The 56,877-nt window shown below is 68.5% G+C and carries 51 protein-coding genes and 2 tRNA genes (2 of these 53 only partly in view); 35 read left to right on the top strand and 18 right to left on the bottom strand.

Annotated elements, in window-relative coordinates; translation table 11 throughout:
* Together BIU99_RS10010 and BIU99_RS10005 are read left to right on the top strand one after the other, a co-directional pair.
* Positions 1–1,819, top strand: the 3' portion of a protein-coding gene (locus BIU99_RS10010) for a UrvD/REP family ATP-dependent DNA helicase (RefSeq protein WP_083397287.1). 1,367 nt of this gene lie to the left of the window's left edge; 1,819 of the gene's 3,186 nt are visible here — the last part of the coding sequence; its start codon lies beyond the left edge, outside the window; its stop codon occupies positions 1,817–1,819.
* Positions 1,816–5,091: an ATP-dependent DNA helicase gene (locus BIU99_RS10005; protein WP_071261242.1), complete on the top strand. Its 3,276-nt coding sequence runs from the start codon at positions 1,816–1,818 to the stop codon at positions 5,089–5,091. The genes BIU99_RS10010 and BIU99_RS10005 overlap by 4 nt, the downstream gene beginning before the upstream one ends.
* Here the strand turns inward: BIU99_RS10005 and BIU99_RS10000 are convergent.
* Positions 5,001–6,260 carry a phosphotransferase gene (locus BIU99_RS10000; protein WP_083397286.1) on the bottom strand — a complete coding sequence of 420 codons (1,260 nt, stop codon included), beginning with the start codon at positions 6,258–6,260 and terminating at the stop codon, positions 5,001–5,003. The genes BIU99_RS10005 and BIU99_RS10000 overlap by 91 nt on opposite strands.
* Positions 6,261–6,323: 63 nt before the next feature.
* Between BIU99_RS10000 and nudC the strand changes: the two genes are divergently transcribed.
* Both nudC and BIU99_RS09990 read left to right on the top strand, forming a co-directional pair.
* A complete protein-coding gene (gene nudC / locus BIU99_RS09995; protein WP_071261012.1) occupies positions 6,324–7,262 on the top strand; it encodes an NAD(+) diphosphatase in 939 nt (312 codons plus the stop codon).
* 25 nt (positions 7,263–7,287) lie between these two features.
* A complete protein-coding gene (locus tag BIU99_RS09990) occupies positions 7,288–9,021 on the top strand; it encodes an ATP-dependent helicase (protein ID WP_071261010.1) in 1,734 nt (577 codons plus the stop codon).
* On the opposite strand, the gene BIU99_RS09985 is transcribed toward BIU99_RS09990, so the two are convergent.
* Positions 8,909–9,778, bottom strand: a complete 870-nt coding sequence (locus BIU99_RS09985; RefSeq protein ID WP_071261008.1) for a TOMM precursor leader peptide-binding protein — start codon at positions 9,776–9,778, stop codon at positions 8,909–8,911. The two genes, BIU99_RS09990 and BIU99_RS09985, sit on opposite strands and share 113 nt — an antisense overlap.
* Positions 9,779–9,865: 87 nt before the next feature.
* Complete coding sequence (locus BIU99_RS09980; RefSeq protein WP_082916189.1) at positions 9,866–11,218, bottom strand: zinc-dependent metalloprotease; 1,353 nt, start codon at positions 11,216–11,218, stop codon at positions 9,866–9,868.
* Between the two features lie 165 nt (positions 11,219–11,383).
* Here BIU99_RS09980 and BIU99_RS09975 point away from each other — a divergent pair, with 165 nt between their 5' ends.
* From BIU99_RS09975 to BIU99_RS09965, 3 genes are all read left to right on the top strand, one after another.
* A complete protein-coding gene (locus tag BIU99_RS09975) occupies positions 11,384–12,514 on the top strand; it encodes a PDZ domain-containing protein (RefSeq protein ID WP_071261006.1) in 1,131 nt (376 codons plus the stop codon).
* Positions 12,515–12,585: 71 nt separating this feature from the next.
* The gene (locus BIU99_RS09970; protein WP_254773608.1) at positions 12,586–15,510 is read left to right on the top strand and encodes a UPF0182 family protein; all 2,925 of its coding nucleotides are present in this window, start codon (positions 12,586–12,588) and stop codon (positions 15,508–15,510) included.
* Positions 15,511–15,654: 144 nt separating this feature from the next.
* Positions 15,655–15,728: transfer RNA gene (locus BIU99_RS09965), tRNA-Met, on the top strand.
* 82 nt (positions 15,729–15,810) lie between these two features.
* Here the strand turns inward: BIU99_RS09965 and ald are convergent.
* Positions 15,811–16,914 (bottom strand): alanine dehydrogenase, encoded by a 1,104-nt coding sequence (gene ald / locus BIU99_RS09960; protein WP_071261004.1) that lies wholly within the window; start codon positions 16,912–16,914, stop codon positions 15,811–15,813.
* A gap of 169 nt (positions 16,915–17,083) precedes the next feature.
* On the opposite strand from ald, the gene BIU99_RS09955 reads away from it, so the two are divergent.
* From BIU99_RS09955 to BIU99_RS09940, 4 genes are all read left to right on the top strand, one after another.
* Positions 17,084–17,566: an Lrp/AsnC family transcriptional regulator gene (locus BIU99_RS09955; protein ID WP_071261002.1), complete on the top strand. Its 483-nt coding sequence runs from the start codon at positions 17,084–17,086 to the stop codon at positions 17,564–17,566.
* A 397-nt stretch (positions 17,567–17,963) separates the two neighbouring features.
* A complete protein-coding gene (locus BIU99_RS09950; RefSeq protein ID WP_083397285.1) occupies positions 17,964–19,325 on the top strand; it encodes a glycine betaine/L-proline ABC transporter ATP-binding protein in 1,362 nt (453 codons plus the stop codon).
* Positions 19,322–20,329, top strand: coding sequence for a proline/glycine betaine ABC transporter permease (locus tag BIU99_RS09945; protein ID WP_254773607.1), 1,008 nt, complete (start codon positions 19,322–19,324; stop codon positions 20,327–20,329). The genes BIU99_RS09950 and BIU99_RS09945 overlap by 4 nt, the downstream gene beginning before the upstream one ends.
* A 72-nt stretch (positions 20,330–20,401) precedes the next feature.
* Positions 20,402–21,298, top strand: coding sequence for a glycine betaine ABC transporter substrate-binding protein (locus BIU99_RS09940; RefSeq protein WP_071261000.1), 897 nt, complete (start codon positions 20,402–20,404; stop codon positions 21,296–21,298).
* 62 nt (positions 21,299–21,360) lie between these two features.
* On the opposite strand, the gene BIU99_RS09935 is transcribed toward BIU99_RS09940, so the two are convergent.
* Complete coding sequence (locus BIU99_RS09935) at positions 21,361–22,557, bottom strand: aminotransferase class I/II-fold pyridoxal phosphate-dependent enzyme (RefSeq protein WP_071260998.1); 1,197 nt, start codon at positions 22,555–22,557, stop codon at positions 21,361–21,363.
* A gap of 158 nt (positions 22,558–22,715) precedes the next feature.
* On the opposite strand from BIU99_RS09935, the gene BIU99_RS09930 reads away from it, so the two are divergent.
* From BIU99_RS09930 to BIU99_RS09905, 6 genes are all read left to right on the top strand, one after another.
* Positions 22,716–24,377 (top strand): trypsin-like peptidase domain-containing protein, encoded by a 1,662-nt coding sequence (locus BIU99_RS09930; protein WP_071260997.1) that lies wholly within the window; start codon positions 22,716–22,718, stop codon positions 24,375–24,377.
* A gap of 121 nt (positions 24,378–24,498) precedes the next feature.
* Positions 24,499–25,566 carry a glycosyltransferase family 2 protein gene (locus BIU99_RS09925; RefSeq protein ID WP_071260995.1) on the top strand — a complete coding sequence of 356 codons (1,068 nt, stop codon included), beginning with the start codon at positions 24,499–24,501 and terminating at the stop codon, positions 25,564–25,566.
* Positions 25,567–26,394, top strand: a complete 828-nt coding sequence (locus BIU99_RS09920; RefSeq protein WP_071260993.1) for a CDP-alcohol phosphatidyltransferase family protein — start codon at positions 25,567–25,569, stop codon at positions 26,392–26,394.
* On the top strand, positions 26,394–27,278 hold the full coding sequence (locus BIU99_RS09915) for a glycosyltransferase family 2 protein (RefSeq protein ID WP_071260991.1): 885 nt from the start codon (positions 26,394–26,396) through the stop codon (positions 27,276–27,278). The genes BIU99_RS09920 and BIU99_RS09915 overlap by 1 nt, the downstream gene beginning before the upstream one ends.
* Before the next feature lie 68 nt (positions 27,279–27,346).
* Positions 27,347–28,648 carry a CDP-glycerol glycerophosphotransferase family protein gene (locus tag BIU99_RS09910; RefSeq protein WP_071260989.1) on the top strand — a complete coding sequence of 434 codons (1,302 nt, stop codon included), beginning with the start codon at positions 27,347–27,349 and terminating at the stop codon, positions 28,646–28,648.
* A 53-nt stretch (positions 28,649–28,701) separates the two neighbouring features.
* Positions 28,702–29,910, top strand: a complete 1,209-nt coding sequence (locus BIU99_RS09905; protein WP_071260987.1) for an acyltransferase — start codon at positions 28,702–28,704, stop codon at positions 29,908–29,910.
* On the opposite strand, the gene BIU99_RS09900 is transcribed toward BIU99_RS09905, so the two are convergent.
* The 5 genes from BIU99_RS09900 to BIU99_RS09880 all read right to left on the bottom strand — a co-directional run bounded on the left by BIU99_RS09900 (position 29,831) and on the right by BIU99_RS09880 (position 34,682).
* Positions 29,831–31,306 (bottom strand): glycosyltransferase, encoded by a 1,476-nt coding sequence (locus BIU99_RS09900; RefSeq protein ID WP_139205394.1) that lies wholly within the window; start codon positions 31,304–31,306, stop codon positions 29,831–29,833. The two genes, BIU99_RS09905 and BIU99_RS09900, sit on opposite strands and share 80 nt — an antisense overlap.
* Before the next feature lie 84 nt (positions 31,307–31,390).
* Positions 31,391–32,272, bottom strand: coding sequence for a hypothetical protein (locus BIU99_RS09895; RefSeq protein ID WP_071260983.1), 882 nt, complete (start codon positions 32,270–32,272; stop codon positions 31,391–31,393).
* 74 nt (positions 32,273–32,346) lie between these two features.
* Positions 32,347–33,105 (bottom strand): ABC transporter ATP-binding protein, encoded by a 759-nt coding sequence (locus BIU99_RS09890; RefSeq protein ID WP_064296198.1) that lies wholly within the window; start codon positions 33,103–33,105, stop codon positions 32,347–32,349.
* Positions 33,105–33,872 (bottom strand): ABC transporter permease, encoded by a 768-nt coding sequence (locus tag BIU99_RS09885; RefSeq protein ID WP_064296199.1) that lies wholly within the window; start codon positions 33,870–33,872, stop codon positions 33,105–33,107. The genes BIU99_RS09890 and BIU99_RS09885 overlap by 1 nt, the downstream gene beginning before the upstream one ends.
* 117 nt (positions 33,873–33,989) lie before the next feature.
* The gene (locus BIU99_RS09880) at positions 33,990–34,682 is read right to left on the bottom strand and encodes an NTP transferase domain-containing protein (protein WP_064296200.1); all 693 of its coding nucleotides are present in this window, start codon (positions 34,680–34,682) and stop codon (positions 33,990–33,992) included.
* A gap of 271 nt (positions 34,683–34,953) precedes the next feature.
* On the opposite strand from BIU99_RS09880, the gene BIU99_RS20410 reads away from it, so the two are divergent.
* The 3 genes from BIU99_RS20410 to BIU99_RS09860 all read left to right on the top strand — a co-directional run bounded on the left by BIU99_RS20410 (position 34,954) and on the right by BIU99_RS09860 (position 38,644).
* Entirely contained in the window at positions 34,954–36,726 is a 1,773-nt protein-coding gene (locus tag BIU99_RS20410; RefSeq protein WP_371263783.1) for an ATP-binding cassette domain-containing protein, read from the top strand.
* Positions 36,702–38,273 carry a hypothetical protein gene (locus BIU99_RS09865; RefSeq protein ID WP_071260979.1) on the top strand — a complete coding sequence of 524 codons (1,572 nt, stop codon included), beginning with the start codon at positions 36,702–36,704 and terminating at the stop codon, positions 38,271–38,273. The genes BIU99_RS20410 and BIU99_RS09865 overlap by 25 nt, the downstream gene beginning before the upstream one ends.
* A gap of 95 nt (positions 38,274–38,368) precedes the next feature.
* Positions 38,369–38,644 carry a DUF3039 domain-containing protein gene (locus BIU99_RS09860; protein ID WP_064296346.1) on the top strand — a complete coding sequence of 92 codons (276 nt, stop codon included), beginning with the start codon at positions 38,369–38,371 and terminating at the stop codon, positions 38,642–38,644.
* A gap of 43 nt (positions 38,645–38,687) precedes the next feature.
* On the opposite strand, the gene BIU99_RS09855 is transcribed toward BIU99_RS09860, so the two are convergent.
* On the bottom strand, positions 38,688–40,016 hold the full coding sequence (locus BIU99_RS09855) for a nicotinate phosphoribosyltransferase (RefSeq protein WP_083397284.1): 1,329 nt from the start codon (positions 40,014–40,016) through the stop codon (positions 38,688–38,690).
* An 87-nt stretch (positions 40,017–40,103) separates the two neighbouring features.
* Here BIU99_RS09855 and murI point away from each other — a divergent pair, with 87 nt between their 5' ends.
* The 4 genes from murI to BIU99_RS09835 all read left to right on the top strand — a co-directional run bounded on the left by murI (position 40,104) and on the right by BIU99_RS09835 (position 43,300).
* Positions 40,104–40,949 (top strand): glutamate racemase, encoded by an 846-nt coding sequence (gene murI, locus BIU99_RS09850; protein ID WP_071260977.1) that lies wholly within the window; start codon positions 40,104–40,106, stop codon positions 40,947–40,949.
* Positions 40,942–41,676, top strand: coding sequence for a ribonuclease PH (rph, locus tag BIU99_RS09845; protein WP_064296204.1), 735 nt, complete (start codon positions 40,942–40,944; stop codon positions 41,674–41,676). The genes murI and rph overlap by 8 nt, the downstream gene beginning before the upstream one ends.
* Complete coding sequence (rdgB, locus tag BIU99_RS09840) at positions 41,676–42,311, top strand: RdgB/HAM1 family non-canonical purine NTP pyrophosphatase (RefSeq protein ID WP_071260975.1); 636 nt, start codon at positions 41,676–41,678, stop codon at positions 42,309–42,311. The genes rph and rdgB overlap by 1 nt, the downstream gene beginning before the upstream one ends.
* Positions 42,312–42,388: 77 nt before the next feature.
* Positions 42,389–43,300, top strand: a complete 912-nt coding sequence (locus BIU99_RS09835; protein WP_071260973.1) for a cation diffusion facilitator family transporter — start codon at positions 42,389–42,391, stop codon at positions 43,298–43,300.
* Positions 43,301–43,354: 54 nt separating this feature from the next.
* Here BIU99_RS09835 and BIU99_RS09830 read toward each other — a convergent pair whose 3' ends face one another.
* Together BIU99_RS09830 and BIU99_RS09825 are read right to left on the bottom strand one after the other, a co-directional pair.
* Positions 43,355–44,101 (bottom strand): DedA family protein, encoded by a 747-nt coding sequence (locus tag BIU99_RS09830; protein WP_071260971.1) that lies wholly within the window; start codon positions 44,099–44,101, stop codon positions 43,355–43,357.
* Positions 44,102–44,153: 52 nt separating this feature from the next.
* A tRNA-Leu gene (locus tag BIU99_RS09825) sits at positions 44,154–44,235 on the bottom strand.
* Positions 44,236–44,477: 242 nt separating this feature from the next.
* Here BIU99_RS09825 and BIU99_RS09820 point away from each other — a divergent pair.
* Entirely contained in the window at positions 44,478–46,391 is a 1,914-nt protein-coding gene (locus tag BIU99_RS09820) for an anthranilate synthase family protein (protein WP_071260969.1), read from the top strand.
* Between the two features lie 68 nt (positions 46,392–46,459).
* Here BIU99_RS09820 and BIU99_RS09815 read toward each other — a convergent pair whose 3' ends face one another.
* Together BIU99_RS09815 and BIU99_RS09810 are read right to left on the bottom strand one after the other, a co-directional pair.
* Positions 46,460–47,203, bottom strand: a complete 744-nt coding sequence (locus BIU99_RS09815) for an NAD(P)H-hydrate epimerase (RefSeq protein WP_254773606.1) — start codon at positions 47,201–47,203, stop codon at positions 46,460–46,462.
* 85 nt (positions 47,204–47,288) lie between these two features.
* The gene (locus BIU99_RS09810; RefSeq protein ID WP_175484376.1) at positions 47,289–47,681 is read right to left on the bottom strand and encodes a barstar family protein; all 393 of its coding nucleotides are present in this window, start codon (positions 47,679–47,681) and stop codon (positions 47,289–47,291) included.
* A 241-nt stretch (positions 47,682–47,922) separates the two neighbouring features.
* On the opposite strand from BIU99_RS09810, the gene BIU99_RS19360 reads away from it, so the two are divergent.
* From BIU99_RS19360 to BIU99_RS09800, 3 genes are all read left to right on the top strand, one after another.
* Positions 47,923–49,254, top strand: a complete 1,332-nt coding sequence (locus tag BIU99_RS19360; RefSeq protein ID WP_083397283.1) for an AAA family ATPase — start codon at positions 47,923–47,925, stop codon at positions 49,252–49,254.
* Between the two features lie 139 nt (positions 49,255–49,393).
* A complete protein-coding gene (locus BIU99_RS19730) occupies positions 49,394–50,098 on the top strand; it encodes a hypothetical protein (RefSeq protein WP_139205393.1) in 705 nt (234 codons plus the stop codon).
* A 44-nt stretch (positions 50,099–50,142) separates the two neighbouring features.
* Positions 50,143–50,346 (top strand): hypothetical protein, encoded by a 204-nt coding sequence (locus tag BIU99_RS09800; RefSeq protein WP_071260963.1) that lies wholly within the window; start codon positions 50,143–50,145, stop codon positions 50,344–50,346.
* A gap of 558 nt (positions 50,347–50,904) precedes the next feature.
* Here the strand turns inward: BIU99_RS09800 and BIU99_RS09795 are convergent.
* Positions 50,905–51,717: a hypothetical protein gene (locus tag BIU99_RS09795; protein WP_071260962.1), complete on the bottom strand. Its 813-nt coding sequence runs from the start codon at positions 51,715–51,717 to the stop codon at positions 50,905–50,907.
* 147 nt (positions 51,718–51,864) lie between these two features.
* A complete protein-coding gene (locus BIU99_RS09790; RefSeq protein ID WP_071260960.1) occupies positions 51,865–52,074 on the bottom strand; it encodes a hypothetical protein in 210 nt (69 codons plus the stop codon).
* A gap of 96 nt (positions 52,075–52,170) precedes the next feature.
* Here BIU99_RS09790 and BIU99_RS09785 point away from each other — a divergent pair, with 96 nt between their 5' ends.
* From BIU99_RS09785 to BIU99_RS09755, 7 genes are read left to right on the top strand one after another with little or no spacing between them, the layout of a single operon-like run.
* Positions 52,171–53,400, top strand: coding sequence for a CpaF family protein (locus tag BIU99_RS09785; protein ID WP_071260958.1), 1,230 nt, complete (start codon positions 52,171–52,173; stop codon positions 53,398–53,400).
* Positions 53,397–54,266: a type II secretion system F family protein gene (locus BIU99_RS09780; RefSeq protein WP_064296212.1), complete on the top strand. Its 870-nt coding sequence runs from the start codon at positions 53,397–53,399 to the stop codon at positions 54,264–54,266. The genes BIU99_RS09785 and BIU99_RS09780 overlap by 4 nt, the downstream gene beginning before the upstream one ends.
* Positions 54,263–55,201: a type II secretion system F family protein gene (locus BIU99_RS09775; protein ID WP_071260957.1), complete on the top strand. Its 939-nt coding sequence runs from the start codon at positions 54,263–54,265 to the stop codon at positions 55,199–55,201. The genes BIU99_RS09780 and BIU99_RS09775 overlap by 4 nt, the downstream gene beginning before the upstream one ends.
* Before the next feature lie 13 nt (positions 55,202–55,214).
* Positions 55,215–55,409: a hypothetical protein gene (locus tag BIU99_RS09770; protein WP_071260955.1), complete on the top strand. Its 195-nt coding sequence runs from the start codon at positions 55,215–55,217 to the stop codon at positions 55,407–55,409.
* Positions 55,393–55,818 (top strand): TadE family protein, encoded by a 426-nt coding sequence (locus BIU99_RS09765; RefSeq protein ID WP_254773605.1) that lies wholly within the window; start codon positions 55,393–55,395, stop codon positions 55,816–55,818. The genes BIU99_RS09770 and BIU99_RS09765 overlap by 17 nt, the downstream gene beginning before the upstream one ends.
* Complete coding sequence (locus BIU99_RS09760) at positions 55,793–56,281, top strand: hypothetical protein (protein WP_071260951.1); 489 nt, start codon at positions 55,793–55,795, stop codon at positions 56,279–56,281. The genes BIU99_RS09765 and BIU99_RS09760 overlap by 26 nt, the downstream gene beginning before the upstream one ends.
* Before the next feature lie 53 nt (positions 56,282–56,334).
* Positions 56,335–56,739, top strand: a complete 405-nt coding sequence (locus tag BIU99_RS09755) for a hypothetical protein (protein ID WP_071260948.1) — start codon at positions 56,335–56,337, stop codon at positions 56,737–56,739.
* Positions 56,740–56,761: 22 nt separating this feature from the next.
* Here BIU99_RS09755 and BIU99_RS09750 read toward each other — a convergent pair whose 3' ends face one another.
* Positions 56,762–56,877 carry the end of an MFS transporter gene (locus BIU99_RS09750; RefSeq protein WP_064296228.1) on the bottom strand. 1,153 nt of this gene lie beyond the right edge of the window, so only the last 116 of its 1,269 coding nucleotides appear in the window; the start codon falls outside the window, past its right edge; the stop codon is at positions 56,762–56,764.

Below are 56,877 nucleotides of genomic sequence, written 5' to 3'. Positions count from 1 at the left end.
CGAGGTCGTGACCGAACTCCTCCACAGCGCGCTCGGCGGACTGGACTCGATCGGGGTCAGGCGACTCCGGGCCGCGCTCCGCCACGCCGATCTCGCTGAGGGCCTCGACCGCAGCGCGGACCGCCTGCTGGAGGAGGCGTTCGCCGTCCCCGGTGCACTCATCGGACTCGAGACGCCCTCCGCCGCCCGCGCCCGCTCACTCGCCGACAGCCTCGCCGAGGCGAGCGCGCAGGCAGCGGCGGGCGCGTCCGCCGAGGAACTCGTCTACGGCCTCTGGTCGCGGAGCAGACTCGAGCGCTCCTGGGTCTCGCTGTCGAAGGGCAGCGGTCAGGCCGCCGAGGAGGCGAACCGCGACCTCGACGCGATCACCCAGCTGGCCGATGCGGCACGCACCTTCGTCGAGGCGGAGCCCGACACCCCGGCCTCCGTCTTCCTCGACCGCCTGCTCGAACAGACGGTCGGCGACGACTCCCTCGCGCCGACCGGCCTCCGGGAGGCGGTCACGATCGCGACGCCCGCCGCCCTGGTCGGTACCGCGTTCGACACGGTCGTCGTCGCCGGCATGCAGGACGGCGTGTGGCCCAACCTGCGGGTCCGCGACTCACTGCTCGGCGCCTCGGAGCTCGTGGAGCTGCTGGAGGGTACGGCCACGGCGACGGCGGACGCACGACGCGCGGTCCTCCACGACGAGCTCCGACTCTTCGCCCAGGCGACCTCCCGTGCGCACCGGTCGCTCATGGTGGTCGCGGTGGTCGACGACGACCACCAGGCGAGCCCGTTCCTCACGCTGCTCCCGGAACCCGATCCGCACCGGGCGTCCCTGTCGCCCCTGTCGCTCCGCGGCCTCGTCGGCACCCTGCGTCGCTCGCTCACTCGCCGGATCCGCCCCGCGGACCCTGCCGAGCGTGCCGCGTCCGCCTCGGCCCTGGCCATCCTCGCGACAGCGGGAGTACCCGGCGCCCCGACCGAGGAGTGGTACGGCGTGGCCGCACCGAGCTCGACGGCACCGCTGCACGACCCCGCCGTCGAGGAGCTGCCGGTCTCCCCGTCCCGCATGGAGGCCTTCGAGGAGTGCCCGCTGCACTGGGCGATCGCCCGACTGGGCGGCGGTGCCTCCGGGTTCGCCTCCGGGCTCGGCACGATCGTGCACGCCGCGCTCGAGCACGCGGAGTCCTCCGACGAGGCCGCGCTCTGGGCAGCGGTGGAGGACCGCTGGGACGAACTCCACTTCGAAGCGGACTGGGAGGGCGCGGCGACGAAACGGCGTGCGGCGGAACTCGTCCACCGGCTGTCGGCGTACCTCCACGACGCGGAGCGGGCGGGCGTGACCTCGATCGGCAACGAGAGCCGGTTCAGCCTCCGCATCCCCATCGGTGAGCTGGGCGGCGCGGCCGTGCTCGGCGGCTCGATCGACCGCGTCGAGCTCGTGCCCGACACCGACGGGACACGGCGCGTCGTGATCGCCGACCTCAAGACCGGCGGCTCGGCGCCGAGACAGGACCGGGAGGTCGCCGATATGGCGCAGCTCGGCGCCTACCAGCTCGCGCTGGCGTCCGGCGCGATCGCCGGTACGGAGGGGCTGCTGAGCGGTGGCGCGAAGCTCATCGTCGTGTCGGCCGGCACGAAGCGCAAGGAGTACTACGACCCGGCCCAGCCGGCCTTCGACGACGAGGCCCTCGAGCGCTTCCGCGAGCGTGTCCTGTCGGACGCGATCGGCATGGCGGGAGCGGTGTTCGAGGCCCGTGTCGGGACCCACTGCCATGACCCGTTCGCGTTCGGCGAGTGCGCCATCCACGTCGTCCCGGCGGTGAGCTCATGAGCACGGAGGAGACTTACTCGGCCGAGATGCTTGCCGGCCTGCTCGGCCTTCCGCAACCGACGACGCAGCAGGTCCATGTCATCGAGGCACCCATGGCCCCGGTCCTCGTCGTCGCCGGTGCCGGCAGCGGGAAGACCGAGACCATGGCCTCACGCGTCGTGTGGCTGCTCGCCAACCGGCACGTGAGCGTCGACGGGATCCTGGGGCTCACCTTCACCAGGAAGGCCGCGGGTGAGCTGGCGGCACGGATCGGCAAGCGGATCGCCGCCCTGCAGGACATCGGGATCCTGGATCCCGCGGCAGACGCGCTCTTCGACCGTCCCGAGGTGTCCACCTACAACGCCTATGCGAACGCCCTGTTCCGCGACAACGCCCTCCTGGTGGGCCGTGAGCCCGAGTCGGTCCTGTTGTCCGAGGCGTCCGCCTGGCGACTCGCGCGACGCGTCGTGGTCCGGCACGGAGACGAACGGCTCGCCGCCCTCGGCAAGTCCGTCGACCAGGTCGCCGAGCTCGTCCTCTCGCTGAGCCATGAGCTCGCCGAGATCGACGGCACCACCGAGGAGCTGCTCGGCTTCGTGGAACGGTTCGTCGGCATCGGCGAGCTCCCCGACGGCGGTCGCGGGGCGTACGCGCAGATCGACCAGGCCGTCGAGGTCGTGGGTGCCCTGCCGGTCCTGCTCGACCTCGCGCACCGGTACGCCGACGAGAAGCGCCGGCAGGGACTCGTCGAGTTCTCCGACCAGGTCGCCCTCGCGCTCGCCGCCTGCGAACGTTCGCCGAAGGTCGCCGCCGTCGCGCGCGATCGCGCGGGCGTCGTCCTGCTCGACGAGTACCAGGACACCTCGGTCGTGCAGACCAGACTGCTGTCGACCCTGTTCGCCGACCACCCCGTCATGGCGGTCGGCGACCCGCACCAGTCCATCTACGGCTGGCGCGGCGCGAGCGCGGCGAACCTCGCGCGGTTCTCCCGCGACTTCAGTCGCGAGGTCGCCGCCACCCAGTTCAACCTGTCCACGAGTTGGCGGAACGACCATACGGTTCTCGAAGCCGCGAACGTCCTCGTCCGCCCGTTGCAGCAGCAGGCGCAGACGGCGGGGAAGCTGCGTGTCCTCGACCTCGAGCCGAAGCCCGGCGCCGGGGCGGGCTCCCTCGCCGTCGAGTTCCCCGAGACCGGTGCCGAGGAGATCCGGATGGTCGCCGAGTGGTGCGCCGACCGGTTGCTCGCCGAACGCGGGGGAGATCCGGCCGGTTCGGCAGCGATCCTGTTCCGGGCGCGTCGACCGATGCAGGAGTTCGCCGACGGCCTCGCCGCCCTCGGCGTCCCGCACCACATCCTCGGCCTCGGCGGTCTGCTCTCCTCGCCGGAGATCGTCGACGTGACGGCGGCACTGCGCGTCATCCACGATCCCGGTGCCGGGTCCTCGCTCATCAGGCTGTTGAGCGGACCACGCTGGCGGATCGGCGTCCACGACCTCGGTCACCTCGTGGAGGTGGCCCGGTACCTGCAGGCCATCGACTGGAAGACGAAGCGGTACGACGCCGAACTGGCCGCCCGGCTCCGCGAGTCGGTCGCCGACGACGACGGGCGGTCGATCATCGACGCGCTCGACTTCATCGCCGCCGACCGCGTGCCGGCCGGCCTCGCCGCCGGGTTCACCGACGAGGCGCGTTCGCGTCTCCGGGAGGCCGGTCTGGTGTTCGCCTCCCTGCGGCGTCGTGCGGGCAGCGGCCTCCCCGATCTCGTCAGAGCGGTCGAGCGCGAGTTGCGACTCGACATCGAGGTCGTCGCGAACGAGTCGACCGGATCCGCGGCGCGCGCTCCGGCCAGACTGCAGGCGTTCCACGACGAGGTCATCTCGTTCATCCAGGCGGAGGAGCAGGTGACGCTCGGCAGCCTGCTGGCCTGGATCGACCGCTCGCTCGCCCGAGACGACCTCGGACCGGCGAGCGACGCACCCGACCAGGGTGCGGTCCAACTGCTCACCATCCACGGTTCGAAGGGCCTCGAGTGGGACCATGTCGCGATCCCGCGGCTCGTGGTCGACGAACTACCCGCCAAACCGAAGGACGGCAAGGGTTGGGTGCGTCTCGGGACGCTGCCGTACGACTTCCGAGGCGACGCGGCGGAGCTGCCGGAGTTCGCCTGGCGGACGGCCGAGACGCGGAAGGAGGTCGTCGACGCTCAGCTCGCCTTCTCGGAGGCGCTCGGCGAACGCGCGCTCGACGAGGAACGTCGCCTCGCGTATGTGGCGGTGACCCGCGCCAAGCACGACCTCCTGCTCACCGGCTCGTTCTGGTCGGGCGATCGGAAGCGGCCCCGTGCTGCGAGCACCTATCTTCAGGAGCTGGCGTCGGCGGGCGTCATCGCACCGCTCCCCGCCGCATCCGCCTTCGAGGAGAACCCGGTCGACTCCGGTGCCGCGGTCCTCGACTGGCCACTCGATCCGCTCGGAGCGCGTCGGAGCGTCGTCGAACGGGCGGCGGCCGAGGTCGAGCAGCGGCGCGGGCGACCTGAGTCCGAGCTGCTGGCGACCCTCGGCCCCCTCGAGAACGAGCTGACGCTGCTCCTCGAGGAACGACGCCGTGCCGCGACGACGACCGCGCGCGGTGAACTCCCGGTGCGCATCCCCGCGTCCAAGTTCAAGGAGTTCGTCACGGAACCGGAGGCCGCACTCGAACGACTGCGTCGCCCCGTCCCGCAACGGCCATACCGGCAGACCCGCCTCGGAACCCGGTTCCATTCGTGGGTCGAGGCGCACTACGGACGCTTCGGATTGCAGGAGCTGGTCGACGCGCTCCCCGAGGAGCTCGACGTCGAACGCCCGGGGCCGGACGCGTCGGAGGGGATCGGGTTCGAGGAACTCACCGAACGGTTCCTCGCCTCGGAATGGGCCGACGTCCGGCCGGTCGAGGTCGAGACCGAGATCCACGTGCCGCTCGGTGACACCGGACGAGTGGTGGTCTGCAAGCTCGACGCGGTGTTCGAACGCGGGGACCGGTTCGAGATCGTCGACTGGAAGACCGGCGCGGTACCCACGACGCCTGAGGACGTACGGAACGCCTCGTTCCAGCTCGCGCTCTACCGTCTGGCGTACGCGCACCACCGGGAGGTCGACCCCGAGCGCATCGACGCCGTGCTCTACTACGTGAGCCACGACGTGCAGCTCCGGCCGGAACGCCTCTACTCGGAGGAGGAGCTCCTGTCGGAGTGGGAGCGGTCCTTCGGGGAGGCGGCCGAGTCCCAGAGGTCGAACGACGAGGTGTCGATCTGATCCGTGGCGTTCGGGTCCGCATCGGTTCCGGCGTGGTCGCGATCGTCGTCGGTCTCAGCGTCGTCCGTGTCGTCGACGTCCGAGCCGCCGGGATCGCGGCCGAGGGCGCGCTCGAGCTCTGAGCGGTCGTAGGTGTCGGTCTGCATGGCGATGCCGGGGGAGGACGAGCCGATCGGTGTGCGGTCGAGCATGTCCTCGACCTCGTCGACGTCGAGGACGGGTCCGGTCGTGGTGCCGAGGGGGTCCGTCACGTCGCCGAGCACGCGGTCGACGAGCCCGTCGAGCATCGCGACGGCGTCCTCGACGATGGTCTGGTCGTGGCTGTCGCGACCGTGCAGGAGCCAGCGCGCGATCTCGAGTTCCGCGTAGAGCCGGGCGCGGAGGGTGACGAACCGGTCGGGTCCGCGAGAGCACGAGGCGGCGTAGGCGGACAGGGCCTGCTCGCCGGTCGCGCCGAGCGTCGCGATCCAGTGGAGGTCGAGGGCCGGGTCGCCGACCCGCAGTGAGCCCCACTCGATGACGCCGTTGACGAGGCCATGGCCGTCCTGACGGATGACGAGCACGCGGTCCGCGGCGAGGGATCCGTGGATGACGGTGGGCTGGAACTGCCAGAGCGAGTGGTCCTCGACGGCCGCCTGCCAGCGCTCCCGGACGGCGGTCGGGAGGAGCCGTGTCTCGGCGGCGCGGGACACGATGCGGTGCGCGTCCGCCCGGATGAGCTCGGTGGACAGCAACGGGAGGCCCGCTTCCGCGATGAACGCCGTCGGGAGGGAGTGGATCGCGGCGACCGCGGCACCGAGCGAGTCCGAGAGGACCTCGTCGCGGCCGAGCGCGGTCGGGTCGAGGTGACTGCCGGCCACGAAGTCGAGCACGACGGCGCGAGTGCCGTCGACGGGCAGTTGGCCCACGACGGTCGGGGCGTCGAAGGGCAACCTGCTGCGGATACCGGGCGTGAGTGCGCGCAGGGCGATGAGGTCCGCGGACTGCTCCGTCTCGGCCTGCTGCGAGGTCGGGATGCGCACGATGAGCTCGCGCCCATCGCCCGTCACGAGACGGGCCGCGTCGTAGTTCCCCTCGCCGCCGGCGGTGTGCGCGCCGGACCCGCGGACCTGGAGGTCGGCGACGGCCGAAGTGGCCAACGCGGCTAGAGTGAGATGGGATCTGGCCATGACATCCAGGGTACGGGGCCGTCCCGGTGAGCCGCGCTCGCCACGCCCTCAGAGAGGTTGTCCATGACGATTCAGGTTCGCGCACTCGCCGGTCTACCGCTCGCGAGGGGCGGACTCGACCGTCACGGCGAGCTTCGTTCCCGACCGGACGTGCTCGACGGGCTGCGGGTCGACCCGAACGCCCGAGCCGTCGTCCTCCGCGGTCGGCGCGCACTCGTGACCGGCGACGCGCTCGACCTCCTGGTTCCCTCGGATCTGCCCGAGCCGGAGCTCATGGTCTACCTCGGAAGCACCGTCGAGGACAGCCCGGGGACGCCACCGGGCACGGACATCCTGCTCTGGGTCCTCGCCGACGCCGACGCCGACGCGATCACCGAGGATGAGGACCGCTGGTTCGACCTCCGTCGGAGCGGACATCGCCTGTCGGACCGCGATGTCGGGATCCTGGCGACGTCGCTCGCCATCGCCGGTTGGCATCGTGCCGAGCCGTTCTGTGCGCACTGCGGCTCGCCGACCACGGTCCGCAACGCCGGCTGGGCGCGGCACTGCCCGGTCGACGGCAACGAGCTCTTCCCGCGCATGGACCCCGCGGTCATCGTCGCCGTCGTCGATCCTCAGGGACGGATCCTGCTCGGGTCGAACGCGATGTGGGAGCACAACCGGTATTCGCTGCTGGCCGGGTACGTCGATGCCGGCGAGTCCCTCGAGCAGGCCGTCGCCCGCGAGATCTTCGAGGAGTCGGGGATGCGTCTCGGCACGCCCGTCTACCTCGGTTCGCAGCCGTGGCCGTTCCCGCGTTCGCTCATGCTCGGCTTCGTCGCCCCGCTCGCGGCGGATCAGGATCCGGAGGAACTCGTCCCGGACGGCCAGGAGATCCTCGACCTGCGGTGGTTCACGCGGGAGGAACTCGAGGACCCGGCCACCGACGTCATCCTCCCCGGACCGTCGTCGATCGCACGAGCCGTGATCGACGAATGGCTCCGCGGATCCTGGTCTCGATGAGGCGCGGTACCTCCGAGGGTCGACGATGAGCAGCCCGGCCGAACTGCTGGCCGGACTCGACCCCGACCAGGCCGTCGCGGCGGAGGCGCTCCGGGGCCCCGTGTGCATGCTCGCCGGCGCAGGCACCGGCAAGACCCGGGCGATCACCCATCGCATCGCCTACGGCGTCGCGACCGGGACGTACACGGCGTCGCGCGTCATGGCGCTCACCTTCACCAGTCGCGCGGCTGCGGAACTGCGTGGCCGGCTCCGGGCCCTCGGCGCCGAGGGGGTCTCGGCCCGGACCTTCCACGCCTCCGCGCTCTCGCAGCTGAACTTCTTCTGGCCCCAGGTCGTCGGCGGACAGGTTCCCGCGCTCGTCGAGAGCAAGGGCAGGGTCCTCGGGCACGCGGCGGAGCGACTCCGGTTGCGGGTCGACACGGCGACCCTGCGCGACGTGGCGGGCGAGATCGAATGGCGCAAGGTGTCCGGCCTGACCCTCGAGCAGTACGCGGCGTCGAACCGGCCGCTGCCGGCCAAGCTGTCCCTCGAGCAGCTCGTCTCGCTCCAGGAGACCTACGAGCAGTTGAAGGACGAGCGTCGGCGCATCGACTTCGAGGACGTCCTGCTCGCCTGCGCCGGCATGATCGAGACCGAGCCCGCCGTCGCCATGCAGGTGCACGAGCAGTACCGGTTCTTCGTCGTGGACGAGTACCAGGACGTCTCGCCGCTGCAGCACCGTCTCCTCGAGCTCTGGTTGGGCGGTCGACGGGACGTGTGCGTCGTCGGCGACGCGAGCCAGACCATCTACTCCTTCGCCGGTGCGCGGTCCGACTACCTGCTCGACTTCCCGACCAGGTATCACGACGCCACGGTCGTCCGGCTCGAGCGCAACTACCGATCCGCCCCGCCCGTCGTGGCCGCGGCGAACACGCTCATGCGGGGTCGTCCTGGGGCACTGCACCTCTCAGCTGCCACCGCACGCGACGACGAGGGCACCCAGACCGCACGGCCCGAGACGCCGGCGGTCGGACTGCGGCAGTACCCGAACGAGCTGTCCGAGGCGAGAGGCGTGGCCTCGGAGATCCTCGTGCAGCTGCAGGCGGGCGTCCCGGCCTCGGAGATCGCCGTGCTCTACCGGATCAACGTCCAGGCGGCGGCGTTGGAGACGGCCCTCGGCGAAGCCGGCATCCCCTACGTCATGCACGGCTCCAAGCGCTTCTTCGAGCTGCCCGAGGTGCGGCAGGCCCTGCTCCAGCTCCGCGCGGCCTCCGTCTCGATCAGCGGCGAGCCCCTGTTCAAGTCCGTGAGCGACGTGCTCCGGTCGCTCGGCTGGAGCCAGGACCCGCCCGACGGCGGCGGTGCGGTGCGCGACCGCTGGGAGTCGCTCAACGCGATCATGGGGCTCGTCGACCAGGCGCCGGAAGGCACCTCGTTCCGCGCCTTCACGGATGAGCTGCAACTGCGGCAGGCCGCCCAGCACGAACCGACGGTCGAGGCGGTCACGCTGGCGACACTGCACTCGGCGAAGGGCCTCGAGTGGGAGGCCGTGCACCTCATCGGGCTCTCCGAGGGCTATCTGCCGATCTCCTACGCGAAGCAGTTCGAGCAGGCGGACGAGGAACGGAGGCTCCTCTACGTCGGTATCACGCGCGCCAAGCGGCTGCTCAACCTGTCCTGGTCCGAGATGCAGCAACGCGGTGGTCGACGCGAGCCGTCGCGATTCCTGGCAGAGCTCGGCATGCGCACCTCGAGTGCTCCCGGACGACGCGGCGCCTGACCCCACCGGTCGCGGCGTCGACCACCAGCTGGGTGCTCGCGAGGATGGGCTGGGACGCGTCGAGATGGCGGATCACCAGGCGGGTCACGCGGGTCGCGACCTCCGCGCCGAGGAGCTGGGTGTCGAGCGGCGAACGGCGGCCGAGGAGCTGGGATGCGACGGCCGGCCAGGTCGGATCGTCGTCGGTGCGGTGCAGCTCCACGCAGTGCAGGCACGGCCCTGAACCGGGTGTCACGAACGGCCCGATCCTGACGACACGATCACTGAAGACGACCGGCAGGTGCGGGACGTCGTCGCGCAGCCAGCGCGTGTACCGACTCGGCGGGATGACGAAGTCGGCGAAGAGGACGGCGACGTCGACGTGGTCGGGCTGCGGCCTGGGTTCCGTCGACCCGGACTCCGGCGGCAGGAGTCCGACCGCCTCCTGCTCGGAGAGGAGGCGTCGGACGAGCTCGGCCGCCGGGCTCGCGCCGTCCACGACGACCCGGTGCGTCATGGCGGTTCCGGAGGTGGGGCCGCGGTGCTCGATCACCGGGTCGAGTGTCGAGAGGACGCGATCGAACTCCTGGGCCGGGATGTCGAACGCGTCCGGCAGTCGTCGTTCGACCAGGTCAGGGAAGCCGGCACGCAGTGCCGCGACGACCTGCTCGGTCTCGGTCCGGACGCTCTCGAGCACGACCGCTTCATCGACGCCCACCTGCAGGCTGTGCGGGGTCCGCCAGAGCAGTGGTCTCCTGGGATCGAGGCGCGTCGTCATCCATCGATGATGGCGGGTCGACGACCGGTCGCGTCGGCACTGTCCACAGCCCGCCCGGTAGGACGAGCTGTGGAGCGTCGCCGTGGGTCAGACCGGGGGGCCGCCGGCACCGTTCGGGCCGGAGGGCTCCGAACCGGGCTCGTCGTCGTGCTGGTCGCCGCGTTCCTCGCCACGGAGGAGGTCTTCGAGCGCGAGATCCATCTCGTCCTGCTCCGGACGCTCACCCCTGGCCTCGGCTTCGAGGCGCGCGATGAGGGCCTCCGGGGCGTCGATGTCGGCTGCGGTGGGCACGAGGTCGGGGTGCGACCACAGGGCGTCGCGCTGTGCGGTACCGACGGCGTCGGTGACCTGCTGCCACATCTGCGCAGCCTCACGCAGCCGACGGGGGCGCAGTTCGAGTCCCACGAGTGCACCCAGGGCCTGTTCGGCCGGCCCACCGGCGGCGCGGCGTCGGCGGACGGTCTCCGCGATGGCCGCGGAGCGGGGGAGACGCTCGGTGGCTGCCGCGGTGACCACGTCGACCCAGCCCTCGATGAGGGCGAGCGTCGTCTCGAGTCGAGCGAGGCTCGCGTCCTGCGCTTCGGTTCGGGCGGGGATGAGCGCTCCGCTCGTCATGGCCTCGCGGAGTTCCTCGGGGTTCGACGGGTCGAAGCTCTCGGCGAGTTCCTCGAGTCGCTCGGTGTCGATCCGGATGCCGCGCGCGAAGTCGGTGATCGAGGAGATGAGGTGCAGGCGGAGCCAGCGGGCGTGGCGGAAGAGTCGTGCGTGCGCGAGTTCACGGACCGCGAGGTAGATCTGGACCTGATCCGCCGGGATGTCGAGACCCTCGCCGAAGTCGGCGACGTTCTGGGGCACCAGGGCTGCCTCGTTGTCGTCGAGCAGTGGGATGCCGATGTCGCCGCCGGAGACGACCTCCTTGGAGAGCTGACCGACGACCTGTCCGAGCTGCATCGCGAAGAGCGTGCCGCCGATGCCGCGGACGAGCTGTCCGGCGTTCGCGATCATGCTCGACAGCTCCTCGGGCGCGCGTTCCGTGAGCACGCCGGTCAGGGCGTTCGCGATGTTCGTGGCCACCGGCTCGGCGAGCTGCGTCCAGAACGGCATGGTCTTCGTGGCCCAGCGGGTCCTCGTGTACAGGGCCGGTTCGCTCGACAGCTCGGCCACGTCGGTGACGTCGGCGAGCCACAGGGAGGCGATGTGGAACGCCTGCTCGAACGCCGCACGCTGCTCGGGCGTCGTGTCCTGGGAGCCGTCCCCGGCGATGGTCTTCGCCTGCTGGAGCGAGGTGTCCCAGTTGATGCCGTCCCCGCCGGAGCGGAGTGCGCCCTGGAGCTGCGACATGAGCGCAGCGAGACTGGCCGGATCGCTGGGGAGGCCGGCGGCGCCGGCGAGCTGGCTCGGGTCGAACGAACCGTTGCCGGAGAGGAGCTCGCGGAGCATGTCGCGGAACTCGTCCTCCGGACTCTTGTCGGAATCCTCTGGCACGTCAGCCGCCTCTCAGATAGCTCGGTGCTGGGCCTTCTACGCTAGTCGCACCTCGCTGAAGAATCGCCGGGGTATGGTTGGTCGGGTTTCCGCCCACCGCGAACACTCCGGAAGGCTTGCATGTCGCTCTTCGCCGATGAGGCTCCCACCGCTTCGGCGCCGACCGGTCAGGGTCGCAATCGTCGCGCCCGGTTCGGGTGGATCGTGCTCAGCCTCTCGCTCGTCCTCCTCGGAGTGCTGTCGGCGGTACCCGCGCCGTACGTCATCGAACAGCCGGGTCCCGTGTTCAACGTGCTGGGTACGACCGAGGGCGACGACGGCGACGTCCCGCTCATCGAGGTCCACGACGAGCAGACCTACGACACCGGCGGCACGCTCGACATGCTGACGGTCCAGCTGGTCGGGAATCCGCAACGGAGCCCGGGCTGGCTCGACATCGTCTCGGCCTGGTTCGACCCGAGCCGCGCCGTCGTGCCGATGGACCTCTACTTCCCGCCCGGCGTCACGACCGAGCAGCGCGACGAGCAGAACGCGACCCTCATGGTCGATTCGCAGCAGGACTCGGTCGCGGCGGCGTTGCGCGAGCTCGGATACGAGGTCCCCGAGCACATCGTGGTGGCACAGATCGCGGAGGGCGCCCCCGCGCAGGGTGTGCTGCAGCTCGACGACGAGATCGTCGCGGTCGGCGGTACGCCGGTGACCGGCCTGGCCGGCCTGCGGGACGCGATCAACGCCAACGGCACGGACAAGCCGGTCACGCTCGACATCGTGCGCGGGGGAGCGGCGAGCTCCGTCGAGATCACGCCGACGACCGCGACCGCGTCCGACGGGACGACCTCGACCGTGATCGGCATCGGTACCAAGACCACCTACGACCTCCCCGTCGACATCACCATCCAGCTCGACAACGTCGGCGGCCCGAGCGCCGGGATGATGTTCGCGCTCGGCATGATCGACCTGCTCACTCCGGGTGAGCTGAACGGAGGCAAGGACGTCGCCGGGACCGGGACGATCGACGCCGACGGCAACGTCGGCGCGATCGGCGGCATCCGGCAGAAGCTGTTCGGCGCGAAGGACGCCGGGGCCGAGTGGTTCCTCGCGCCGGAGAGCAACTGCGACGAGGTCGTCGGACACCTTCCCGACGGGTTGACGGTCTTCGCCGTGAAGACCCTCGACGATTCGCTCGCAGCGCTCAAGGCCATCGCCGACGGAGCCGACACGAGCAAGCTGCCCACCTGCTCGGCCGGTTGAACGCTTCGGGCGCTCTCCCAGCCCGGCCGCTTTAGGATGGGTGGGACGACCCCTATCTGAAGAGGCCACACGTGACATCCGCAGCAGCAGAGAAGCCCCTGTCCACTCAGCGCCGACGCGCCCCGATCGCGATCACGGTGGCGATCATCGCCGCGCTCCTGATCGGGTTCTTCGTGTTCTCGGGGTTCTACGCCGACCTGCTGTGGTTCCAACAGCTCGGCTTCACCGAGGTCCTGACCACGCAGTGGATCGCGGCGATCGCCATGTTCCTCGTCGGGTTCGTGGGTATGGCCCTGCCCGTGTGGCTCGCGATCGAGATCGCCTACCGGACACGCCCGGTGTACGCGAAGCTCAGCTCCCAGGTCGACCGCTACCAGCAGGTCGTGGAGCCGCTGCGCCGACTCGCGACCTACGGTATCCCCGCGCTGTTCGGCCTCTTCGGGGGTGTCGCCGCCGCTTCGCGCTGGCAGCTGGTCCTGCTCTGGATGAACGGCACGCCCGCAGGCACCAAGGACCCGCAGTTCAACCTCGACGTCTCGTTCTATCTCTTCGACCTGCCGTTCTTCCAGGCCGTGGTCGCCTTCTCCTCGGCGGTCGTCCTGATCGCCCTGATCGCCACCGCCGTCGTCACCTACCTCTACGGAGGCATCCGGGTGGTCAGCCGCGAGGTCTGGATCTCGATGGCGGCCCGCGTACAGATCTCGGTGCTCGCCGCGCTGTACCTCATCCTGCAGGCCGTCAGCCTCTGGCTCGACCAGTACACGACCCTGAACGACACCGGCACGCTCATCACCGGAGCCTCGTACACCGATGTCGCCGCGACCATCCCCGGTCGGGTGATCCTCGCCGGGATCGCGCTCATGGTCGCCGTCCTGTTCGTCGTCACCGCGTTCACCGGCCGCTGGCGTCTGCCGCTCGTCGGCACCGCGCTGCTCATCGTCGCGTCGCTCATCGTCGGCAGCCTCTACCCGTGGATCGTCCAGCGCTTCCAGGTGGAGCCGAACGCCAAGAGCCTCGAGACGCCGTACATCAAGCGGAACATCGACATGACGCGCGACGCCTACGGGATCGCCGGTGTCGAGGAGGAGGAGTATGCGGCGACCACCGACGCGACCCCCGGTGCGCTCCGTCAGGACGCCGAGACCACGGCGAACATCCGGATCATCGACCCGTCGCTCGTGAGCGCCTCCGTGGCCCAGCTGGAGCAGTTCAAGCAGTTCTACTCCTTCGACAAGCAGCTCGACGTCGACCGCTACAACATCGACGGCAAGACGCAGGACGCCGTCGTCGCGGTCCGCGAACTCAACGTCGCCGGTCTCGACAACTCGCAGTCGTGGATCAACAACACGGTGGTGTACACCCACGGGTACGGGCTGGTCGCCGCCTACGGCAACCAGCGCTCGGCCTCCGGCGAGCCGGTCTTCCTCGAGTCCGGCATCCCCACCACCGGCTCGCTCGGCGATTTCGAGCCGCGCGTGTACTTCGGCGAGCAGTCGCCCGACTACTCCATCGTCGGTGCCCCCAAGGGCTCCGACCCGGTGGAACTCGACTATCCGTCGGGCACCCAGGGCGAGTCGCAGACCTACACCACCTTCGACGGCGACGGCGGGCCCAAGCTCGACAACGTCTTCAAGAAGCTCGTCTACGCCCTGAAGTTCCAGTCCGAGCAGATCTTCCTGTCGGACTCCGTGAACAGCAAGTCGCAGATCCTCTACGACCGCGACCCGCTCACCCGGGTCCAGAAGGTCGCTCCCTACCTGACGCTCGACTCCGACCCCTACCCGTCGGTGGTGGACGGTCAGATCGTCTGGATCGTCGACGGATACACGACGAGCGCCAGCTACCCGTACTCGAAGACCGTGAGCCTGTCGGACACCATCTCCGACTCGGTCACGCCGGCGCAGAACTACGCACTCGACGACGTCAACTACATCCGGAACTCGGTGAAGGCGACCGTCAACGCGTACGACGGCAAGGTCACGCTCTACAGCTGGGACGACCAGGACCCGATCCTCAAGACCTGGCAGAAGGTGTTCCCGTCGACGGTCAAGCCGATGTCGGACATGTCCGGCGAGCTGATGAGCCACGTGCGGTACCCGGCCGACCTCTTCAAGGTCCAGCGCTCGGTGCTCGGTCAGTACCACGTCACCAACGCCGGTTCGTTCTACTCGAGTGAGGACGCCTGGGTCACCCCCAACGATCCGCAGTCGACCGACACGAACAAGACCTATCAGCCGCCCTACTACCTGACGATGCAGTTGCCTGGCCAGGAGTCTCCCTCCTTCTCGCTGTACTCGACGTTCATCCCTCGTCAGGGCGGTGAACAGTCGCGGAACGTGCTCACCGGCTACCTCGCGGTCGACGCGAACGCCGGCGCCGAGGACGGTAAGCGGAGTTCCGACTACGGCAAGATCCGACTGCTGACCCTCCCGAAGGACGACACCGTGCCGGGCCCTGGTCAGGTGCAGAACACCTTCGACTCCGACCCGAGCGTGTCGAGCCAGATCAACATCCTGAAGCAGGGTCAGACCGAGGTGCTGAACGGCAACCTGCTGACGGTGCCCGTCGGAGGTGGGCTGCTGTACGTCCAACCGGTGTACGTGAAGTCCACGGGCGACACGAGCTTCCCGCTGTTGCAGAAGGTGCTCGTGGCCTTCGGCGACAAGATCGCGTTCGAGGACACCCTCGACGAAGCGCTCGACGTCCTGTTCGGTGGAGACTCGGGTGCCGACGCCGGTGACACGAACGTGCCGGGAGACAGCACCACACCCCCGACGGACGGCACGGACACCGGAGGCGGCACCGACGGTGGAACGACCCCGAGCACGGGCGACCCGACGGTCGACGCTCAGATCAAGACGCTCCTCGACCAGGCGAAGGCTGCGATGGTCGAGAAGGACGCCGCGATGGCGAGCGGCGACTGGGCTGCTTACGGGGTGGCGGACAAGAAGGTGTCGGACGCTCTCGCGCAGGCTCTCGCGCTGCTGAACGGCTGATTCCGAGCCCACGATCTGAACGGCGTCGCCCTGACGGGCGACGCCGTTCGGCGTTCCAGGGGGAGGGATTCTGCCGGCGACGGGGTCCTTGGCCGTACGCGATTTGCACGGCCCCAGAATGCATGCTAGGTTTATCTCTTGTGCCGCAGGGTGGAGCAGTTCGGTAGCTCGCTGGGCTCATAACCCAGAGGTCGTAGGTTCAAATCCTGCCCCTGCAACAGAAAGATGAAATCCCGGTCTCCTCGAGACCGGGATTTCGTCGTTTGCGGAGATAGTCGCCCGCAGCCGGCGAGCGGTGGGTCAGTCCATCGTCGCGACGGGGAGGCCGAACGCTGCTGCCACGCCGGCGTTGGTGACCGCACCCGCGTGGACGTTGACGCCCGCGCGGAGCGCTGCGTCGGCGGCCACCGCTTCTCCCGTGCCCTGGTCGGCGATGGCGAGTGCGTACCGGAGGGTGGCGTTGGTCAGCGCTCGTGTCGAGGTCTCCGGGACGGCGCCGGGCATGTTGGCCACGCAGTAGTACAGGCTGTCGTGGACCCGGAACGTCGGGTCGTCGTGCGTCGTCGGCCGGGAGCCCTCGAAGCAGCCGCCCTGGTCGATCGCGATGTCGACGAGCACCGAGCCGGGCTTCATGTCCGCCACCATGGCGTCGGTCACGAGCTTCGGGGCCTGAGTCCCGGGGATGAGGACCGAGCCGATGACGAGGTCGGCGTCGCGGAGCTGCTCCGCGATCTCGTACGCCGATGACGGTCTGGTCTGGATCTGCCCGCTGAAACGGTTCTCCAGCTCGCGCAGGCGAGGGATGGAGATGTCGATGATCGTGACGTCCGCCTGCATGCCGAGCGCGTTGGCCGCGGCGTGCTCGCCCGCGACCCCGCCGCCGATGACGACGACCTTCGCCTTGGGGGTTCCGGGCACGCCGCCCAGGAGGATTCCGCGTCCGCCGGTGGCTCGCATGAGGTGGTACGCGCCGACCTGCGTCGACAGTCGTCCCGCGACCTCGCTCATCGGCTGCAGGAGCGGCAGGGAGCGATTGGGGAGTTGGACGGTCTCATAGGCGATCGCGGTGGTCCCAGAGGCGAGCAGGGCGTCGGTGAGGGGTCGGTCCGCTGCGAGGTGCAGGTAGGTGAAGAGCGTCTGGTCGGCCCGCAGGAAGCCGTACTCGGCGGCGACGGGCTCCTTCACCTTGAGCAGGAGGTCGCCCGCCGCCCATACGGAGGCCGCATCGGCGGCGATGGTCGCGCCGGCGGCGCGATACGCCTCGTCGGGATTGCCGGACCCGAGGCCGGCGCCCGCCTGAACGACGACCTCATGGCCGTGTCGGACGAGTTCGTGGACGCCGCCGGGCGTCGCCGCCACCCGGTTCTCGTTGTTCTTGATCTCCGTGGGGATGCCGATTCGCATGGCTGGTTCCTCTCGCAGGCTGGGCCAAGGCTCGGCTCTCCCGCTCGTCGGTGGACGGTGTGCGACTATTCTGAGGTTGCTGCGTTTCAGGCTCATGAACACCGCAGCTTTCACGGAATCTTCCCTAAAAATCACCGATGATTCGGACAAGATCGGGAGCAGACGCAGCATGACGAACAATCTGCACAGCAGTGCGGACCTCGACGACGTCGATCACGCACTCCTGCGGCTCCTCCAGGAGAACGCGCGCATGACGAACGCCCGCATGGCGGAGCTCGTCGGCATCGCGCCCTCGACGTGCGTCGCCCGGGTGCGGTCGCTCGTCGATCGCGGCGTGATCACGGGGTTCTCGGCGCGTATCGATCCGGTCGCGGTCGGGCTCGGTCTCGAGGCGCTCATCAGCGTCAACATCAGGGCAGGAGCTCGAGCCCGTATCGCCGAGTTCAGCGCCGGCATCCGACAGCTCCCGGAGGTCGTGCAGGTGTTCTTCCTCGGCGGCTCCGAGGACTTCGTCATCCATCTCGCGGCGCGGGACAGCGCTCACATCCGCGACTTCGTCGTCGAGCACCTGTCGGCGGATCCGACGGTCGCCTCAACGCGCACGAGTCTGGTGTTCGATCATTCATTCATCGGTGTCGCGGTGGGGAAGTGAGAGCGATCCGCGCTGCTGCCGGCCGGGCGAAGATCACGAACGCATAACGAAGGAGTCAGGCGGAAAACCCTGACCATGTTCGGTTTTGCCACGGAGGCCGTGCGTGATGTCCGCCTTTTGGGGGATCGTCGATTAGCCAGCAGCTGTGAGTTTCGTTAGCGTTGTCGACGGCCCGCAAGGGCTGACCCACGTAACCGCGTCCCGCCCCCTGTCGCCCCGTGACGGCGTGCTGGACGTACGGTCGAACGCCACGCGGTAGCCGTTGTCGCCCCACGTGATCCGAGCCCGCGCGCTGTCCATCAGTGCGCCGATGGGGCGGATCGAGAGCCGTTCGACCCGGCCTGACGATCGACAGGAAGAGCGCACCGCGGTTCCGCGTGCGCTTCCAGGAGAACACATGACCGAAACGATTGCCGTCTCCGCGACGGGACTGTACAAGGTCTTCGGCAGGAAGCCGAAGGAGGCCGTGAAACGCCTGCAGGCCGGTGCCTCGCGTGACGAACTCGCCTCCGGCGGGACCACCGCAGCCGTCATCGACGCCTCGTTCGAGGTGAAGCGGGGCGAGATCTTCGTCGTGATGGGCCTCTCCGGCTCGGGCAAGTCGACGCTGATCCGGATGCTCAACGGCCTGCTCGAGCCGACGGCGGGCACCGTGACCATCGCCGGGAAGCCGATCTCGGGGGTGTCCTCGAAGCAGCTGCGTGCGGTCCGACAGGACGACATCTCGATGGTCTTCCAGCACTTCGCCCTGCTGCCGCACCGCACAGTGCTCGAGAACGCCGCCTATGGACTCGAGGTGAAGGGTGTGCCGGCCGCTGAACGACGCGAGCGGGCCCAGTCCGTCGTCGAGCGCGTCGGGCTCGCAGGCTGGGAGGACAAGCTCCCGGGCCAGCTCTCCGGCGGGATGCAGCAGCGCGTCGGCCTCGCCCGCGCACTCGCCTCGGACACCGACATCCTCCTCATGGACGAGGCGTTCTCCGCGCTCGATCCCCTCATCCGCCGCGAGATGCAGGAGCAGCTCGTCGAGCTGCAGGCCGAGCTCGGCAAGACCATCGTGTTCATCACCCACGACCTCAACGAGGCGATGTTCCTCGGCGACCGGATCGCCGTCATGCGTGACGGCCGGATCGTCCAGGTCGGCACCCCGAACGACATCCTGACCGACCCGGCGAACGACTACGTCGCCCAGTTCGTCCAGGACGTCGACCGCGCCCGCGTCCTGACCGCCGGTGGCGTGATGGAACCCGCGCGCTCCGTCGTCTCCGCGTCCGCCGGACCCCGGGCTGCCCTGCGCATCATGCGCGACCTGCAGACCTCGACCGCCTTCGTGGTCGGTCCGGGCCGGCAGCTCCTCGGCGTCGTCCGCGACAAGGACGTGCTGCGTCTCGTCCGGGCGGGCGACCACCAGCTCGGGAGCGTCATCACCGCCGACCTCGCCACGGTCTCGCCGGAGGCGGCACTCGTCGACCTCTTCGAGTCCGCCGTCGAGAGTGCCCTGCCCGTCGCCGTCGTGGACGAGCGGACGCGCCTGCTCGGCGTCGTCCCGCGGGTGACCCTGCTCGCCGCCGTCGGCAACGTCCCGACCAACACGGACGAGATCAGCCTCGTCGGGCCGCCGGCGACGGTGCCCGTCGAGCTCATCACGGCGACCCTCCGGTCGACCGCGGAGGACCCGCAGCACCCCGACGACGTGACCTCGTCGATCGAGACCAGCGCCGCCGAACCGGCAGCGAGCCTGCCGGAAGGGAGTGTCCGATGAACGGCATCCGTCTCCAGTCGTCCGGGTTCCTGGACGCCATGACCCGCCCAGAGATCGGTGCGTGGGTCGAAGCCTTCGTCGACTTCATCACCGACGTCTTCCAGCCCGTCTTCGACGTCATCCGGAGCGTCTTCCAGGGGCTGTACGACGGCGTCGACCTCGTGCTCAGCGGTCCGCCGTTCTGGGTGATCATCATCGTCGCCGCGCTGCTGGCCTTCGTCGCACGGGGCCCGGTGTTCGCCGTCGGCTCCGCGGTCGGGCTGCTGATCATCGTCGGCGTCGAGCAGTGGGACAACGCGATGGACTCGCTCTCGCTCGTGCTCGTGGCCGGTCTCATCGCCATCGTGATCGGGATCCCACTCGGCATCCTGGCGGCTCGCTCGAAGGTCGCATCGTCGATCATCCGCCCGTTGCTCGACTTCATGCAGACGACTCCTGCGTTCGTGTACCTCATCCCCGCGCTCATCCTGTTCCGCATCGGCGTCGTCCCGGGCATCGTCGCGACGATCGTCTTCGCGCTGGCCCCGGCAGTCCGTCTCACGGAACTCGGGATCCGCAACGTCGACCGCGAGGTCGTCGAGGCCGGCAACGCGTTCGGTGCTTCCTCCTGGCGGATCCTGCGCCAGATCCAGCTGCCGCTCGCGATGCCGAACATCATGGCCGGAGTCAACCAGGTCATCATGCTCTCGCTCTCGATGGTCGTCATCGCCGGAATGGTCGGCGCCGGCGGCCTGGGAGGCGACGTCGTCAAGAGCCTCTCCCGGATCGACATCCAGCTCGGTTCCGAAGCGGGCTTGTCGGTCGTCATCCTGGCGATCTTCCTGGACCGTCTCACCGCCTCCCTCGGCGGCGGTCGCAAGCAGCGCGGCAAGCGTACGAAGGCTGCCCCGGCCTCGCCCGCCGGGATCCGCCCGGCACCGGCCGCAAGCACCACGACGACCGACAGCACCGCCTCAGGCGAGGAGCAGCGCACCCCCGCCGAGTCGCCGACCGCCGTGCGGTGACCCACCGGCACACAGCTTTCCATCCGACGACACCGATCCCCGCGTCACGCGGGACGAAAGGAATCATCGAACATGCAGTACCGCACCAAGATCGCAACCACCATCGCAGCGGGGGCGGCGGCGACGCTCGCCATCTCCGGCTGCTCCGCCGGCGCCGCTGATGAGACGCTCGAGAACGGCGACAAGCAGGCGGTGACCATCGCCGTGTTCAGCGGCTGGGACGAGGGCATCGCGGCCTCCGAGCTGTGGAAAGCCGTGCTCGAGGAGCAGGGCTACGACGTCACCCTCGAGGAGGCGGAGCCCGCCCCGGTGTTCTCCGGCCTCAGCACCGGTGACTACGACCTGACGCTCGACGTCTGGCTGCCGACGACCCACGCGAGCTACATCGAGAAGTTCGGTGACGACGTCGTCGACCTCGGCGCCTGGAACACCGACGCCAAGCTCACGATCGCCGTCAACGAGGACGCCCCTGTCGACTCGCTCGAGGACCTCGCGGCCAACGCGGACCTCTTCGACAGCCGCCTCGTCGGCATCGACCCCGGTGCCGGACTCACGGAGGCGACCCAGGACAAGGTCATCCCCGAGTACGGCCTCGACGACTGGGAGTTCCTGACTTCGGGCACCCCGGCGATGCTGTCGGAGCTGAAGGCCGCGACCGACGCCGGTGAGAACATCGCCGTCACGCTGTGGCGTCCGCACTGGGCCTACGACGCGTTCCCGATCAAGGACCTCGAGGACCCGAAGGGCGCGCTCGGGGACGCCGAAGGCATCCACAGCTTCGGCAAGGCCGACCTCGCGGACGAGTACCCGACGCTCGCCGGGTGGCTGAAGGACTTCGACTTCGACTCGGAGCGACTGTTCTCGCTCGAGAACGCGATGTTCAACGAGGGTGACTCGAAGGACTACGCGCCGGTCGTCAAGCAGTGGATCAGCGACAACCAGGAGTACGTGGACTCGCTCACCAAGTAGCGGATCGATGAGACGACGGGCACCGGAGCGATCCGGTGCCCGTCGTCTCGTGCGTCGGAGCCTCAGCCGCGGAGTCGGGCGAGACCCTCGACTGCCCGCTCCAGGACCTCGACGCGTTTGCAGAACGCGAACCGGACCAGTGACGCGTAGTCCGGGTCGTGCCGGTCGAGGCAGAACGCCGACAGCGGCACCGCCACGACGCCGGCGAGCGCGGGCAGCGCCCGGCAGAACGCCGCAACATCGTCGAAGCCCAACGGTGCCGCATCGGCCACGATGAAGTAGGTGCCGTCCGGCCGGAAGGTGTCGAAACCGGCGGCTGAGAGGCCCGCGCTCAGGAGGTCCCGCTTGCCGCGCAGGCCGTCGGCGATGGCCGTGAACGAGGCGTCGGGCAGTCGGAGTCCGGTCGCCATCGCCGGCTGGAACGGTGCGCCGTTGACGTAACTGAGGTACTGCTTGACCGTCGAGACGGCCGAGACGAGTTCGCGGGGTCCGGTCAACCAGCCGATCTTCCACCCGGTCGTGCTGAAGGTCTTGCCACCGGATGAGATCGTGAGTGTGCGTCCGGCGGCACCCGGCAAGGTCGCGATCGGAACGTGCCGGACGTCGAAGGTCAGGTGCTCGTAGACCTCGTCGGTCACGATGATCGCATCGTGGCGCTCCGCCAACTCGGCGACCAGGTCGAGCGTCGCGTGGTCGAGGACGGTGCCGGTCGGGTTGTGCGGTGTGTTGACCAGAATGACCCTGGTCCGGTCGGTGACGGCGGCGCGGAGCTCGTCCGGGTCCGCCTGGAAGTCGGGTGCGCGCAGCTTGACCGTCCGATGCCGCCCACCGGCGAGGGCGATGAGTCCGCCGTACGCGTCGTAGAACGGCTCGAAGGTCACGACCTCGTCGCCGCGCTCGACGAGGGCGAGCAGGGTCGCGGCGAGCGCCTCGGTCGCTCCGGCGGTGACGAGCACCTCTCCCTGCGGGTCTGGCTGGAGACCGTAGAACCGTCGCTGGTGCTCGCTGATCGCGGTGCGGAGGTCGAGGGTGCCCGGGCCGGGTGGGTACTGGTTCTCACCGCGCTCGATGGCCGCAATCGCCTCGGCGAGGACTGCCTCGGGTCCGTCCTCGTCGGGGAACCCCTGGCCGAGGTTGACGGCTCCGGTCTGCAGCGCGAGCGCGCTCATCTCCGCGAAGATCGTCGACGAGACGTGTCCGTCCTCGTCGACGAGGCCGGCGCCTTCGGCGGTGCGCCGCCAGGGTCCGTCAACCACCATGTCGATATCCTTCCGTGGCCGCGGGCGCGGGCCGCTCCCAATCTAGGACACCGTGCGCAGGTCCTTACGGCGAAGCCCTAGCCGGCGCACAGCGGGCGCGAATGAAACACTCAGCTCAGCACGGGAAGCTGACTGCGCTTGGAAGGAGCAGAATCGCCATGACCGACACCGCAGACGGACAGCAGCCCGCCGAACACCCCCAGTCCACCCCGAACGGTGAGACCGCGCCGCAGTCCGCACCCGCTGAGCAGGCGGGCGGCACCGTGCCTCCCGCGGGCGAGGCACGGCCGTCGACCTCAGGAGCGTACTTCCCGCCCCCGACCGCGATGCCACCGGTCGCACCGCCCGCCGGTCAGCCGACGCAGCAGCCGTACGGCGCGGCCCAGCAGGGCTCGCCGTACCAGCAGGCGCCGCAGCACCCGTCCGCAGCCTTCTCCCGTCAGCAGCAGCCGAACCCGTACGCGGCCTACCAGCAGCCCACCGGTCAGCAGCCCACGGCCCAGCCGCAGCCTGGTCAGCAGCACGGTCCCTACGGTGCGTCCCCGTACGCCCAGCAGCCGACCGGGCAGCACCCTGGCGTCCCGACGCCACCGGCAGCGCGGACGAAGAAGACCAACCGCCCGCTCGCGGGCATGGTCGCGATGCTCGCCGTCGGCGCCCTCATCGGAGGAGCGTCCGGCGCCGGGGCGACGCTCTGGGTCACGAACGCGACGAAGTCGAGTGTCTCGAGCAACGAGGCTGGCTCGAAGGCGTTCACCATCAACGACGACGCCGACGTCAGCCTGACCACGGCCATCGCCGCGACGGCCGGGCCGAGCGTCGTGACCCTCTCGGTCCAGGGCGGGCAGAGCGCCGGCACCGGCTCGGGGATCATCCTCAGCAAGGACGGTTACGTCCTGACGAACACGCACGTGGTCACACTGGACGGCCAGGTCGCCGACCCGACCATCCGGGTCACCGATGCGAACGGCAAGCTGTACAACGCCAAGATCGTCGGCACGGACCCGATCTACGACCTGGCGGTCATCAAGCTCGAAGACGCCTCGGGTCTCAGTCCGATGGAGTTCGCGAACTCCGACAAGCTCAACGTCGGCGAGACGGCCGTCGCGATCGGTGCGCCGCTCGGACTGGCGGGAACCGTCACCGACGGCATCGTCAGCGCCCTCAACCGGAGCATCACCGTCGCCTCCTCCGCCGTTCCGGACTCCGGATCGAGCGACGACGGCGGGTCCGGCGACTCGAACGGCGACAACCAGAGCCCCTGGAACTTCGACGTGCCGGGGCAGACCACCCCGACCGCGCCGACCTCCTCGATCTCCATCGCGGTCATCCAGACCGACGCGGCGATCAACCCCGGCAACTCGGGTGGCGCGCTCGTCGACGGCACCGGCAAGCTCATCGGGGTCAACGTCGCGATCGCGAGCGCCGGAAGCACCGACTCGTCGTCGCAGAGCGGCAGCATCGGTGTCGGCTTCGCCATCCCGGCGAACATCGCCAAGCGCGTCTCGGACGAGATCATCAAGACGGGTAAGGCGACCCACGGCCTGCTCGGCGCGACCGTGAAGGACGCCTCGAGCGACGCCAAGAGCACGGTCGCGGGCGCGCTCATCGACAAGGTCACCGACAACGGCGCCGCGCAGGCCGCGGGTCTGAAGTCCGGGGACATCGTCACCGAGTTCAACGGCGTCCCGGTCACCGGTGCGAACGACCTGACCGCTCAGGTGCGGGCGCTCGCGGCGGGGGCGACGGCGAAGCTCACCTTCACCCGCGGCAACGACTCGCAGACCGCCGAGGTCACGCTCGGCGAGCTCGCGCTCTGACACCCGGGGCATCACGCCCCGGAGGACGCCCGCACGGCCTCCGTGCGGGCGTCCTCCGCGTCCGGGCCACCCCGACGACCGGCTGCTAGGCTCGATCGAACGAAACACGGAGTGAACCCCCATGTCGAACGACACAGGCCAGGCCGACGCACCGTCGTCGCCCGGAGTCTCCTACGTGATGCCGGTGTTGAACGACGTCCGACACGTCAGAGCAGCTGTCGACAGCCTCCTGGCGCAGGACTACGCCGGCGACGCGGAGATCACGATCGCCGTCGGGCCGAGCATCGACGGCACGACCGAGCTCGTCCGAGAGCTCCAGGCGGCCGACCCCCGCATCCACGTGCTGGAGAACCGCGTCGGGTCGACCCCGGCCGGGCTCAACCTGGCGATCGCCGCGTCGACGCATCCGATCGTCATCCGGGTCGACGCCCACTCGGAGCTGCCCGACGACTACGCGAGACTCGCGGTCGAGACCATGCTCCGCACGGGGGCGCAGAACGTGGGCGGCATCATGGACGCCCAGGGGCGCACGAGCTTCGAGACGGCGGTGGCGCGGGCGTACGGCTCGCGTGTCGGACTCGGTGGCACACCCCACCACGTCGGCGGTCGAGAGGGGCCGGCCGACACGGTCTACCTCGGCGTCTTCGACCGCGAGATGCTCATGCGGGTGGGCATGTTCGACGAGCGCATCAAACGCGGGCAGGACTGGGAGCTCAACCGCCGGATCAAGCAGGCCGGCGGCCTCGTCTGGTTCACGCCCGCGTTGCGCGTCGTCTACCGCCCGCGTGCGAGCATGCGCGCCCTGGCGCGACAGTTCTTCTCCACCGGACTCTGGCGCGGCGAACTCAGCCGGAGTTTCCCCACCCGCGGCACGCTCCGCTACTTCGCGCCACCGGTCCTGGTGCTCGGCATCGTGCTCGGCACGCTGCTCGGGCTCGGAGGCCTGGTCCAGCTGGGGGCGGGTGCGACACCGTGGCTGCTCCTCGGGTTCGCGGCCCCCATCGCCTATGCGGCCATCGTGCTGCTCGCGAGCATCGTCGTCACCGGGCGGGACGGGATACGCACGAGCCTCTGGATGCTCGCCGTCCTGCCGTGCATCCACTTCTGCTGGGGCACCGGGTTCGTGCTCGGCTACGGCTCGCTCGCGAAGGGCATCTCCGCGCTGCGCAATCCACCGAAGGCGGTCTAGATGTCGGATCCCAGCACGGCCGGAACCGGGCCGAGGCTCACGCCCCCGCGGACGATCGCCGAACTCCGTGCCGTGGCGCAACCGCCGGAGGTCCGTGCGCGGAAGAACGCCGAGCACTGGACCGCCGACCTCTATCTGCGAGACCTGTCGCCGTACGTCACCTGGTTGCTGCTGCGCACGAGCATCAGCGCGAATGGCGTGACGGGTCTGATGATCCTGACCGGCTGGGCCACGGCCGCCGCGCTGCTCATCCCCGGATTCGGCGGTGCGGCCCTCGCACTCGTGCTCGGGCAGACCCAGATGCTCGTCGACTGCTGCGACGGTGAGGTCGCGCGTTGGCGGCGGACGTCGAGTCCGGCAGGTGCGTTCCTGGACTCCGTCGGCCACTACTCCACCGAGTCACTCATCGCGATCGCGCTCGGTGTCCGTGCCGCCGCGTGGCCGGTGGATGCGCCCGAGGACCTGGTCTGGATCACCCTCGGATTCGCGCTCGCGCTGTTCGTCGTGCTCAACAAGGCGCTGAACGACATGGTGCGGGTCGCCCGCGCCGGCTTCGGGGCGCCGAAGCTCACCTACTCGACGGAGGAGTCGGCACCTCGTGGGGGAGCGCTTGCGACGGCGCGGACGGTGGCGCGGTTCCTGCCGTTCCACCGCCTGTTCCACTCGGTCGAACTCACGATGGTGATCTTCGCCGCTTCCGTGGTCGGTCTGTTCGTCGGCGACGTCGAGGCGATGCGCTGGGTGCTCGCGATCCTCGTACCGCTTGCGCTCCTGACGCTCGTCGGTCATTTCGTCGCGATCGTCTCGTCGAAGCGGCTCCACGCGTGATGTCCGGCCCGATCCCGGTCACGCGCTCCGTCGGTGTCGTGGTCCTGACGCAGGGGACCCGCCCGGTCGAGCTCACCGCAGCCGTGGCGAGCGTGCTCGCCCAGCAAGCGGTGGAGCTCGACGTGGTCGTGGTCGGTAACGGCTGGCAGCCGACCGGGCTTCCGGACGGCGCCCGAGGCCTGGCCCTGTCCGAGAACCTCGGGATCCCCGCCGGACGCAACCGTGGTGTCGCGGCGGTGCAGGGGGAGTTCGTCTTCTTCCTCGACGACGACGCGACCATCCCGTCCACCACGTTCCTCCGCGACGCCATCGCGATGCTCGACGCGGACCGGTCCATCGGCCTCATCCAGCCCCGGCTCGCCGACGCGGACGGTGCAGCGACGCCGTCCCGCTGGGTGCCGCGAACCCGCGACAAGGACCCCAGGCATTCGAGCGCCGTGTTCTCCTGCCTCGAAGCGGCCGTCCTGCTGCCGCGGTCGGTGTTCGACGCCGTCGGTGGGTGGGCCGACCCGTTCTTCTACGCGCATGAGGGCATCGAGCTCGCCTGGCGGGTCTGGGACCAGGGGAGGCGAGCCTGGTACGAGGCCTCCCTCGAAGCGAACCACCCGGTGACCGAACCGACGAGGCATACCGCCTACTACCGGCTCAACGCGCGGAACCGGGTCTGGCTCGCACGGCGGAACCTCCCCGTACCGCTCATTCCGCTGTATGTGGGCTCCTGGACCGCGATCCAGGTGATCCGGTGGTGGCGGAAGCCGGAGGCCCTCCGCCCCTGGTTCGGCGGCTGGCGTGAGGGCTGGCGGACGGACCCCGGCGAACGTCGCCCACTGCGCTGGCGGACGGTCTGGCGGATGACGCGCGCAGGGCGACCTCCGGTCATCTGAGGGGCGGGTGCCCGTCGTGATCCCACCGTGACCTGGCGTCGTTACGCTTGACGGATGCTGGAGCTGACATGGGCCTGATCAGAGACGGTCGTCGTGCCATCACGCTCGCCAAGGACTTGCTCGCCAACCGCCGGGCCAGAGCCGTCCTCGCGGCGCAGATGCAGGCGGCTCCCGTGATCGAGCCGGGGCGCTACAAGGTGGCCGTGTACTTCGCGGACGGCGCCGTCAACATGTACCAGATCCGCCAGTGGTACCGGCCGCTCGCCGAACTGTCGAAGCAGTGGCCCGTCCTCATCCTCAGCCGCGGTGCGACGGCGGCGGCGAAGCTGTTCGAGGAGTCGCCGATCCCGACGGCCTACGTCCGGACGGTCGTCGCCCTCGAGCGCACGCTTGCCGAACAGGACATCCGCGTCGTGCTGTACGTCAACCAGAACGCCAAGAACTTCCAGATGTTCCGCTACGGCTCCCGCTGGCACGTCTTCGTCAACCACGGCGAGAGCGACAAGATGTACATGACGACGAACCAGTTCAAGGCCTACGACTACAGCCTCATCGCCGGCCAAGCGGCGAGGAACCGGCTGGAGCGGGTGCTCTGGGACTACGACTTCGACAAGCGCGCGATCATGATCGGCCGCCCCCAGGCCGACCACTATTCGGGCGAACTGCCTTACACGCCCGATGAGCGGACCGTCGTCCTGTACGCGCCCACTTGGGAGGGCGACCGCGCGGCCGCGGCGTACGGCTCGATCGCGAGCCACGGCGTTGCCCTCGTCCGAGCACTCATCGCGACCGGGCAGCACCGCGTCGTGTACCGTCCGCACCCGAGGAGCGGTGTCGTCGATCCGGCCTACGCGAGCGCGAACCGCGAGATCATGGCCGCGCTCCAGGAGGCGAACCGTGCGGACGCCTCGGCCCAGCACGTCGTCGACACGGGTGCCGACCTCGGTTGGCAGCTGGCGGCGGCGGACGCGGCCATCGTCGACATCTCCGCGATGGTCTACGACCGCCTCGCGAGCGGGAAGCCGCTCATGATCACCCGTCCCGTGAATCCGGAGGCGGAGATCGACACCGGAGGGTACCTCTCGGCGTGCGAGTGGCTCGATGCGTCGGCCGCCGCGGACATCGTCGACGGCGTCGACCGACTCCTCGGTGATCCAGAGACGGTCGCTCGACTGCAGCACTGGGTCGAGTACTACTTCGGCGACACGACGCCGGGAGTGACGACGGCGAGGTTCCACAGCGCCATCGAGCATCTGATGTCGGAATGGGAACGGTTCGCCCTCGCGCACGCCGATGGCCGGCCGAAGCTCGACGAGCATGAGGACGATGAGGACGAAGACGAGGATGACGACGAGAGAGGACGCGCCTGAGGCGCCCTGAGCCGTTGAGTCCGCGCCCAGGAGAACCGCGTAGGGTCGGGCAGGTGAATCCGTCCTCCGGGCGACTGGCCTCCCTCGACGGAGTCCGTGGTGTCGCCAGCGTCGTCGTGGTGCTCTACCACGTGTCGTTGCTCGCACGACCTTTCGCGACCGGCCGGATCTCGGAGCCCGCCTGGGACATCGCGACCGAGACACCATTGAAGCTGCTCTTCGCCGGTACCGAGGCCGTGCAGGTGTTCTTCGTCCTGAGCGGTCTCGTCGTCGCACTCCCGCTGTTGCGAGGCGGCGCGAGCTGGCCGGGGTTCTTCGCCGCCCGATTAGTGCGGCTCTACCTCCCCGTGTGGGGATCGCTGCTGTTCGCCGCCGCCCTCATCCTCCTCATCCCGAGGGACCCGGCGTCGGTGACCACCGGTGAGTGGATCGCGAACGCGAACGCGACGAGCGTCGACCCGCTGCACCTCCTGAGGGAGGCCACCCTGACGCCGGCGAGCTACACCCTGGTGAACACCCTGTGGTCGCTGCGCTGGGAGCTGATCTTCACGCTCCTCCTCCCGATCGCCGTCCTGCTCGCTCGATTGCTGCGCCGCTGGGCGTGGCCGGTCGCCGCACTGATGTCCGTGATCATGGTGCTCGGACGGGTCGCGGGACTGGACGCCGCCGTGTACCTGCCGGCGTTCTTCATCGGTACGCTGATCGCCGTCCGGCTCGACGACCTCCGAGCCTGGGCTGCGGATCGGTCCCGCCCGCTGCAATGGGCGTTGCTCACGGGCGGGTCCGCGCTCCTGCTCGTCGCGAGCTGGCTCTCGCGACCGTTCGTCGAATCCTCATCGACGCTCGGTCAGGCGCTCTGGGGCCTGTCGGGTGTGGGCGCGGCCGGCCTCATCGTCGTCGCCATCGGAAGCCCGTTCGCCCGGCGGCTCCTCGAGGCGCCGCCGGTCCTCTGGCTCGGGAAGGTGTCCTTCAGCCTGTACCTCGTGCACGCCCCGATCCTGGCCACACTCGCCTTCTCGTTCGGAGATGAGCGTTGGTGGCTGGTCGGGATCGTCGGTGTCCCACTGAGCCTGCTGGTCGCCGCCGGGTTCTTCCAGCTCGTCGAGCGTCCGTCCCACGGCCTGGCGCGCAGCGTTGGTCGGGGGGTACAGGCGGGGGTCGCTGCGGTGCGTTCCCGGATGCTCAGCCGACGCGAGGAACGAGCGCGTTCCGCTTCTTCCGGCGAGCGGCCGCGTGCAACTCCTGAGCCCACCGACGGGTGACGGCCTCGTCGTCGTACTGCTCCGCGGTCGCCCTGGCGTGCTGACGCATCGCATCCACCTCGCCCTCGGGGAGCGACAGGAGGCGTTCGATGGCGGCTGACACGACGGCCGGTTCCGCGGACGGCACGAGGAACCCGTTCCAACCGTCACGGACGATGTCGGCCGGCCCGTACGGTACGTCGACGACGATGGGGAGACACCCGGCCGCCATCGCCTCGATGAGCACGAGTGGGAAGCCCTCGGAGGTCGAGGTCATGACGAGGAACGAACCCGAGCCGAGCTGCCGCCGGGCCGAGCGGTCGTAACCGTGCAGGACGACGCGGTGGTCCGGGTCCTCGGCGGCGAGGAGCGTCTGCAACTCGTCGAGCAGTTCCCCGCCGCCGTAGACGTCGAGTGTCGGGGGAGGCCCGTCCACCGGGGTGGTGGCGAGGACGGCGCGGATCGCGTTCGCCGGCCGTTTCCGGGCCGTGAGCGAACCGAGGAACATGCCGCGGCTGCGAGGCCGAGGTGCACGCGCGACGTCCGGTGCGACGAGTTCGCGCGAGTTCGGGATGACCCCGAGCGAGGCGTGCTCGCCGAGCATGGTCGTCACGTCCGCGAGCTGGCGGTCGCTGAGGAGGGCGACGAGGTCGAAGTCGTCGAGCGCCTCGAACACCGCTCGCCGTGACTCCCGCAGCCGACCGTGTGGTCGTTCCGTGCCCTGGAGGTGCGAGGCGTGCACCACATGCGCGGTGACGACGTTGCGTTTCCGGTAGCTCAGGACGAACGGGGCGATGGTCTTGCTGTCGACGATCATCCAGGCCGGAGCGCCCGCGGTGAGCGCGTCGAACCAGGCGCGGTACAGGGACCAGATGCGCCCCCAGGACCGGACGGGACGGCCCTGGTCGTCGCAGAGGACCACGGACCGGCCGCCCTTGACACCCCGCTCGCGCGTGTCGCGGCGGTCGGACAGGAGCAGGGTGCCGTCGGTCCGGTAGACGTCCACCTGCAGGATCTGACCGGACTCGTCATGTCGCTCGCGGCTGAGGACCACGTCGCCGCGGCGTCGTTCCACGCTGCCGTCCTCCAGGGGGAGCGGGGTGAACCCGTGGCGGGCCAGGTCGAGGGACCCACCCGGCAGGGGGTTGTCGCGCAGCCAGTCCCAGAGGTTGACGACCCGGAGGCCGTCGATCAGGTCTCCTCGCGTGCGCAGCCGTGCCTCCAACTCGGGGTAGTCCGCGCGGTGGTCGAAGGTGAGGACGTCGACGGGGGTGTCGGCCAATCGGATGAACGCGCGCGAGCGCTGGAGCATCGCCTCCGTCATGCCGCCGAAGTCGTCCGACAGACCCCAGGTCACCGCGAAGTGGCGGCCTTCCGGGAAGGGCTTCTGGGGACGGCGCAGGAATGGAAGTCTCACCCTCCGACGGTACGCGATGGACCTGGAGGGATGCCGCATCCGGACCGGCCCGGTCGGCGCCGAGCCCGAGCGCGCCGAGGGTGGTCAGGGACGCTGTTCGGGCCCGTCCGGGCCGACCGTCTCGCTGCCGGCCTCGATGGCCAGGTGCTTGCGGCGACGGAACACCTGGTCGCGGACCTTCCCGAGGCCGGACCGACCGGAGACGGCCCGCATCCGTGGCTCGAGGTCGAGGGGGACGACGAACGGCGCCGGTCCGAACGCCTGGCGAGCGGCACGGACGACCTGTCGGCCGAGCATGTGATTGCCGATGCCGCCGACGGCAGCTCCGACGCCGAAGGGCAGTGCTTTGCCGATGACGCCGGCGCTGCCGCTCGCCGCGAAGTGCTTCACGAAGCGCACCCGCAACTGGTCGGCGACGGGGCCCACGATCATGGACGGCAGACCCTGGGTGATCGTCTGGCCCCAGAACGCCTGCCGGGGGATGCCCTTCCCGGCCGCCTGGGATCCGAAGTTCCGCAGGAGGTCGGTTCCGGCCTTGCCGAGCATCATGGTCATGACGAGCGCGCGGGATCGCATCGGATCGGCCAGGGCGATGCCGTGGACCTCGGTGACCGACTGGGCGAACAGGGCGGTCGCCTCGAGGAACCCCGCCGTCTCGACACCGGAGAGCGCAAGGGTCGTCGCCGTCCCGATCGCCGGGACGACGGCGGTCGCGCCGACGGCGGCTCCCGTCGTCGTCACCGTCGTGAGGTACCGACGCTCCAGGACACGGATGAGCTGGTCCGCCGTCGCGTTCGGGTACATCCGCCGGATCGACCGGATGTGTGCCACGACCACCGGTCGCTGGACCCAGAGCAGACGGTCGAGCGCCCGCACCCATCCCGGCTCAGGCAGCACGGGCTGCTGTGCTGCGGCGGTGGGGAACTGGGCGGGACCCGGAACGGGTCCCTGCTGCGGTCCGGTCATGACGGCCTCCTCGTGGGCGGGGCGGCCAGTCTACGTCGACCCACTGCAGGTCGAGTGACGCTTGCTGGCAGGCCTCAGCTGTTGTAGTCGGCGTTGTAGCGGTCGAGCACGTCGTCGATCGGCGCGTCGAGCACGAGCGCCCCCTTGTCGAGGTAGAGCCCCCTCGTGCAGAAGCGTCGGAGGTCCTTCTCGTTGTGCGAGACGAAGAACAGGGTGCGCCCGCCATCGAGGAGTTCCTCGATGCGCCGGTAGCACTTCTCGCGGAACGCGCGGTCGCCGACGGCGAGGACCTCGTCGACGAGGATGATCGGCTCCTCGAGCTGTGCGATCACCGCGAAGGCGATGCGGACCTTCATGCCGCTCGAGAGATGCTTGTACGGGGTGTCCACGAAGTCGGCGATCTCGGCGAAGGCGATGATGTCGTCGAACCGTCCGTCGATCTCGCGCCGGGACATGCCGTGGAGGCCGGCCGTCAGGTACACGTTGTCGCGGACCGTCAGGTCGTTGACGAAGCCGCCGGTGATCTCGATGAGCGGCGCGACACCCTCGTGCACGCCGATGGTGCCCTCATCGGGCAGGACGACGCCCGCGACGAGCTTGAGCAGCGTCGACTTGCCCTGACCGTTCCGTCCGACGACGCCGATGGCCTCTCCGGGGGCGACATCGAAGGAGACGTGGCGCAGGGGCCAGAACTCACCCGGCTTCGAGCGTCGGTCGCGACCGGCGAAGAGGTCCTTGAAACTCCGCCGACCGCCACGGTTGCGCCGGAACCGGATCCCTGCGTCGGCCACCGAGATCGCCGGCCGAGCGGCGGTTGCGTTGCCTGTGGGCATCAGATCTCCTTCAGCACGGAGCGCTCGCAGCGCTTGAAGACGAGGAGACCGACCGCGAGGATGACCGTGGACATGGCGGCGGACACACCCACGAGGTGCCAGTTGAGCTCCTGTGGGAAGAACGCGGAACGGTAGAGCGCGAAGATCCCGCTGAGCGGGTTGAACGCCGCGAAGGGCTCGATCCTGTCGGGCAGCGCCGTCGTGCTGTAGATGATCGGCGTCGCGTAGAACATGAACCGCAGGACGAGCTTGACGGCGCGCTCGAGATCGCGGAAGAACACGACGAGCGGAGCGACGATCAGGCAGAGCCCGATCGTCAGGACGGCTTGGATGACGATGGCGAGCGGGAACAGCACGATGTCGAGGTTGACCTGCGCGCCGCTGAAGATCGCGAACGCCGCAAGGACCGGGAGCGCAGCGAGGAACTCGATGCCCTTCGACAGCACGATCCGGTTCACCCAGATGGTCCGGGGGATCGTCGTCGAACGCACGAGTTTCGCCTCGCGCAGGAAGGCGCGGGTGCTGTCGGACACCGATCCGGTGAACCACATCCACGGCAGCAGTGCCGCGAGGAGGAACACGATGTAGGGTTCCTCGCCGACGTCGCGCCGGAACACCTGCGTGAAGACGAACCAGTAGATCCCACTCATGACGAGCGGGTCGAGGATGGACCACACGTAGCCGAGCGCGCTCGTCGAGTAGCGCACGCGCAGGTCTCGGACCGTCAGGATCCAGAGCGCGTGGCGGTACCTCGCCGATCGCGACATCCTTGGCCGCGTCTCAGCTGAAGAACTCACGTGACCAACCTTATCGAGGTGACGCAGGAACGCCGCCCGCGACGCTCAGCGTCGGGACGGCGTTCGTGTGCGATGTGGACGGGGACCTCAGACGAAGAGGTTCGCGCGCTCGAGGTCCTCGGCGAAGTCGACCTCGACCGCGTAGAGGTCGGAGATGTCGACCGGCTCGACGAGCATGCCCTCGCGCTCGATGGCGAGCTCGATGCCGCGCTCGAAGTAGTCCTGGTCGCCGACCTTGGTCAGGTAGCGGTGGAGCATCGTCTTGTCCTGCGACGAGATGTAGTTGATGCCCACGGCCTCGCCCAGCCCGCCGACGACGGTCTTCGAGAGCTCTTTGATGTAGCCCTCGGCGCTCGTCGTGTACTTGACCTCCTCGTCGGACACCTTGGAGGTGTTGACGGTCACGAACGAACGGTCCTTGGCGATCATCGCGGCAGCGCGGTCGAGGACGGCCGGGTCGAAGACGACGTCGCCGTTCATCCAGAGCACGCCACCGGCCTGAGACGCCGCGAGGGCGCGCATGAGGCTCTTCGAGGTGTTGGTCTGGTCGTACTGCTCGTTGTAGACGAAGGAGGCGTCGGGGAACGCTTCGATGATGTGCTCGAGCTTGTAGCCGACGACGATCGTCACTTTGGCGCTCGCTCCGAACGCGTGGTGGATGTTGTCGAACTGCTGCTGCATGATGGTGCGGCCGTCGCTGAGCTCGGTCAGGGGCTTGGGAAGCGAGCGGCCGAGACGGCTGCCCATCCCTGCGGCAAGGATCACTACCTGGGTGGTCACGTTGTTCTCCTCAGTGTGGGTATGGAATCACGCGGTGCCACGATGCTGTGGACGATTCACCGAGGATTAACCAAGACGTGCATTGAAAGACACTCCGTTATGCCAAAATACAGGCTAGCCGCGGTGAACTCCGTCTGTCAGGGGTTCCCAGGGTCCGTTGTCGTTTTGTGATCGACCACCCGGCGTTTACACAGCTTGGGGGAGATGTGTCAACCGTTCATCCTGAGACTCCGCTGTCCGCTCCGGCCGCCGCTGTTGGTAGGTTTGCTTGGTGACTTCCACGACTCCGCCAGATCCCGCTCAGCAGCCGGCGCCTGCCGACGGCACGCCGACGAGTCCGGGCACGCCGAACACCGCCGATGCCGCCGGCGCACCTGCGCCGTCGACCCCTTCCGACGATCAGGCCGCTGCGGCACCGAAGCGCGCACCCCGCTCGACGACGCCTCGGGCTGCCGGAACGGCGAAGGCCCCGGCGAAGCGGCCGAGCACGCCCCGCACCCGCGCCACGTCGGCGAGCGAGACCTCGGGGGAGCCCGGGGACGCCACGAAGCCGGCACCCAAGACGACCACGGCACGCTCGACGACCGCTCGGACCTCGACGGCGAAGACCACGGCCACCAAGTCGACGACGGCGCGCACCACCGCTGCGAAGCGCACGCCCGCGAAGTCGGCTGCTGCAGCTGCCGATGCTCCGGAGGCCACTGCGTCGGCCGAGACGAGCACCACCCCGAAGACGCCCCGGTCGACGACCGCGCGCACCACCGCCGCGAAGCCGGCGACCAAGGCCGCCGGCGCCAAGACGACCACCGCCCGCACCTCGACGACGAAGTCAACGACGGCCCGGACGCCGGCCAAGCGCACGCCGGCGCGCACCAGCGTCGCGAAGCAGCCCGAACAGACGGCCGCCGCAGCCGCCGGCGTGCTCGACGAGGTCAGCGCACCGGGATCGGTCGAACGGCCGACGACGTCGACGCCCTCCGAGCAGCCTTCCCCCGAGGTCGTCGACCGGATCGCCGTCGAGGAGACTCGGGCCGACGCCACGCAGACCGAGACCCCGCCGACCGCGTCATCCATCGCCGGGGAGGCTGTGGACGACACGGCCCGGCAGGCGACGCCGGCACCGTCGGGGTCCGTATCGGTGGCGCCTCCGCGGGAGGAGGCCGTCACTCCGGTTGCAGCACCGAAGCGTCCTGCCGGCCGTCCCGCGCCGACACCGTCGTCCGCCGCCAACTCGTCACCCGCCGCGACGTCGCAGCGCAGCGAGGCCGACGGCGATGGCGCCCATCCCGTCGTCCTGTCGATCTCGGGACTCGTCAAGCAGTTCGGCGACACGGTCGCGGTGGACGGCGTCGACCTCGAGGTCCGACGTGGCTCGTTCTACGGCATCGTCGGGCCGAACGGCGCCGGCAAGACGACCACCCTGTCCATGGTCACGGGTCTCCTCCGTCCCGACGCAGGGTCCATCACGGTCCAGGGCGTCGACGTCTGGCAGGATCCCGCCGAGGCCAAGCGTGCGATCGGCGTGCTGCCCGACCGGCTGCGGCTCTTCGACCGCCTGACCGGCAGCCAGCTCCTGTACTACTCCGGCGTCCTGCGGGGGCTCGACCCCGCGACCGTCAAGTCACGGACCACCGATCTGGCTCGTGCCTTCGGTCTCGACGACGCGCTCGGCCGTCTCGTCTCCGACTACTCGGCGGGCATGACGAAGAAGATCGCGTTGGCAGCCGCACTCATCCATTCGCCGCGTGTCCTCATCCTCGACGAGCCGTTCGAATCGGTCGACCCGGTCTCCGCGGCGAACGTCATCGAGATCCTCCAGCGGTACGTCGCCAACGGCGGGACCGTCGTGCTCTCGAGCCACGGCATGGACTTCATCCAGCGCGTGTGCGATCACGTGGCCATCATCGTGCAGGGCAAGGTGCTGGCCGCCGGGTCCGTCGACGAGGTGCGCGGAACGGGCACGCTCGAGGAGCGGTTCGTCGAGCTCGCCGGGGGCCGCAAGTCGGCAGAGGGAATGGAATGGTTGCACAGCTTCTCCGACTGAAACTGCAGCTGACGCTCAACGCGTTCCGCCGCAGCCCCTGGCGACTGGTCGGGCTCGTCCTCGCGATCGCGGTCGGCGTGTGGATCGTCGTGCTCGCGAGCACCGGTCTCGTCGCGCTGCGTGGTGGCGACCCGGAGGTCACGCGCAACCTGCTCGTGCTGGCCGGGTCGGCCGTCGTCCTGGGCTTCATCATCCTGCCGCTCGTCTTCGGTGTCGACGACCAGCTGGATCCTCGGGCGTTCTCGCTCTTCGGGCTGCCCAACCGCACCCTGTCGGCCGGCCTACTCGTGACAGCGCTCGTGTCGGTGCCGTCACTCGTCCTCGCCGTCCTCGCGGCCTCGTCGGTGGTCACCTGGTCGCGGTCGCCGCTGCCCGCCGTCCTCGCCGTGGTCTCCGCGGTCCTCGGCGTGCTGCTCTGCGCGCTCCTGGCCCGGATCGCCACCTCGATCTCCGCGAGCCTCCTCGCGACGCGTCGCGCCAAGGAGGTCATGGGTGTCCTCGGGCTGGTGCTCATCATCGCCGTGGCGCCGGCGATCATCGCCCTCACCACCGTGGACTGGCAGCGCGACGGGTTCGCCGTCCTCGGCCGGGTCGCTGACATTCTCAGTTGGACCCCGCTCGGCGCCGTCTGGTCGTTCCCCGGTGATGCCGCACTCGGCGGCATCGCGCCGGCGATCGTCAAGCTGCTGCTCACCGCGGCGACCATCGCGCTGCTCTGGTTCGCCTGGCAGTCGTTCGTCGCCCGACTGCTCGTGACGCCGGAACGCCTCGGGACGGGCCGCGACAGCACCGGTCTGGGCTGGTTCGACCTGCTCCCCGGTTCCCCGTCCGGAGCCATCGCCGCTCGGAGCATGACCTACTGGCTGCGCGACCCGCGGTACCTCGTCTCCCTCGTCATCATCCCGATCGCGCCCTTCATCTTCTTCGTGCCCATGCTCGTCGCCGGCATCCCGATGAACGTCCTCGCACTCGTCCCACTCCCGGTCGTGTGCTGGTTCCTCGGCTGGCTCCTGCACAACGACCTCGCCTTCGATTCGACCGCGGTCTGGCTGCACGTCGCCTCGGGGGTCCGCGGACGATCGGACCGGATCGGCCGGCTCTTCCCGGTGCTCCTCATCGGCATCCCGCTCATCGCGGTCGGGTCGACGCTGAGCATCCTGTTCTACGGCGACTGGGACGCCCTGCCGTCGATGATCGGTGTGAGCACGTGCCTGTTGTTCAGCGGTGCCGGTATCGCGAGCTTTGTGTCCGCGCGGTTCCCGTACCCGACGTCGCTTCCCGGCGACAGCCCGTTCCAGCAGCCGCAGGTGCCGGGCAGCAGCGGCATGTCCGCGCAGTTCCTGAGCCTGCTCGGTACGGTCCTGCTCACGATTCCCGCCGGCTGGTTGGCCGTGCTCGGGCTCACCGGTGAGCCGAACTGGAACTTCGGGGCTCTCGCGGTCGGTGCGGGCACGGGCATCCTGGTCCTCGTGATCGGGATCTTCGCCGGCGGTCGCGTCTTCGATCGCCGCAGCCCCGAGATCGTCGGCTTCGCCAGCTCGCACTGACCCGACGTCGGCGACCGGATCGGCCCGCAGGAGACCCGGGTGCCGTCCGGCGGTACCATGGAGCCATGGCGCAGCATGACAGCACGAAGCAGCAGATGAGCACGATCGATCCCGGTGGCACGCCCGACGGTGGGAGCACGGCGATCATGGATCGTGAGCTCGAGGAGCTGATCGAGAGCGAGAACATCGAGCCCGGCGATCACGAGCGCTTCTCGCACTACGTCAAGAAGGAGAAGATCCTCGAATCGGCGTTGAGCGGCAAGCCGGTGAAGGCGCTCTGCGGCAAGAAGTGGACGCCGGGTCGCGACCCCGAGAAGTTCCCGATCTGCCCGGCCTGCAAGGAGATCTACGAGAAGCTCCTCCGCGACTGACGCTGGAGCGCACCGCGGCCGACGCTGAGACGCGTCGCCGCGGTCAGTCCTCGAGGTACACGGTCGGGAGCACGGGGTCGCCGCGGGTGAGGCTGACGGCCCGGGGTGGCAGTTCCCCCACCGCCTGTGCCCGGTGTTCCCTCGCCTGGCGCGTCCCCGCGGCGCCGAGGTACCGCTCGTCCACGAGTCCGCCTTCGACGAGCTGGACCATCAAGGGACGTTCCGAGGCGGCGTTGGCCGCACCCTCGTGTTCGCCGGCCGGACCGTCGCCGAGGTAGATGCGCTCCTCGCGGGCGACCCCGTGCCGGTCGTAGGCCCGCGCAGCCGTCTTGCGGCCGCCGACGGTCGCCTTCTCGGCCGACTTCTTCGCGACACTGATCCAGTCGCCCTGGTCGTCGCGGTGCGCCACGAGCTTGTAGACCATGCCCATGGCGGGGGAGCCGGAGCCGGTGACCACGGAGGTGCCGACGCCGTAGGAGTCGACCGGGGATGCGGCCAGGGCGGCGACGGCGTGCTCGTCGAGGTCGTTGGTGACCGTGATGCGGGTCGACGTGGCGCCGAGTCCGTCGAGGAGGCGGCGGACCTGGTCGACGACGATCGGCAGGTCGCCGGAGTCGATGCGCACGGCTCCGAGCTCCGGGCCCGCGAGGCGCACGCCGAGTCGCACGGCCTCCTCGATGTCGTAGGTGTCGACGAGCAGCGTGGTCCCGGCGCCCATCGTGTCGATCTGGGCTCGGAAGGCGTCCTCCTCGGAGTCGTGCAGGAGCGTGAAGGAGTGCGCGGCCGTCCCCATCGTCGGGATGCCCCAGCTGCGTCCGGCCTCGAGGTTCGAGGTGGCGCTGAAGCCGGCGATGTACGCCGCCCGGGCTGCGGCGATGGCCGACCGTTCGCCCGTCCGACGGGAGCCCATCTCGGCCAGGGGACGGCTGCCAGCCGCAGAGGTCATGCGGGCGGCAGCCGTGGCGACGGCGCTGTCGTAGTTGAACACGCTGAGCGCCAGCGTCTCGAGGATGACGGCCTCGGCGAACGTGCCCTCCACGACCAGGATCGGCGAACCGGGGAAGAAGACCTCGCCCTCGCGGTAGCCCCAGATCGATCCCGAGAAACGGTAGTCGGCGAGCCAGTCGAGCGCCGTCGTGCTGACGACGCGCTCCTCGCGCAGCCACTCGAGTTCCGATTCACCGAAGCGGAAGTGCTTGAGCAGTTCGAGGAAGCGGCCCGTGCCGGCCACGACGCCGTAGCGGCGGCCGCCGGAGAGGCGTCTGGCGAAGAGCTCGAACAGGCACTCCCGATCCGCGGTACCGCGGTGGAGGGCGGCGTCCAGCATCGTGAGTTCGTATCGGTCGGTGAGGAGAGCTGAGGACTCGTGCACCTGTTCAGCCTAGCCGCGAGCGTGCTCGGAACGTGGTGATCGGTCGGTCAGCGACGTCCATCGGCAGGGGCGGTAGGCTGGGTCATCGTGAACGACGCACCCATCGGCATCTTCGACTCCGGCGTCGGCGGACTCACGGTGGCGAGAGCGGTCAGCGACCAGCTCCCCGCCGAGTCCGTGATCTACATCGGCGACACGGCCCACTCGCCCTACGGTCCGAAGCCCATCGCCGACGTGCGGCGCTACTCGCTCGAGGTCCTCGACTCGCTCGTCGACCAGGGCGTGAAGATGCTGGTGATCGCCTGCAACACCGCATCGGCTGCGATGCTCCGCGATGCCCGCGAGCGCTATTCGGTCCCAGTGGTCGAGGTGATCCAGCCCGCTGTGCGGACCGCGGTCCGGAGTACGAGGAACGGGCGCATCGGCGTCATCGGGACCGAGGGGACGATCAACTCGCGGGCGTATCAGGACCTGTTCGAGGTCAATCCCGAGCTCACGGTGTTCGGCCAGGCCTGCCCTCGGTTCGTCGAGTTCGTGGAGGCCGGCGTCACGACCGGCCCCGACCTCCTCGAGGCGGCGGAGGAGTACCTGGCCCCGCTCCGGCACGCCGGCGTCGACACCGTCGTCCTCGGATGCACCCACTACCCCTTCCTCAAGGGCGCGATCAGCTACGTGATGGGTCCGCAGGTGTCGCTCGTCTCGAGCGACACCGAGACCGCGAACGACGTCTACCGCGTGCTCGTCACCCGCGACCTGCTGCGCGACAGCAGCGAACCCGCCACCCACCGGTACGAGGCGACCGGGAGCAGCGCCGACGACTTCATCGCCCTCGCCAACCGTCTGATGGGCCGGGAGATCTCCACCGTCTCGCTCGTCCAGACCGGCGTCATCGACCTTCCATCCCACCAGTTCGAGGAGCACATCCATGAGTGACATCGCGCGCGCCGACGGCCGCACCAACGACCAGCTGCGTCCCATCACGATCGAGCGCGGCTGGAGCGAGCAGGCCGAGGGGTCGGCACTCATCAGCTTCGGCCGGACGAAGGTCCTCTGCACGGCCTCCTTCACCAACGGCGTGCCGCGCTGGCTGAACGGCAAGGGTCGCGGCTGGGTCACCGCGGAGTACGCGATGCTGCCCCGTTCGACCAACGAGCGGATGGACCGTGAAGCGGTCAAGGGCAAGATCGGCGGTCGTACCCACGAGATCTCGCGACTCATCGGTCGGAGCCTCCGCGCCGTGATCGACACCAAGGCCCTCGGCGAGAACACGATCGTCATCGACTGCGACGTCCTGCAGGCGGACGGTGGCACCCGCACCGCGGCGATCACCGGCGCCTACGTCGCCCTCGCCGATGCGATCGAGTGGGCGCGCGGCAAGAAGTTCATCTCGCAGAAGGCGTCGCCCCTCACCGACAGCGTCTCGGCCGTCTCGGTCGGCATCATCGACGGCGTGCCCATGCTCGACCTCGCCTACGTCGAGGACGTGCGCGCCGAGACCGACATGAACGTCGTCGTCACCGGCGGCGGATCGTTCGTCGAGGTACAGGGGACGGCCGAGGGTGCGCCGTTCGACCGTCGCGAGCTCGACTCCCTGCTCGACCTCGCCGTCGGTGGCGCGGCGTCGCTCAAGGCCATCCAGTTCGAGGCCCTCGGACGCTGATGGGCGTCGAGATCGTCCTCGCGACGCACAACCAGCACAAGGTCGAGGAGTTCCAGCGGCTCGTCAGCCGCGACGTCCCCGGGATCACGGTCCTCGCCTACGACGGTCCGGAGCCTGTCGAGGACGGCACGACCTTCAGCGAGAACGCGTTGATCAAGGCGCGGGTCGCCGCAGCCCACACCGGCTCCATCGCGCTCGCCGACGACTCCGGCATCGGCGTCGAGATCCTGGGTGGATCGCCGGGTATCTTCTCGGCGCGCTGGGCCGGCTCGCAGCACGACTCGACCGCGAACCTCGCCCTCCTCCTCGATCAGCTGCGGGACGTGCACGAGGAGCATCGAGCCGCCTGGTTCGCCTGCCACCTCGCCCTCGTGGTGCCGCCGGGGATCGACGGGACGGCCCCGTTCGAGCACGTCGCCGTCGGCACGTGGCGTGGAGCCCTCGCGACGGAGCCGAGCGGGACGAACGGCTTCGGCTACGACCCGGCGTTCATCCCGGACGGTGAGCGACGGACGGCCGCGGAACTGTCACCGGCTGAGAAGAACGAGCTGAGTCACCGCGCGCTCGCCTTCCGGGCGCTCGTCCCGGTGCTGCAGCGGCTCGTGCCCGAGGGGCCCGCGTCGACCGCCAGCTGAGCATGATACTCAGGACCATTCCTATCTCGGCATGAACCCTTCCGCGGGCGCTGGGAAGCTCCTACGGTTGATGCATCATGGGTCACGATCACGCACACGCCGGCACCGCCAACCGCAGGAGACTCGCGGTGGCGATCGCCATCATCGCGACCGTCCTCGTGGTCGAACTCGTCGGTGCCTGGGTGAGCGGTTCGCTGTCCCTCCTCGCCGACGCCGGGCACATGCTGTCGGACCTCACCGGGCTGATCATCGCGCTCGTCGCCACGATCGTGGCCGCGCGCCCGGCCACCGACCGGCAGACCTTCGGGTATCAGCGCGCGGAGGTGTTCGGCGCGCTCATCAACGCGCTCATCCTGATCGCCGTCGCGGTGTCGGTCCTCATCGAGGGGGTGTCCCGCCTCGTCGACTCGGCGGACGCGGAGGTCAGGAGCCTTCCGATGTTGATCGTCGCCGTCATCGGTCTCGTCGCGAACCTCGTCGCCCTCCAGGTGCTGCGCGGCGGCCGCGATACGTCGATCAACATGCGCGGCGCGTACCTCGAGGTCCTCGGCGACCTCCTCGGATCGATCGCCGTGATCATCGCCGCGGTGGTCATCATGCTGACGGGCTTCGCTCAGGCCGACGCCATCGCTTCACTCGCGATCGCCGCGATGATCGTGCCGCGGGCGTGGTCGTTGCTCCGCGACGTCGTCCACGTCCTCAGCGAGTCCGCGCCGTCCGACACGGACGTGCAGGAGATCAGGGACCACCTGCTCGGCACCGAGGGGGTCGTCGCCGTCCACGACGTCCACGTCTGGCAGATCACGTCCGGCCAGCCGGTCTTCTCGGCCCACGTCGTCGCCCGGCAGGAGGTGTTCGCCGACGGTGGCACGGGGGAGCTGCTCGACCGTCTCGGTTCGTGCCTCCACGACCACTTCGACGTCGAGCACTCGACGTTCCAGCTGGAGCCCGAGGAACACGCCTCACACGAGGAGTCGCACCACCGCTGACGCGCGGGGCGGGTCCGGTTGTTGCGCCACTCGCGCGAGCGGCGCCACCGGCGATCAGACCGTGTTGTTCCCGCGGTCGCGCTTGAAGACGTCCTGGTCGGCGAGCTTCGAAGCCGCGGCCCGACGCTCCTCCTCGGTGATGGTGCCCTGCAGCGCCTTCGCTTTCCGGCTCGACTGGATGTAGTGCCAGGTGGTCGGGATGAGGGTGAGGACGACGGCTCCGATGAGGATGACGTCGATGTAGTTCTGCACGAAGGTGGCGACCGGGGGGATGTATCCGAGCAGGTAGCCGAAGAAGGTGAGCCCTGCGCCCCAGATGAGCGCTCCGATGAGGTTGTAGAGCGAGTACTTCTTGTAGTTCATGTGGCCGATGCCGGCAGCGACCGGCGCGAAGGTCCGGACGATCGGGACGAAGCGCGCCAGGATGACCGCGAGGGCACCGAAGCGCTCGAAGAAGGCGTTCGTCCGCTCGACGTTCTTGATGCTGAAGAGACCGGACTCCTTGCGTTCGAACACCTTCGGCCCGAGTTTGTGCCCGATGAGGTACCCGACCTCGCCGCCGAGGAACGCCGAGAACCCGATCGCGAGGCAGACCCACCAGATGTCGATCTCGATGACGCGGGCGGACCCAAACGCGAGGAGACCGGTGATGACGAGCAGGGTGTCGCCGGGCAGAAGGAATCCGACGAGGAGGCCGGTTTCGGCGAAGACGATCGCGCAGACCACGACGAGGGCCCAGGGACCGACGGCGGTGATGATGCCCTCCGGGTCGAGCCAGGGGATGAGGGCGGTGTGGACCATGCGGAGCTCCTGCTGTCGGGGGAGGGATGGAACGGCGTACGACGATGTCGCGTGCGGGAGAAGGGACTTGAACCCTCACGCTCGAAAGCACAGGAACCTAAATCCTGCGTGTCTGCCAATTCCACCACTCCCGCGGCCCGCTCAGTCTACGGGAGCGAGGTCGGGAACGTCCTGAGCTTCGGGGAGGAGCCACGGACAGCGGAGCCCGGGTCGGCCCGTGTATGCTCGGCTCCATGCGAACGACGTGTGCAACGAGCTGGTGGCCCGCCTCCTAGGCGGACCGCGCACGTGCACACACGACGACTCGACCGCCTGACAGGGCGGTCGTTCTCGTTCGGAGGCCCTGTCGGATCGGTCCCAGCCTGAGGACACCACCATGACCACCCTGCTCCACCGCGTGCTGCACGCCGGCCCCGATTTCCCGTTCGCGGTGCTCCGCCGACACGGCAGCGACACCGTCGACCTCTACACGGGTGAGGTCGTCGACGTCGAGTCGCTCGCCGACATCCCGCTCGGAGCCACCGGCGACGACCACCAGCCCGAGGTCCTCACGCTCGTGCCTTATCGCCAGGTGCGCGAGCGCGGTTTCGCGGCGATGGATGACGGCGCTCCGCTGCGCTGCCTCGTGGTGAGCGAGCGTGAGACGGTGACGCTCGACGACATGCTCGAGCGACTCCCCGCCGACGCTGTCCCGCTGGTCGACGGCGGGTTCGACGTCTCGGACGAGGACTACGCGTCGATCGTGCGCCGCGTCATCGAGGACGAGATCGGACGCGGCGAGGGCGCCAACTTCGTCATCCGACGCGAGTTCACCGCGACGACCGAGGTGCCGGCCGAGCGCGCGGTCCTCGCCTGGTTGCGGGCGCTCCTGTCGGGGGAGACCGGCGCCTACTGGACGTTCGCCGTGCACACCCCGGGCGTCTCGATGGCCGGTGCGACGCCCGAGCGCCACGTCGCGGTCGCCCGCGACGCTTCGACCGGTGAACGCACCGTCACCATGAACCCCATCAGCGGCACCTTCCGCCACCCGCGCTCCGGCGCGACCGGCGACGACTTCCGCGCGTTCCTCGGCGACGTCAAGGAGACGGAAGAGCTCTTCATGGTCGTCGACGAGGAGATGAAGATGATGAGCCGGGTGTGCGCCTCCGGTGGACGCATCCTCGGCCCCTACGTCAAGCAGATGTCGCGCCTCACCCACACCGAGTACCTGCTCGCCGGGACGAGCGAGCTCGACGTCCGCGAGGTCCTGCGGTTGACGATGTTCGCACCGACGGTCACGGGCTCGCCCATGCAGAACGCGTGCTCGGTCATCGCCCGCCATGAGCGGAACGCGCGCGGCTACTACTCCGGCGTGCTCGCGCTGTTCACCCCGGTGGGCGACGGCGACTACGAACTCGACGCACCGATCCTCATCCGCACCGCCTACGTCGACGACGCCGGCCTCGTCCGCGTGCCCGCCGGTGCGACGCTCGTCCGTCATTCGGATCCCGAGTCGGAGGTGGCCGAGACGGCGGCGAAGGCCGCTGGCGTGTTGACCGCTCTGGGCGTCATGGCACCCGCCGGGCTCGGCCCGACCGTCGACCTCGCGGCGGAGCCGGGCGTACAGGACGCGCTCCGAGCGCGGAACGAGCGGTTGGCGTCCTTCTGGTTGCAGCCGCAGCACCCGGCACCGGTCGGTTCACTGTCAGGCCGTACCGCGGTCATCGTCGACGCCGAGGACGAGTTCACCGCGATGCTGGCCCACCAGCTGCGCCACTTCGGGATGACCGTCAGCGTGGAGCACTGGTCGGCGGTGACCGACGCCCTCGTGGACGTCGACCTCCTCGTCGCCGGCCCGGGTCCGGGCGATCCGCTCGACCTCGCCGATCCGCGTGTCCGCCGGATGCACGAGATCGTGTCGGCGCGCCTCGCCGCCGGAGCGCCACTGCTCGCCGTCTGCCTGAGCCATCAGGTGCTGGCGATCCAGCTCGGGCTGCCGATCGAACGCCTCGACGCGCCCCGACAGGGACTGCAGCTCGACCTCGACCTCTTCGGTGAGCAGTCGCTGATCGGGTTCTACAACACCTTCACCGCACGGCTGGCGGGTGAGGCTCCGGTCGGTGGGGTCGAGATTGCCGCCGATGCGGCGTCGGGCGACGTGTTCGCGATGCGCGGTCGTGGGTTCGCATCGGTCCAGGGGCACCTCGAGTCGGTGCTGTCGCGCGACGGGCTCCGCACCCTCGGGTCGCTCGCGGGCCATGCGCTCGCGGGTGTCGCGTCCGGGCGATCGGCTGCCGCCGTCGGTTCCTGAGCGTCATGCGCCGCCTGGACGGTCGGTGATGCCGACCGCCCGGGAGGCGAACCGTGCGTCGCTGCTCGTCAGGCGTCCGCCTGGTCCAGCGTCGTGAACGGCGTGACGTCGGCCAGCTGCGGTCCGAGGCCGATGTCGATGAGGCGGACGTCGCCGGCGTAGGCCGAGCCGGGTGGGATGAGCAGCCCGGCCTTCACCGCGCCGAAGGTGACCGTGACCTCCGCCGGCAGGACGGCACCCTCGGGGACGCTTCCCTCGTCGGGATCGATGCCGCTCGGGACGTCCACGGCGACGACGGTCGGCCCGCCCGCGCTCTGCACGACCGGGAGGACCGCCTCGACGATCGCCTTCGGCGCACCGCGCAGGGTGGGGTTCCGGCTGGCCCCGATCCCGAAGACGGCGTCGACGACGAGCGCGGCGCCCTTGGCCTCGTCAGCGGTGTCGTCCGGCTCGGCGGGGGAGTTCATGAGGAAGCGGACGCCGGCCTCGACGGCGGCGGCGTAACCCGCCTCATGGGCGTGGTCACCGGTCCTGGCCACGACGAGGTCGAGTGGGACGTCGTCCGGACCGGTCGTGCCGGCGAGTTCCGCCGCTGCGAAGAGGGCGTCACCGCCGTTGTCGCCTGATCCGACGAGCAGCAGGATCTTCCAGATGTCGGGTGCCTCGCCCTCGAGGCCCTCCGCGCGGTCGGCGAGCACCGCCCGCAGCTCCTCGGCGAGGCCGTGTGCGGCCCGTGCCATGAGCGGTTCCCCGGCGTCCAACAGCGGTGCCTCTGCGGCTCGGACCTGGTCTGCGGTGTAGCCGTTCATCATGGAGCCCACTCTTCCGGCTCGTGTCGACCCCCGCAAGCGGTTGCGGTCGGGGACCGGCATAGGAACAGCCGGCGGATCGGCCGGTTCAGGCGAGTTCGAGTCGGATGTCCGGGTGGCCGGCGAAGACCTCGAGGAGCAGGTCGAAGTAGGTTTTGCCGCGGCCGGCGTCCAGGTCGTCGAGCTGCGTGGTGATCCGCGCCGTGTCGAACGGAGCACCCCGCTCGAGCTTCTCCTGCAACCAGGCACGGGTCGTTGTGACGCCGAGTGCGGTGCGGCTCGCGTCGTGATCCGTCCAGACGAAGTGCACGTCGTTGAGATCGCGGAGCGAGCCGATCCCGCCGTAGAGGATGTCGTCGAGGGCGTCGAGGCTCGGGCCGAGATCCCAGTCCTCGTCCTGCATCACGAGCTCGTTCATTACCTCGTAGAACGAGGAGATGTCGTGGATGCGGGAGCCGTCGATGCGGAAGGTGGTCGGCACGGTCCGAGCCTAGTGACCGGCGTGAGCTTCACGGCGGGCCGGGCACCATTCTTCGGCGAGCGTCGCACTTAGATCCCACTTTCGCTTCGTGGGCGGGACACGGTTGCATGACAAGACTGCGGGCTCTGAGGCGCGCATTCGATTGCGATCACGAGACTTCTCGCAACTCATTGTTTCGAGACGGGGCACATTATTCTGCACGCCACGGCGAAATGCTCGCTCGGGCGCTAGTGTAAACCACATGTCTACGCAAACGACTCAGCTGACAGGTGTTCGAGTTGCTCCAAAAGTGCGCCGTATACGCAGCGCCGGTGTGCTCGGTGAGTTCGAGTACAGGATCGATTTTGACGACGAAGCGCTCAAGAACGAGCGCGTCGTGGTTATCTACGCCGAGAACGGAATGGGTAAGACCAATTTTCTCAAGTCGGTTCACTATCTTTTGACCCCCAGGCTCGAGAGCCTGCAATCTCTCGCAGAGCTATTCGTCGACGACTTGTCGATCACGTTAGATTCGGGAGTTACGATTCGACTAGATAAAGGACACGACCTTGACGTGCTAATGGAGTGTTCGATCGAATATCCGGCCAAGGGTACATCCGCGGTTGTGGCCTCGATACGAAGTGAAGATATCGAACCTCGCGCATTCAGGAGAAGTGCTCCCCGTCGAGAGATCGCAATGTTCTTGGATGAACTTAGTTCACTGGTTAATCCGACAGTGTATGTCGGCGATGATCGTCTCGTGTATTCCGGAACAGATGTGCCAGCCTTCCAAGCTGGACGGTCGGCTTATGAAGCGGAGCGCGAGCTCTCCCGGGGGCGCGCCAGGCCGACTCAGAGTGTGAGGGAGTCGTTGGATAGGGTCGAGCGCTTTTTTACTAGGACCGTGCTCGCGGGTATTTCGAAAGATTCGGCTTCTTCAGGGGAAGGGGTATACAGCGAAATCACCAGGCGCGTGCTTGCCGGGACAAGTCAAATTGAAGGAACGACCCCGCCCCGCGACCAACTGAACGAGCAAGTTGAACTCCTCTTAAGTCATTCGACAGATTTCGAGAAATACGGTATCATGCCATTCCAAGAGGTGCGCAATATAGCGGACCAGATTTTGGGGGCGCGGAAGAACAATACGCACTTTGGCGCGCTACTGGGAATACTTGGCCCGTATCTATCGAACCTCACGGATAGAGTGGAAAATCTACAACCGGCCCAGAGGTTGATTGATACCTTTGTGGCTTCCGTGAATGGTTTTCTCGAGCGTAAGCATCTGACGTTCAGCATGTCTGATGGAATCAAGCTCGTAGGCAGAAACGGCGAAGATCTTGACTCAGACAACCTGTCGAGTGGCGAAAAGCACCTCCTGCTCTTGCTCAGTAGCGCTGTTCTTGCTAGATCCAATGGCGCGCTCATGATCATTGACGAACCTGAACTCTCGTTGGGCCTTCGTTGGCAACGCAAGCTACTGAGTGAACTCTTGAGGTGCACGGAGGGTAGCGGCGTTCAATTTCTCGTCGCCTCACACTCGACGCAGATCATGGCTGACGTTCCTGACATCATTCGCCCCACGATGGCCAGCTGATATGCCTCAAAAGCCGAGGGAGACGCTGCGGGAGTTTTTGCTCGAGGCCGAATTGACTAGCGGGCGACGCTTGATAGTTGAAGGCCCAACTGACAAATCATTCTATCGAACATTCATCAAGCAGCGACGAGGCGAGCAGGTGCTGGAGAATCTGGTTGTTGAGTCGGTTGAGGCCTTGAAATTTGATCCTGAAGAATTCGAGCACGAGGGTCTGAATATTGGAAACCGCAGCGCCGTCGTTCTCGCGGCCAAGGGGGCTCTAGGCAGTGGTGCTGACGTGCTTTGTATTGCGGATCGGGATTGCGGCCATCACCTTGAACGCTACAAACTAGACACTCTTGTCTGGACAGACTACCCGGCTCTTGAGAGCTATCTCTTCACGCCGAAACTTATGGACTACGTCAATGAAGCGGCGCTTGGAGATCGCCTTCCACCAGGTGCCCAGCTCGTTGAGGAGATAGCGCCAATTTTGCTGGAGTTGTATACCGTCAGACTTCACAACGATAGTCTTCCTAGCCCAAATATTCAAAGGGGATTTGGAAAGGTCAAGCGGTTTGATCACTTCGATGTAAAAAAGACGGTGAGTCCTGCAATCGCCGACAAGCTTGATGGATACGCTAAGCCTGAAGTTGGTAATCATCGGTCCTATGCATATGGGCACGATGTGGCGGATGTCCTCTTGCATCTGTATGGTAATCAGATAAAGACGCAGGCAGGAATTCCGGGTAGGGACAATTTGGAGCTGGTGTTTCGACTGGCGCTTCTGGCCGAGGGAACCTTCGACGATGAGGCTTTAGCCTCTAGGCTGTTGGCCTGGGTGGGCCACTCGCCTGTTCATGCCTAGTATCCGGACATGGGAAGCGATAGTCGACGTGGCATGGATCTGGCATGGAGTACGAGCTTGATTTCAGGATGGACGAGCTCGACTTCGCGCTAGGGGCTGTTCGGCAGACTTATCGAGACATACTTGGCGACTACCGGGTGGAGGATGTTCCGCAGTACGACGTGACGGCTCGGCCGAATATGGATCTGTCGGAACCATGGCGAGAGCATTGTGCGCTCGCCCGGCTGATCGGGGTGAGTGGCGAATGAGGGCCACGTTCCTCCGCCGCCCCCGTCAATCCATGCAAGTTCGACTCTGTCTGGGTTGAACCGATTGCCGGAACCTGCTGGAAGAATCGTATCCACCCCGAGCGCTGGAACGAATCCGCGACGAGCCGAAAAATGTGGGAGGTCGCGCTCCTTCCCAACGATCCGTGCCATGACCGGATGAAGAACTGAATCGCTCGGAGTGCTTCCCTCAAATTGGGTATCAGCCGGAGCACGGTTCTGTTCCAGCTTGCGGGCACCTTGCCGGAAGATCAGGGACCGAGGTTCTTGTGGGCGAGATATTACCGCTGGCGTCAAGCTTCCTTTAGTACCCCATCGTCGGCGGAACATGCGGCAGCGGGAGCTCTCCGCATACATTCCTGTTGCAGCCCTTTGAGGAAACTGTCGGACCGCTAGCGAAGCGATCGGATCATCGAGGGAGACCAGCGCTTAGCGAAGCAGAGAGCGGTTGCTGCATGGTTCGCACTCGGGCTTATGGCCCACAGTATTCACCAGGTATTTTGGCGTGGCAGGCCGAAATCCATAGAGCATCCAGGATATCTACACGAGGCGCCCAATTCCGTGCTCTTCCCCGTTTGCCTTGAGGTCATCCAGAAATCGCTGCGAGCGTGGGGCGGGGAATGTCGTCCGCAGATACTTCAGCGCCTGCGGCGTCCTTCCCCTGTCTTCCAAGAGTATCCAGATGTGCATGCCCAGTTCATCGTCGGCTTGCAAGGGGCGGCCTTCGTGCACCGCGAGGAGGTCCACGACCGCGAGCAGAGCGGTAGACAGGAATTTTGCTTTGTTCACAGCGTGCCGCAGTTGACCGGCGCTGACCGATTTAAAGGTCTCGCCGAAATCGTCCTTATTCAGGAAGCCAAACCAGCTACCGTACGAAACTCTGCCGTTTGCTCCAATCCTATACATCCATATCGTCGAATGAGCGGCGACGTTGCGCATCTCAATAATGCGCTGAATTTCGGTGATGAGCGTGTTCCCGTCGCGCCAGCCGATCGGGAATATCTTCTTTAGAATCTTTACACGCTCTGCGGCGGTTTTGCCACGTACGGTAGCAATCCTGCTCGCTTGGTCGTTAGGATCAAGCAGGTAGGTCAAGGGGATGTTTATGGCTTGCTCTAGATGAGCCGTGACGCTTATTAGCTCACCAATCAGTGCATGCAAGTCGCGCCTCTTGTCCACGGTCCCGGGGGATGTTAGGTGAGTATTAACGGCGTCTGGCGCGCCGTCCTGCATCACCACACCTTGCCTATTTCCGAAGCCGATCAGACCTGCAAGTCTCTCGACGTAGGCGTCGTAGTCAGCCTGGGAGGCCGCGCCCTCCGTTATTGGACTATCGCCTGGCAGATCTGTCATACCGGTCAATATAGCCGAGGACGTACTGGTGCTCACTCGTCGAGCCGGACCGCCCAGAGGGGCGTTGAACCGAGGATGGGTCTTCGCTGTGAGCTTCCCCTTGGGGTGAGCGTGGGGGCCTGTATTGAAGTCGCGGAGCGGAGCGCCTTACGTCGCGTCGGTCAGCCTGACGTCGGCCTTGTGCACGTCGTCGAGATCGCGGAGCGAGCCGATCCCGCCGTACAGGACATCGTCGAGAGCGTCGAGGCTCGGGCCGAGATCCCACTCCTCGTCCTGCATCACGAGCTCGTTCATCACCTCGTAGAACGAGGAGATGTCGTGGATGCGGGAGCCGTCGATGCGGAAGGTGGTCGGCACGGTTCCCGAGCCTAGTGACCGGTTCACGGGGCGTCGAGCGGCTGGTGCTGTGGATAACTTCTGCGGGGTGTGGTCGGTGTTCGTCAGGATGGCCGCATGGGGACAGCGGCGGAGATCATCACGGCGCGCGTGCGCGACCGGGTGCGTGAGGAGTTCGGGGAGCCGGGTCGGCGTGGGGGAGCGGGGCGGATCGCTCGCGAGGAGGTGCGTCGCTACAACGAGCGGGCGTTGAACGACACGACGCCGCTGATCGACGATGAGCACAGGATGACGAGCGAGGTGCTCGCCGCGGTGACGGGGTTCGGTGCGATCCAGCCGTTGCTGGATGATCCGGGTGTCGAGGAGATCTGGATCAACGAGCCGACGAAGGTGTTCGTCGCCCGTGGTGGGGTGTCGGAGCTCACGGACGTGGTCCTCGGGGAAGGTGACGTCCGCGATCTCGTGGAGCGGATGCTGCGCGCCACCGGTCGACGGGTCGACCTCGCGAACCCGTTCGTCGACGCCTCGCTCCCGGACGGCTCGCGGTTGCACGTCGTCATCCCCGACGTCACGCGTCGGCACATGTCCATCAACATCCGCAAGTTCTCCACAAGGATCCGCGATCTCGGTCAGCTGGTGGCCGCAGGTTCGATCAGCTATCAGGCCGCCGAGTTCCTCCGCGCCAGCATGACCGCGGGGGCGAACCTGCTCGTGTCCGGCGCGACCCAGGCCGGTAAGACCACGATGCTCGGCGCCCTCATCGCGGCGCTGGACCCAGCCCTCCGCATCGTCACCGTGGAGGAGACCTTCGAACTCGCGCCGGGCAACCGCGACGTCGTCGCGATGCAGTGCCGGCAGGCCAGTCTCGAGGGCACGGGAGAGATCACGCTGCGTCGGCTCATCAAGGAAGCGCTCCGGATGCGGCCGGACCGCATCGTCGTCGGTGAGGTCCGGGAGGCGGAGAGCCTCGACCTCCTGATCGCCCTCAACAGCGGACTGCCCGGGCTCTGCAGTATCCACGCGAACTCCGCGCGCGACGCGATCGGCAAACTCTGCACGCTGCCACTGCTCGCGGGTCGGAACATCGACTCGGGGCTCGTACGCCCGGCCGTCGCGTCCTGTGTCGACCTCGTCGTGCATTGCGAGCTCGACCGGTCCGGACGTCGACGGGTGGCGGAGATCATCGCGGTCGGCGGGAGCGGGGAGTCCCACACGATCGAGGCTTCCACCCTCTTCGAGCAGCGCGACGGAGAGCTCCGCGCGACCGGTCGCTTCCCGCTGAACGACGCGAAGTACCGTGCGGCCGGGATCTCGCTCGCCTCGATCCTCGCCGTCGGCGAGCGATGAGTCTCGTCGTCGGAGCGGTCCTCGCCGCAGGCCTGCTCCTCACCGTCGCACCCTGGTGGTGGCCGGATCCGGAGCCGCTGCGCGACACCCTGGAGCGATGGCGGCCGGTCGCTGCGCTCCGCGAACTCCTGATCCTGGCCGGTCTGCCCGGTCGGTACTGGGCGGCCGCCATCGTGGTCTCCGTCCTCGCCGGACTCGTCTCCGGCGCGGTGGTCCAGGCGCTCTGCCGTGTCCTGCCGCTGACCGCCGTCGTCGCCGTCGCCGGACTCGTCGCACCGGTCATCGTGCTCCGAGCCCGCGCCATCTCGCGACGTCGCCTGCAGCGGGGACTGTGGCCGGATGTCGTGGACCACCTGTTGTCCGCGATCCGGTCAGGGCTCTCGCTCCCGGATGCGGTGGCCGCGCTCGACACCGTCGGACCCGCACCGCTCCGCCCGGCGTTCGCCGCGTTCAGCGCCGACTACCGGGCTGCCGGCCGCTTCGCCGACGGCATCGACGACCTGAAGACCGCGCTCGCCGACCCTGTCGCGGACCGCATCCTCGAGACGGTGCGCATGGCCCGCGACGTCGGAGGCACGGAACTGCCGGCGGTGCTCCGAGCGCTGTCCGCGGGGCTGCGCGAGGAGTCGGCCATCCGAGCCGAGGCCGAGGCGCGACAGTCCTGGGTGGTGAACGCCGCGAGGCTGGGCGTCGCAGCGCCATGGGCGATTCTCCTGCTCCTGTCGTCCCGGCCGGAGGCGTCCGCCGCCTACAACTCCCGGGAAGGAGCGGTCCTGATCATCGCCGGCGTCGTGGTCTCCGCCCTCGCCTACCAGGCGATGCTCCGCGTCGGACGCCTCCAGCCCGAACGACGGTGGTTCCGGTGAGTGCCGACGGAGCGTGGGCGCTCAGCCTCGGAGCCGTGCTCGGGGTCGGCCTCTGGGCGCTCGCGATGCTCCTGCCGGCACTCGGACGACCGCGGCTCGCGGACCGCATCGCCCCCTACGTCGCCGACCTCTCCAGCGACGCCCGGTCACAAGCCGCGCGCCGCTCAACCGACCCGCTACCGGTCCTCGGGACCCTGCTGGTGCCGGTCCTCCGCGCCCTTCGATGGTCGCTCGGCCTGGTCGGCGCCGATCAGGAACTCGTCATCCGTCGATTGGGTCAAGCCGGGGGACCGACGCTCGAGCGGTACCGACTGCTGCAACTCCTGTGGGGGCTCGGCGGCTTCGCGGTCGCCGCGGCGCTCGCCGTGTTCTCCTTCAGCAACGGACGACTGGCGCTCCCGTTCGCCGCACCGCTCCCCGCGGTCGGGGCGGTGGCCGGAATCGTCGTCCGCGACCAGCTGCTGGCACTCGCCGCCGGTCGCCGCCTCGCGCGGATCGAGGAGGAGCTGCCGACGGTGCTCGAGTTCCTCAGTCTGAGTCTCGCGGCCGGCGAAGCGATCACGGACGCCATGGACCGCGTGGCGCGCATCGGGTCCAGCGGGGAGCTCGGCAGGGAGTTCCGCCGGGTGATGGCGGACGTCTCCACCGGTATCCCGTTCGCCACCGCACTCCGGCAGTTCGAGGCACGACTCGCGATGCCGATGCTGTCGCGATGCGTCGACCAGATCCTCGGTGCGCTCGAACGAGGGACACCGGTCGCAGCCGTGCTCCTCGATCACGCACACGACGGACGCGACATCGCCAAACGCCGTCTCCTCGAATCCGCCGGGAAGAAGGAGGTCGCGATGCTCGTGCCCCTTGTCTTCCTCATCCTGCCCCTGTCCATCATCATCGCCGTCTTCCCCGGAGTGTTCGTGCTCCGGACCGGCTTCTGACGAAAGGTTCCACATGTCCTCCTCCTCAATCCTCGACCGCACGCTCCACCGGAGTCGCTCCGTCCTCGCCGAGGAGCGCGGCGACGTCCCCGGCTGGGTCCTCATCACGCTCATGACGGCCGGGCTCGTCCTCCTCATCTGGGGTGTCGCGGGCCCGGCGCTCACGCAGGTGTTCGAACAGGCCATCGACCGTGTCTCCGGCATCTGAGCCCGAGATCGGCGGATGGCGGACGCGGCTCGTGCACGGCGAGGACGGATCAGCCGTCGCCGAGTTCGTGTTCGTCGGAGCGATCCTCACCGTCCTGATGATGTCCGTGGTCCAGCTCGCGCTCGCCCTCCACGTCCGGAACACGCTCATCGACGCGGCGGCGGAGGGTGCTCGGTTCGGCGCACTGGCCGACACCGAGCTGCTCGATGGCGCCGAACGAGCACGACAGCTCATCGCCGTCGCCGTGGGGGAGGGCTACACCGGTGACGTCAGCACCACACTGGCCGAACAGCGCGGAGTCGGCATCGTCACCGTGACCGTCCGCGCACCGCTTCCGGTCGTGGGCTTGATCGGACTGCCCGGCGTCCTGGAGGTGGAGGGTCATGCGGTCCTCGAGACACTCGAATGATGAGCTGCGTCACCGACCGACCCCACTGGACGACGACGGATCGGCCTCCCTCGAGTTCATCACCGTCGGTCTGGTCCTCCTCGTGCCGATCGTCTATCTCATCGTCGCGCTCGCCGAAGTGCAGGCGGCGGTGCTCGCGGCCGGCGGGGCCGCGGCGCAGGCGGCGAAACTCTACGCGCGGGCCGACGACGACGCCACAGGTCGCGACCGCGTCGAGGACGCGCTCGCACTCGCACTGGACGACTTCGGGCTCGATCGGTCCCAGTCGTCCGTCACCCTCGACTGTGCACCAGCCGGTCTCCCGTGCGGGCAGCGCGGCGGTGCCGTCACGGTCACTGTCGACATCCTCGTGGTCCTGCCGCTGATGCCCGAGATCGTCGGCGTCCAGGCCGCGGTCCCCGTGACCGGCGCCGCCACGGCACCGATCTCCCGGTTCGATGACCGGTTCGGCGAGGCGGAATAAGAGTGCCGGGCAGACGACGACATCTGGACGTCGGCGAAGAGGACGGGTCCACCATGCTCCTGACCATCGGATTCGCCGTGGTGGCGCTCGCCGTGGTCCTTGTCGGGAGCGCCGCCACGTCCCTGTACGTGGAGCACAAGCGGCTCCTCGACCTCGCCGACCGCCTGGCCGCGACCGCTGCGGAGTCCTTCTCCATCGACGACGTCACGATCCAGTCCGAGGGGACCTTCCGACCCGTCCTCGATGACGACTCGGTCCGTTCGAGTGCACGCGACGATCTCGTCACCGGTGGTGCGGGTGCGCTCACCGGCGTCGAGATCGTCGCGGCGCGGACGCCGGACGGCCGGAGCGCGGAGGTCTCGCTGGCGTCGGATTGGCGGCCACCGATGCTGACGCTGTTCGTCCCGCAGGGCCTCCGGATCGAGGCGACCGCGAGTGCTCGCAGTGTCTTCTGGTGACGGCGGACGGGCCTCCCGACGATCAGGGGAACGGGCGCGTGCCTCGGTCGATGAAGCGGGGGATGAACCGGAAGAGGAGGAACGCGCCGATGAGCCCGACACCGCCGATGGTGCCGGCGGCGAGGGAGATCGACGCAG

This window comes from Plantibacter sp. MMLR14_011, from assembly GCF_001865025.1.
GTDB lineage: Bacteria > Actinomycetota > Actinomycetes > Actinomycetales > Microbacteriaceae > Plantibacter > Plantibacter flavus_A.
This window is presented reverse-complemented; position numbering and strand designations above follow the sequence as displayed.

Excerpts from the sequence above, each read along its gene's own strand:
- BIU99_RS09785 (WP_071260958.1), top strand. The coding sequence starts at position 52,171 with ATGGGGACAGCGGCGGAGATCATCACGGCGCGCGTGCGCGACCGGGTG.
- BIU99_RS09930 (WP_071260997.1), top strand. The coding sequence starts at position 22,716 with ATGACCGACACCGCAGACGGACAGCAGCCCGCCGAACACCCCCAGTCC.
- BIU99_RS09955 (WP_071261002.1), top strand. The coding sequence starts at position 17,084 with ATGACGAACAATCTGCACAGCAGTGCGGACCTCGACGACGTCGATCAC.
- BIU99_RS09945 (WP_254773607.1), top strand. The coding sequence starts at position 19,322 with ATGAACGGCATCCGTCTCCAGTCGTCCGGGTTCCTGGACGCCATGACC.
- rdgB (WP_071260975.1), top strand. The coding sequence starts at position 41,676 with ATGGGCGTCGAGATCGTCCTCGCGACGCACAACCAGCACAAGGTCGAG.
- BIU99_RS09885 (WP_064296199.1), bottom strand. The coding sequence starts at position 33,872 with ATGTCGCGATCGGCGAGGTACCGCCACGCGCTCTGGATCCTGACGGTC.
- BIU99_RS09895 (WP_071260983.1), bottom strand. The coding sequence starts at position 32,272 with ATGACCGGACCGCAGCAGGGACCCGTTCCGGGTCCCGCCCAGTTCCCC.
- BIU99_RS09780 (WP_064296212.1), top strand. The coding sequence starts at position 53,397 with ATGAGTCTCGTCGTCGGAGCGGTCCTCGCCGCAGGCCTGCTCCTCACC.
- BIU99_RS09770 (WP_071260955.1), top strand. The coding sequence starts at position 55,215 with ATGTCCTCCTCCTCAATCCTCGACCGCACGCTCCACCGGAGTCGCTCC.
- BIU99_RS09755 (WP_071260948.1), top strand. The coding sequence starts at position 56,335 with ATGCTCCTGACCATCGGATTCGCCGTGGTGGCGCTCGCCGTGGTCCTT.
- BIU99_RS09915 (WP_071260991.1), top strand. The coding sequence starts at position 26,394 with ATGTCCGGCCCGATCCCGGTCACGCGCTCCGTCGGTGTCGTGGTCCTG.
- BIU99_RS09835 (WP_071260973.1), top strand. The coding sequence starts at position 42,389 with ATGGGTCACGATCACGCACACGCCGGCACCGCCAACCGCAGGAGACTC.
- ald (WP_071261004.1), bottom strand. The coding sequence starts at position 16,914 with ATGCGAATCGGCATCCCCACGGAGATCAAGAACAACGAGAACCGGGTG.
- BIU99_RS09950 (WP_083397285.1), top strand. The coding sequence starts at position 17,964 with ATGACCGAAACGATTGCCGTCTCCGCGACGGGACTGTACAAGGTCTTC.
- rph (WP_064296204.1), top strand. The coding sequence starts at position 40,942 with ATGAGTGACATCGCGCGCGCCGACGGCCGCACCAACGACCAGCTGCGT.
- BIU99_RS09920 (WP_071260993.1), top strand. The coding sequence starts at position 25,567 with ATGTCGGATCCCAGCACGGCCGGAACCGGGCCGAGGCTCACGCCCCCG.
- BIU99_RS09990 (WP_071261010.1), top strand. The coding sequence starts at position 7,288 with ATGAGCAGCCCGGCCGAACTGCTGGCCGGACTCGACCCCGACCAGGCC.
- BIU99_RS09795 (WP_071260962.1), bottom strand. The coding sequence starts at position 51,717 with ATGACAGATCTGCCAGGCGATAGTCCAATAACGGAGGGCGCGGCCTCC.
- BIU99_RS09980 (WP_082916189.1), bottom strand. The coding sequence starts at position 11,218 with ATGCTCCGCGAGCTCCTCTCCGGCAACGGTTCGTTCGACCCGAGCCAG.
- BIU99_RS09975 (WP_071261006.1), top strand. The coding sequence starts at position 11,384 with ATGTCGCTCTTCGCCGATGAGGCTCCCACCGCTTCGGCGCCGACCGGT.
- BIU99_RS09820 (WP_071260969.1), top strand. The coding sequence starts at position 44,478 with ATGACCACCCTGCTCCACCGCGTGCTGCACGCCGGCCCCGATTTCCCG.
- BIU99_RS09860 (WP_064296346.1), top strand. The coding sequence starts at position 38,369 with ATGAGCACGATCGATCCCGGTGGCACGCCCGACGGTGGGAGCACGGCG.
- BIU99_RS09865 (WP_071260979.1), top strand. The coding sequence starts at position 36,702 with ATGGTTGCACAGCTTCTCCGACTGAAACTGCAGCTGACGCTCAACGCG.
- BIU99_RS09940 (WP_071261000.1), top strand. The coding sequence starts at position 20,402 with ATGCAGTACCGCACCAAGATCGCAACCACCATCGCAGCGGGGGCGGCG.
- BIU99_RS09890 (WP_064296198.1), bottom strand. The coding sequence starts at position 33,105 with ATGCCCACAGGCAACGCAACCGCCGCTCGGCCGGCGATCTCGGTGGCC.
- BIU99_RS09935 (WP_071260998.1), bottom strand. The coding sequence starts at position 22,557 with ATGGTGGTTGACGGACCCTGGCGGCGCACCGCCGAAGGCGCCGGCCTC.
- BIU99_RS09910 (WP_071260989.1), top strand. The coding sequence starts at position 27,347 with ATGGGCCTGATCAGAGACGGTCGTCGTGCCATCACGCTCGCCAAGGAC.
- BIU99_RS10000 (WP_083397286.1), bottom strand. The coding sequence starts at position 6,260 with ATGGCCAGATCCCATCTCACTCTAGCCGCGTTGGCCACTTCGGCCGTC.
- BIU99_RS09800 (WP_071260963.1), top strand. The coding sequence starts at position 50,143 with ATGGAGTACGAGCTTGATTTCAGGATGGACGAGCTCGACTTCGCGCTA.
- BIU99_RS09760 (WP_071260951.1), top strand. The coding sequence starts at position 55,793 with ATGCGGTCCTCGAGACACTCGAATGATGAGCTGCGTCACCGACCGACC.
- BIU99_RS19360 (WP_083397283.1), top strand. The coding sequence starts at position 47,923 with ATGTCTACGCAAACGACTCAGCTGACAGGTGTTCGAGTTGCTCCAAAA.
- BIU99_RS09830 (WP_071260971.1), bottom strand. The coding sequence starts at position 44,101 with ATGGTCCACACCGCCCTCATCCCCTGGCTCGACCCGGAGGGCATCATC.
- nudC (WP_071261012.1), top strand. The coding sequence starts at position 6,324 with ATGACGATTCAGGTTCGCGCACTCGCCGGTCTACCGCTCGCGAGGGGC.
- BIU99_RS10005 (WP_071261242.1), top strand. The coding sequence starts at position 1,816 with ATGAGCACGGAGGAGACTTACTCGGCCGAGATGCTTGCCGGCCTGCTC.
- BIU99_RS09985 (WP_071261008.1), bottom strand. The coding sequence starts at position 9,778 with ATGACGACGCGCCTCGATCCCAGGAGACCACTGCTCTGGCGGACCCCG.
- BIU99_RS09925 (WP_071260995.1), top strand. The coding sequence starts at position 24,499 with ATGTCGAACGACACAGGCCAGGCCGACGCACCGTCGTCGCCCGGAGTC.
- BIU99_RS09815 (WP_254773606.1), bottom strand. The coding sequence starts at position 47,203 with ATGATGAACGGCTACACCGCAGACCAGGTCCGAGCCGCAGAGGCACCG.